We start from the raw sequence: 57,451 nt of genomic DNA, 5'->3' as shown, positions 1-57,451 counted from the left end.
CCCTTCAACGCGCTGTTCTGGGACGGCGCCTCGCTTGTGCATGCCAGCAACCATCCCCGCACCGGGCACGCCGATGTGGCGCCCGGCATCCACGCCATGTCGAACGGCGCCTTCGACGCACCGTGGCCGAAGAGCACGGCGGCGACGCGGGCGCTCGATGCCTGGCTGCGCCCGATGGCCGGCCTGGTCGAGCCTCCGCGGACGATCGACGCGTTCGAGCCGCTGTTCGACGCGCTCGCCGACACCGCGGTCGCGCCGGACGCCCTGCTGCCCGACACCGGGGTGGGACTGGAGCTCGAACGCATGCTCTCCCCACCCTTCGTCCGCGGCGAGGCCTACGGCACCCGCTGCAGCACGCTGGTCGTGGTGGGCGGCGGTGCTGCCGTCTTCGTCGAACGGCGTTTCGGACCCGCGGGCCGTGTCCTGGGTGACAGCCTTGCCTTGGTGCCGCTGGATTCGGGCCTGTCGAATCCCGGCATGCGGGAGCACGCTGGCTGAAGCGCGGCCCCCGTCAGGGCGAACTGGCCCGGCAGCGCAGCGGCGCGCTGTGTTCCAGGCCCTGCTCCCAGCCGTTCGGCCGGCGCAGCGCGATGGTGTCGTTGATGCAGGCGCGCTCCGCGCCGTCGCGCATCGCCGCGATCGGGCCGGGCAGCAGCACGACGTCGCCGCCGCTGCTCTGGCCGACGGTCACCACGGCCGCGTCGTCCGCTGCGGGCTCCGGCTCCGCTTCACCTTCGTCCGCGTCGCGCGCCGCCGATGCAACGGCTGCCGCGGGCTCGTCATCCTCGGCAAAGGTCGCGCCGGCGACGTGGCGCACGATGTCGGCCAGCAGGATGCCGGAGGCTACGGCGAGCAGGATCGGCACGAACAGCGACCAGGCGCTGCGACCGTCACGCAGGAAGAATCGGTTCATTGGCGGCTGCCCTCCGGGAATCGCCAGAGTAGCGCTTCGCGGGGGGCTCGAAGCATCGGGTCAACCCGAGGTCGCGGCCCTGCTGTGGACATATGAAAGGCCCAGTCGTCCGGGATGTTCCCGGGCGGCTGAGCCTCTCGTCGTCGAAGCGATTGCCTTGGGCTGTCGGGCCGTCCGGCTTTTTCTTCGACGGTTGCGACCTTACCGGAGTCGCCGTTAGCTCGACGTCAATCCACGCGACCGTCCATCGGCGGCCGCGGCCATGGCCACCAGCCGCGGCCGGTGAGTGCGTAGCGGTCGGCGGCGCGCTCGAAGCGGTTGCGCACGCCGATGCCGCCGCACAGGAAGTACAGCGGCAGGAACAAGGGCCCCAGCGCCATGTACTGCAGCACGTGCGCGCGCTCGTGGTCGACCAGGCGCACCGAGGGCTGCTCGCACAGGCCCGCCCGATGGGCGTAGGTCAGGCAGTCGCGGTCGAGGCTGTCGCCGGTGTGCAGGATGACGTTGCCCAGGGTGAGCGCGCCGCCGGGTCCCCAGGGCACGCCGTCGAAGACGAGGGCGAGCTCGGGGCCGCGCAGGCGCATGCGGGCGCCGAATGGCAGCGCGGCCAGTCCGACGGCCAGGCCCACCAGCGTGTTGGGCAGCGTCCACGCCAGGCCGAGGACGCCGGCGACAAGGCGCGCCGCGCGCCGCAGCGCGCTCAACCGTCCTCGGGCATCAGCAACCACAGCACCAGGTAAACGAGGATGCCGGGGAATGCGGCCGACAGCACCGAGGCCACCACGTAGACCACGCGCAGCAGGGTCGAGCTCCAGCCGAAGCGGCGCGCGATGCCGCCGACGACGCCGGCGAGCACGCGGTCGTCGAGCGGACGGGCAAGCCGGGGACGCTCCACGTTCATCGCTGCGCCAGCCAGCCGTGGATCGCGTCGGGCACTTCCTTCTGCGCGCGGCCGGAGACGTAGATGCCGATGTGCCCGCCGCGGAAGGACAGTTCGGAGTAGTCGTCAGTGCCGACCAGCCCGCGCAGCGGCTTCGACGCCGACGGCGGCACCAGGTGGTCCTGCTCGGCGTAGATGTTGAGCACCGGCATTTCGACCATGCCCAGGTGCACCTCGCGGCCGCCGATCTCGATGCCGCCCTCGACGAAGCCGTTGCGCTGGTAATACATGGCGATGAACTGGCGGAAGGCCTCGCCGGCCTGGTCGGGCGAGTCGAAGATCCACTTCTCCATGCGCAGGAAGTCCTCCATCGCCGCACGGTCGTCAAGGATGTCGGCCATGCCGACGTACTTCTGCACGAACAGGCGCCAGGGCTTCAGCGTCAGGTAGCACATGTTCATCAGGTCGGCCGGCACGTTGCCCAGCGTGTCGACGAAGAGGTCGACATCCATGCCGCGCGTCCAGTTCGACAGCATGTTGTCCGGCGTGTGGAAATCCACCGGCGTGACCATGGTGATGAGGTTGCGCACCTTCTCCGGGTTGAGCGCGGCGTAGCTCAGCGAGAACGCGCCGCCCTGGCAGATGCCGAGCAGGTTGACCGCGTCCACGCCATGCGCTTCGCGCAGGTGGTCGACGGCGCCGCCGATGAAGCGCTCGATGTAGTCCTCGAGGTCGAGGAAGCGGTCGGAGCGGTCGGGATAGCCCCAGTCGATGATGTAGACGTCCTGGCCGCGCGCGAGCAGCTGCCGCACCAGCGACTTGTTGTCCTGCAGGTCGACCATGTATGGCCGGTTGACCAGCGCGTAGGCGATCAGCAGCGGCACCTCGGCCGTAGGCCTGCGCTCGCCGATGAAGCGGTAGAGCACGACCTTGCCGTCGCGCCAGACCTCCTCGCGCCGCGTGGCCCCGAAGTCGACGTCGTCGACCTCGCGCAGCACCTGCAGGCCGGCGGCGAGCTTCTGCTGCAGGCGCATCGCTTCTTCGGCGAGCCCCGCGGGAGTGATGTTGAGCGGACCGTACATGTCAGCGCTTCCCCTTCTTCGCGGACTTGCCCGCGGACTTTCCGGCCGTCTTCCCCGAGGACTTCTTCACGGCTGACTTCGCTCGCTTCGCTGCCTTCGCATCCTTCGCGGCCTTCTTCGCGATCGGTTCCGGGGCGCGCGGCACGGCGCCGGAGATCGCGCCGCCGAAGCCGCTGCGTGCGGACGACGCGCGCTTCGCAGGCGCTTTCGGCGCGCGGGCGGCTGTGCCGGTGCCTGGAGCCGCCGCCGCGGTGCTACGCCGCGTTGTCGCGGCCGGGGCGGTCGGGGCGCGCCGCGTTGCCCCCGTCGTGGTTCCGGCACGCATGGGCTTCCGCGAGGCGCGCTCCCCGGCAGCGCTGGCGCCTCCGCCCCGCTTCGACACTGACCGGGCCCGGGTTCCTGGCGACGTGCCGGCCCCGGTCTGCGACGGCGGATCCCCGGACTGCCGACGCACGCCTTCAGGCCGCGGCGGACGGGCCAGCACATCGCGCAGCCTGCGCACTTCGCGCTCGAGCTGCGCCAGCTTGCGGTGGGCGCCATCGAGCTCGCTGCGCGTGGGCATGCCCAGCAGCGCGCTGGCGTCCTCCACCATGCGCTGCACGCCGGCGCGCACGCGCATCTGCGCGTTCACCAGCCGGCCGTAGACCTCGCGGAATTCGGGCGACAGCGCGATCTCCGCATAGGCCTCCTCGGCGGCATCGATCCAGAGATCGAACAGCGCGCGCGCCGACTGCAGCTGACGTCCCGGCTCCTCGTGGTCGATCAGCCGGTTCTCGAAAATCAGGAACGCCTCCTGCTGCGCCTTGGCCATCAGCGCGGCATAGGCGCTGGACGCCTGCTGATACTCGGCCATGTGCCCGGCCAGCTGCTGCATGCGCTCCTGGTGCTCGCGGCCGGCGCCGAACGCCGGCATGCGCAGCCAGGAGGCGCTTTCGTCGCGCATCGATTGCAGCCAGGGCGATGCGTCCTCGACCCACTGCTCCAGGCCCTGCAGGCCGTGGCCGCGCAGCCTGCGCAGCATCTCCGGGAACGGGTTCTCGCCGGCGGCGCCCAGCGCTTCCTTCCACGCACGCGCGACGTCCACCGCGTTGTTCTCCTGGCCGGCGAACCGCGCCGCCACCTCCTGCATGCGCGCGTACCACTGCCGCGCCTGGCGGTTGAAATGGCCGACCGCGTCGTCGGCCTCGGCGCGGCCGCCGTGCGCGAGCCGCGCCCACCAGTCCAGCGAATCCTGCCAGGCCTCGACGCCCGGCGGCGGCACGTGCGGCCCGCCCATGCCCGGGATCGCGCCCATGCCCGGCGCCGCGGCGCGCAGCGCGTCGCCCCATGCAGCCCAGTAGCGCCGCGCCAGCGACTCGAAATCGTCCCGTGGATTGCCCTGCATCGCCCGCCTCCGTCCGCCTGGCCCGATCATAGCAACCGCGCATGGCGGCGCCAGCGCCGGCTCAGGGCTTAGGGATGCGCAGGGTCTTGCTGATCATCAGCGAGCCCGACAGCGCGTACACCAGCACCAGCGGATGCAGCTGCCAGGGGCCGAGCTGCCACTGCCCGAACCAGATCGCGTCGCCGATCGCGCCCTGCCACGCGGCCACCGCCAGCAGCCCGACGATGGCGACGCTGGTCGGGATCGGCGTACCTTCGAAGTACTTCACCTTGTCGCCGCCGTCGGCCAGCGTTTCGGCGGTGACGTTGTAGCGCGCCAGGCGGCTGACGCCGCAGCCGACGAACCAGCTCAGCACCACCCAGTCCCAGCCGCCCTGCAGGCCGCAGGCATAGCCGAGCGCAGCGGGCGCGACGCCGAACGAGATCACGTCGGCCAGCGAATCCAGCTCGCGGCCCAGCGTCGAGGCCACCTTGCGCCAGCGCGCGATGCGCCCGTCGAAGGCGTCGAAGACGAAGGCCAGCGGGATGAGCGCCATGCCCAGCAGCAGGTCGCGGACGCCGCCCTCCTGCAGGTAGCGCATCGCCGCGAAGATCGCGCCGGTGCCGCAGAAGGCGTTGGCGAGGGTGAACCAGTCCGCGAGGTGGAAGTCGCGGAGCATCGAGAAGTGGCGCTGGCGGGTCATGGGCGTTCCGGTGGCCGCGAAGGCATCCAGCATGCCAAACCCGGCGTGGACGCGGTTGCAATGTGCACGCACCGCTCGCGGCCGGGCGGCCCGGCCAGGACGGGCGTGCTCAGCGCGGCATGACCAGGTGCGAGGCCTCCAGCGCCGCCGCTCCGCGCGGCGTCGCGTCGATCACGGCGTCGGCCGGCAGCGCCGCGCCGTCGAGGTGCGCGTCGACCCGCTCCAGCGCCTCGTAGACATACGGCAGCAGCGGCAGGTAGCGCGCGCCGTAGTCGGGCAGCGCCAGGAAGCCGTCGAAGTGCTGCACGTTGCGCACCTGCCAGTAGCGCACGTCGCGGCCGGCGGCGCGCGCGTGGGCAACGTAGGGCGCGCTGCTGAAGGCGACCGGGATCAGGCCGTCGTCGAGGCCGTGCACCACCACCACCGGCAGGCCTTCGCGCGGCGGCGCGGCGCGGGTGGCGGCAATGCCGGCGCGCACGCGGTCGGCGTCGGTGCCCTCGCCCGTCCACAGGCCGCGCAGGCACTGCAGGCCCTTGAGCGTCAGGTCGGGCGGCGCGATGCCGGCATCGACCAGGCCCACGCCCGAGCCCGGCGGGATGCCGCTGGCATCCGGCCACCAGGCCGCGCGCTCGGCGGCGGTGGCCGGGCGCGGCACGAAGTCGCTGCCCTGGGCGGCGAAGGAGAATCCGCACGGCCCCTCGCCCACGCCGTAGCGGCCGTAGGCGCTGGCATAGGTCGCGGCCACCGCGCGCCACAGGTCGAAGCCCGCGGAGAGCGCGCCGGCGCGCAGCGCCTCGGCGGTCCAGCCGGCGGCCTCGAGCAGGTCGCGGGCCTGGCGCGCCTGCGCGGCGGTGTCCGCGCCCGACAGCACGCCCTCCGCCGCCAGCGAGGCGCAGCGCGCGGCGTACAGCGGCTTCACCTGGTCGAGCAGCGGCGGCTGCGGGAGGTTGTCGACGGCCGACAGCGCGCAGGGCATCAGCAGCGCGGCCTCGGTGGTGTAGTCGTAGAGCGTGCGCGCACCGGGCGCGTCGACGTACACATTGGGCTCGCCGGCGACGACGGCGTCGAGCCAGTCGCCCTCGAGCTCCGCCGCGCGCAGCACCGCACCGCCACCGTTGGAGATGCCGACGGCGATCACCCGGGTGTTGTCGAAGGTGAAGGGCGCTTCCTCGGGCAGAGCCTCGTCCAGCGCGTGCAGCGCGAACTCCGCGGCCTGCTTCACGTGGCGGCCCCAGTCGGCCTCGGGATTGTCCTTCGAGTGCGCGTGCTTGAAGGCGACGCCCTTCGCCGCCGCCGGCGCGTCCGGTGCGAAGGCGAGGTCGGCAGCGTCGCGCCCGGCCACGCGGCCGTCGGCGCCGAAGCCCAGGCCTGCGTCGAGATCGAAGTAGTCGCTGCCCGCACCCTTGTCGGTATAGGCCACCGCGCAACCGCGCGGCAGGCCCCAGGCGCCGGCGACGGCGATCGAACCGTAGATGCCGCGCGAACCCGACGACGCGGTCACCACAACGCAGCGCTTCGCGGCGTCGAAGGCATCGGGCAGCTGCACCAGCACGCGGTGCGGGTGCTTCGCGCCGGGGACGGTCGCATAGGCCGAAAACTCGCGCCCGGGCACCTGGGCCACGCTGCCGTACAGCGTGCCGTAGCCGCCGCCGGGGCCGAGGTCGGCGATGCCGCGCCAGCTGCTCCACAGTGCGCGGCGGCGGAGTTCGGCGACGGTCGGCGCTTCGGCGTCGGCGAAGGCCGGCGGCACCATCTGGCGCAGGCCGTCGATGCCCAGGCCGGCGGTCAGCAGGTCGTCGCCGTCGCGGTGGATGCTGCTGCGCGCGTGTTCGAACATCAGGGTCTCCGTGGCCGCCGCACCGGCCTCGGCCGCGCTGCGATCGGGAGTCGCCGCGCAGCCGGCGAGCGTGGCCAGCGCCAGGGTCGCGGCGGCGAGCAGCAGCGCCCGCGGCGCGGTCGGGGTGTGGTGCAGGTTCTGGCGCACGGAAGCCACCTCAGGGTACCGGGAATGCCCTGCACCGTAGCAGTCGCCCGTGGCGGCGGCATCGTACGTTTGTACGCAGGGAAGCGAAGCAGGGATTTGTTACCGTGGCGGCCCCCACCGCTGCCCACGGGCCGCCATGACCGACACCTTCCTTTCCGGCCGCACCGCGCTGGTGACCGGCAGCACCTCCGGCATCGGCCTGGCCATCGCCTGCTCGCTGGCCGAAGCCGGCGCTCGCATCGCGGTGAACGGCCTCGGCGACCAGGCGCAGGTCGATGCCGCCCTCGACGCGGTGCGCAAGGCCGGCAGCGAGGACGCCCGCCACTTCAACGCCGACCTGCGCGACCCCGACGCCATCGCCGCGATGATGGCCGGGATCGACGCCTGGTCCCCCATCGATGTGCTGGTCAACAACGCCGGCATCCAGCACACCGCGTCGCTGGCGGAAATGCCCGTGGGCAAGTGGAACGACATCATCGCCATCAACCTCAGCGCCGCCTTCCACACCATGCGCGCGGCGCTGCCGGGCATGGCCGCGCGCGGCTACGGCCGCGTGGTCAACATCGCCTCGGTGCACGGCCTGGTGGCTTCGAAGGAGAAGGCGCCCTACGTGGCCGCCAAGCACGGCATCGTCGGCCTGTCGAAGGTGGCGGCGCTGGAGTACGCCGCCGCAGGCAGCCGCGACAGCGGCGGCGTGACCGTGAACTGCATCTGCCCGGGCTGGGTGGAGACGCCGCTGATCGAGCCGCAGATCGAGGCCCGCCGCAACGGCGGCAGCCGCGACGACGGCGTGCGCGCGCTGGTGGCCGAGAAGCAGCCGAGCCTGCGCATGACGCTCCCCGCCGAGATCGGCGCGCTGGCCGCCTGGCTGTGCCGCCGCGAGGCGCACAACGTCACCGGCGCCTCGTTCCCGGTCGACGGCGGCTGGACCACGCAGTAAGCGACCCCGCGCGCGCCATGGCCACCCTGCTCATCGCCGACGACCACCCGCTGTTCCGCGCCGCCCTGCGCGGTGCCGCGGTGGAGGCCGAGGCCGGCACCGCCGTGATCGAGGCCGGCACGCTGGACGACACCCTGGCCGCGCTGGAGTCGCGCGCGGACATCGACCTGGTGCTGCTGGACCTGCACATGCCCGGCAACCACGGCCTGGCCGGCCTGGCCGCGATCCGCGCGCAGTTCCCGGCGGTGGCGGTGGTGCTGGTGTCGGCCAACGAGGACCCGCAGGTGGTGCGCCGCGCGCTCGACCACGGCGCCGCCGGCTACATCCCCAAGAGCGCCGGGCTGGACGAGATGCGCGACGCCATCCGCAGCGTGCTCGCCTGCGAGGAATGGCTGCCGCCGGCGCTGCGCGGCGCGGTGGCGCGCGCCGAATCCGCACCCGGCGACGCCGACCTCGCCGCGCGGCTGGCGAGCCTGACGCCGCAGCAGTTCCGCGTGCTGGCGCTGGTCGCCGAGGGCCTGCTCAACAAGCAGATCGCCGACCGCCTGGACGTGCAGGAGCGCACGGTGAAGGCGCATCTGTCGGCGATCTTCGAGAAGCTCGGGGTGCGCAACCGCACGCAGGCGGGCGTGGTCCTGCGAGGACTCGAACTCAGTGATCCGGCGCGGCAGGTCGAAGCCAGCACCTGAGTCCGCGACGCATGGCTGACGGCGCGCACCTGTGCCGCCGGCCGCTCTTTCAGCGCGAGTACGACCAGGACTGCATGCGCCCGTCGCGGTACGGCATCACGCCATGGAAGGGCCGCGGATCCCCGTCGAACACCAGCGGCACGAAGTGGCGGTCGCCCTCCCACAGCGGCAGCTCGAGGATGCGCTCGACATCGACCCACTCCAGCGTGCCCTCCGGATTCGACGCTGGCGGCGTGCCGCTGAATTCCGTGACCAGGAAGACGAAGGCGAACCAGTCCTCGCCCTGCTTGCCGAAGCCCGGCCAGCTGATGGTGCCGCGCAGTTCGATGCGCGTGCACTCGATCGCGGCCTCCTCGCGCAGCTCGCGGCGCAGGCCGGCCAGCGCATCCTCGGCGGCCTCGAGCTTGCCGCCCAGGCCGTTGTACTTGCCCAGGTGCTGGTCGCCGGGGCGCGCGTTGCGGTGGATCATCAGCGCGCGCCTGCCGTCGGGCGAGAGCACGTAGCCGAGGGTCGCGAGGATCGGGGTGTAGGGCATCGGTACTGCGGCAGGCGGAAAGCCGCTCATTGTAGGCGGCCGGGCCCGTGGATCAGTCCGCGGCCCCGCGCGTGATCCGCATCCGCCCCAGCATCGACTTCAGCGCCAGCGGCCGGACGGGCTTCTGCAGCAGGCCCAGGCCGTGCTCGGCCACCTCGCGACGCACCGTATCGGTGGCGTCGGCGCTGAGCACCAGCGCCGGCACCGCGCCGTGCCGCGCCGACAGCCGCCGCCACGCCTCGATGCCGGTGTCGCCGTCGTCGAGGTGGTAGTCGAGCAGCCACAGATCGGCCGGACGCGCCGCCTGCGCGGCCAGTGCGGCCTCGGCGTCGGCGGCCTCGTCCACGCTGCAGCCCCAGCCGCGCAGCAGCTGCGCGAGCGCACCCAGCGCCAGCGGGTCGTTGTCGAGCACGAGCACGTGGGCACCTGCCAGCCCGGCGCGAGCGGCGGGTGCCGCGGACGCCTGCGCCGGCGCGCGCACGGCCGGCAGCGCGATCGAGAACACGGTGCCCACGCCGGGGCGGCTGCGCAGCGCCACGCGTGAGCCCAGCAGGCGCGCGATGCGCTCGGCGATCGCCAGCCCCAGGCCCAGGCCCTGCCCGCCCACGCCTTCGCCGCGGCGGAACTCTTCGAAGATCAGCGCCTGCTGCGCGGGCTCGATGCCCGGCCCGGTGTCGTGCACTTCGATCCGCAGCGCCCCGCCGGCGCGACGCAGGCCCAGCAGCACGCGGCCATCGGGCGTGTAGCGCACCGCATTGGCGAGGAAGTTCTGCAGCACGCGGCGCAGCAGCTGCGGGTCGCTGTGGGTCCAGGCGGTGCTTGCGACGTGGTCGAAGCGCAGGCCGCGGTCGCCGGCCAGTGCGCGGAACTCGGAGGCCAGCGGCTCCAGCACCTCGGTCAGCGGAAAATCGCGCGGCTGCGGCACCAGGCCGCCCGCTTCCAGCCGCGCCATGTCGAACAGGCCGGTCAGCAGGTCGGTGGTCGAGTCCAGCGCGCCGCGGATCTGACCCAGCTGGGCGCGCTGCCTACCCGCCACCTGCTCTCCCAGCGCATCGGTGAACAGCTGCGCGGCGTGCAGCGGCTGCAGCAGGTCATGGCCGACCGCGGTCAGGAAGCGGCTCTTGGCCTCGTTGGCCCGCTCCGCCTCGCGCCGCGCCTGGTCGAGGCTTGCGGTGCGCTCCTCGACCCGCTGCTCGAGCGTCTCGTTGCTGCGCTTGAGCTCGGCCTCGGCGCGACGGAAGTCGGTGACGTCGGTGAAGGTGGCGACGAAGCCACCGCCGGGCATCGGGTTTCCCCGGATCTCGACGATGCCACCGTCGGGAAACACGCGCTCGCTGACGTAGGGCGTGCCGGCGCGCATGTGTCGCAGTCGTTTCTCCGCCTCGGCATCGACGCGTCCGTCCACGCCCGCCACCAGCCCACGGCCCAGGTTGTACGCCACCAGCTCCGCCACTGGCACGCCGATGCGCAGCAGCCCCTGCGGATAGCCGAACAGCTCCGCGTAACGGCGGTTCCAGGCCACCAGGCGCAGCTCGCGATCGACCACGCTGATGCCCTGGCTCATGTTCTCCAGCGCCGCCTCCAGCACGCGCTGGTTGAAGCGCAGGTCCTGCGAGGCCTCGCCGACGATCTCGGCCACGGTGTCGAGGTCGGGCCCGGCCTCGCGGCGCGCGGCGTCCAGCAGCAGGCGCGCCGAGGCGCTGCCCAGCACCGCGGCCAGTTCGCGTTCGAAGCGGGCCTCGATCGATGACGGCACCGGGCCGCTGGAAGGCGCGCCGCGCAGCAGGTCATCCACCGCACGCGCCGGCAGGAAGCGGCGGCCGGCATGGCGCAGGGTGCGCAGGTCGGAGCCGCGGGCCACGTCGCGGTCCGGCGCCGACAGCCAGGCCGACAGCGACAGCGTGACCGCGGCACCCGCGAACAGGCTCACGCCCACCGCGCGTCCCAGGCGGCTCCAGCCGGTCAGCCCGAAGATGCTCTCCGGCGCCAGCCAGGCAACTCCCCACGGCCCGCCGTACAGCCAGGCGCCGTCGCCGCCGCCCAGCTCGACCAGCATCGGCGAGAGCATCACCCAGGCCCAAGCGAGGAACGCCGCGACCACGCCCCAGGCCGCCGCCGTCGCCGGCGTGCGCGTGCGCCACACCGCGCAGAACAGCGCCGGGGCCAGCGTCGCCAGGGCCGAGAACGAGACCGCGCCGATGTCGGCCAGCGCCTCGCTGCCGCCGATCACGCGGCTGTAGGCCCAGGCCATCAGCATCACCGCGAGGATGCCGCCGCGGCGCAACGCCAGCAGCGCGCCGCGATGGTCGCCGCCGTCGCGGCCCGCGGCCCAGGCACCGCGCAGCAGGCCGGGCGCGAACCAGTGGTTGCCGATCATCAGGCTCAACGCCAGGGTACTGACCACCACCATGCCGGTGGCCGCGCTAAGGCCGCCGAGGAAGGCGAACAGCGCCAGCCCGTGGTGGCCCAGCGCCGCCGGCAGCGCCAGCGCGTACATGTCCGCCGGCACGCTGTCGCCCAGGAGCGCGGTGCCGGCGCGCGCCAGCGGCAGGGTCGGCAGCGCGATCAGCACCAGGTACAGCGGGAACTGCCAGCGCGCGGTGCGCACGTCGCGCTCGTCGCGGCATTCGACCACGCCGACGTGGAACTGGTGCGGCAGGATGAACATCGCCAGCGCGCCCAGCAGCACCAGCGGGATGAAGCCACCCACCGGCTCCGGCGGGCGCGGCGGCGCCACGACGTCGAACTCGCCCAGGCCGAACCAGACCAGCGCACCCAGGGCCAGCATCGCCAGCAGCTTGAACACCGATTCGAAGGCCATCGCCATGACCAGACCGCGGTTGTGCTCGGCGGCGCTGGCACGGCGAGTGCCGAAGGCCATCGCGAACACCGCCATCGCCAGCGCCACGTACAGCGCGCCGTCGCGCCACGGCGCCACCGTGTCCGCCACGCCCGCGCTGGAGGTCAGGGTGGCGAAGCTCATCGTCACCGCCTTCAGCTGCAGCGCGATGTAGGGAACCATGCCCAGCAGCGCCACCAGGGTGACCACCGCCGCCAGCCACGGGTCCTTGCCCAGGCGGGTGGCGATCAGGTCGGCGATCGAGGTGGCGTTGCTCTCCCGCGCCAGCCGCACCAGGCGCACCATGAAGGCGAAGGCCACGATGTAGAAGACGATCGCGCCGAGGAAGGTCGGCGGCAGCGGCCAGCCGTAGCGCGCGGCCTGGGTGACGGTGCCGTAGAAGGTCCACGAGGTGCAGTGCACCGCCAGCGACAGCGCGTAGACGTGGCGCCAGTGGCGTGACAGCGCGCCGGGGTGGCGCTCGGCGTACACGGCCACCCCGAACAGGAGCACCAGCCACAGCGCCGCCGCCGTGACCACGATGCCTACGCTCAGCATGGTGACCTGGTCGTCCGCGCCATCATGCCCGTTCCCCCTGGAATTTCCTGCGCGAGCATAAACGCAGCGGGCCGCGGCTGGACCCGCGGCCCGTTGGGCAGCCTGCGCCTTCGATCAGAAATCGAAGTTGCGGCGGACCGTCAGGTACCAGTTGCGCGGCGGCGCGTAGTAGGCGGTCTGGATATTGGCCACCGACGAGAACTCCTGGCCTTCGACCTTGTACACCTCGTCGGTCAGGTTGCGCACGCCGGCGCGGATCTGCCAAGCGTACTGCGGCGAATCCCACGCCGCGAATGCGCCCGCCGTGGTGTAGGCCTCCTGCATCAGGCCCGGACGGTTGTCGACCGACAGCCAGGTGTCGCCGCGGTAGGACACATCGCCACCGATGGTCAGCGCACCGTTGCCGCCCAGCTGGAAGCTGTGCTGCAGGGCAATGCGCGCGGTCCACTCCGGCGAGAACGGCACGTGCTGGTGCAGGGTCGGGTCGTAGGCCGGGTTGGTCGGATCGGTGGTGCGCAGGTCTTCGAAGGACTTGTAGCTGGCGTCCATCCAGCTGGCCTGGCCGCTGAGCAGGGTGGCCTCGCCCAGTCGGGCGCTGCCCTCGAACTCGAAGCCGTTGATCTCCATTTCCGCGGCGTTGAGCACCGGGAACGAGAAACTCGGCGTCGGCGACTCCGGGTTCAGCACTTCGGAAACGCGGGCCTGGAAGTCCTCGTAGCTGCTGTGGAAGCCGGCGAAGTTCGCGGTCAGGCGGCCATCGCCGGAACGCATTTTCACGCCGGCCTCGTAGGTCCAGACGAACTCGGGATCGAACACGGCCGAGGTGGTTTCGAGCGCGGAGTTCGCGCGGCCGTTGAAACCGCCGGACTTGAAGCCGCGGTTGGCGGACACGTAGCCCATCACGTTGTCGCTGAAGGCCTTCTGCAGGCTCAGCGAAGGCGTCCAGGCGTCCCAGCTCTGCTTTCCGCTGAAGGCCACCGTCTCGTTGAGCGCCGCCATCACCGGCGCCCAGAAGGTACTGGTGGTGCGCCAGTAGTCCTTCTCATCGCGCGAGTAGCGCAGGCCCGCGGCCAGCGTCCAGGTCGGCGCGAACTCCCAGTTGACGTGGGCGAAGGCGGCAACGCTGGTGGTCTCGAGGTCGTCGTCGATGGTCCGCAGGAAATCGATCGGCGCGCCCGCCAGTCCGAAAAAGTCGCTGGCGTAAGCCTCCTGGTAGGACGGCAGCGTCTCGTTCATGTAGTACGCGCCGAAGATCGCCTGCAGGTTGCCGCCGTTGTCGTACTGCAGCTGCAGCTCCTGGCTGAACTGCTCCTGGTCGACTTCAACCAGCACGTCGCCCAGCTCCCATTCCGAGGCATCGATGTCGATGAAGGAACTGGTGTCGAGCTTGCGCCACGCGGTGATGCTCTTGACCGCCCACTGCTCGCCGAGGTCCCACTGCAGGTTCGCGCTGACGCCCTTGTGCGTCATCTCCTGGCCCTGGTCGGGTCGGAACGAGGTCCGGGTCCTGAAGTCGTATTCGTCGCTGGACGGCTGGTGCAGGACCACCGGGCCGAAGACGAGGTCGGTGCGGATCAGCGGCGCGGTCGGCTGGCCCAGGGTCAGGGCGTTGTCCTGCCGGGTGTAGTCGGCCGACAGGGTCGCGGTGAAGGTGTCGGTCGGGCGCAGCGCGAGCTTGCCGCGGAAGGCCAGCGTGTCCTCGCCGTTGTACTCCTCGCCGGTGACCGGATCCTCGACGTAGCCATCGTTCTTCAGGTACGCGCCGGCGATGCTGAAGGCGGCCCGCTCGGACAGCTCCTCACCCACGTAGGCACGGAAGTCGGTACGGCCGAAGCTGCCGACACCGACTTCCACGGCGCCACCCTGGTCGTCGAACGGGTTCCTGGTGTTGACCTTGATCGCGCCGCCGGTGGAGTTCTTGCCGTACAGCGTGCCCTGCGGGCCGCGCAGCACTTCGACCTGCTGCACGTCGAACAGCGAGAAAAGCGCGCCGTTGATGCGCGAGTAGTAGACGTCGTCGACGTACATGCCGACACCGGGATCGAAGGTCTGCAGCGAATCCGGCTGGCCGATGCCGCGGATGAAGACGTTGACCGTGTTCGACGAACCGCGACCCTGCACGATGTTGAGGTTCGGCACCGCGCCCTGCAGACCGCTGATGTCGGTGGCCTGCAGGTCCTTCAGCTGCTCCTCGCCGAAAGCGCTGACCGCCACCGGCACGTCCTGGATGGACTCCACGCGGCGGCGGGCGGTGACGGTGATGCCGTCGATGTCGGTGGCGCTGGCGGCGGGAGCGGCATCGGCGGCACCGGCGTCCTGTGCATGCAGGCCGGGCGCGGCCAGGGCCATGACGATCGCCAGGCTGAGGGTGGTGGCGCGGAGGTGGGCAGGCTTCATGGTGTCCCCTGGAATGCTCGTGTGCTCGCGGCCGTTTGCCGCGTGCTGCCAAGACTAGGGAGGGCGTGCCCGCGGCGGCATCGTACCTTCGGACAATGGGCCGCGACTGCGCCCGGCGGGAACACTGTCAGCCGTGGAGTCGTGCGCCGCACGATCGCAAGGGTGTCCGATGTCGTTCCTGATCGTGCTGGCCGCGCTGGTGTTCCTGATGTACGTCGCCTACCGCGGCCACAGCGTGATCCTGTTCGCGCCGATCGCAGCGCTCGGCGCGGTGCTGCTGACCGACCCGTCGCTGGTCGCGCCGATGTTCACCGGCCTGTTCATGGACAAGATGGTCGGCTTCCTGAAGCTTTATTTCCCGGTGTTCCTGCTGGGCGCGGTGTTCGGCAAGCTGATCGAGCTCTCGGGGTTCTCGAAATCGATCGTCGCGGCCACCATCCGCGTGGTCGGCGCGCAGCGGGCGATGCTGTCGATCGTGATCGTCTGCGCGGTGCTGACCTACGGCGGCGTGTCGCTGTTCGTGGTGGTGTTCGCGGTGTATCCGTTCGCGGCCGAGCTGTTCCGCCAGGGCAACATCCCCAAGCGCCTGATCCCGGGCACGATCGCGCTGGGCGCCTTCACCTTCACCATGGATGCGCTGCCGGGCACGCCGCAGATCCAGAACATCATCCCGACCGCCTTCTTCGGCACCGACACCTGGGCGGCGCCGGTGCTCGGCACCCTGGGCGGTGTGTTCATCCTCATCCTCGGCCTGGCCTACCTCAACTGGCGCCGCCGCGTGGCCCAGGCCGCCGGCGAAGGCTACGGCGATCCCGCCACCCTGCTCAACGAGCCCGCCGCCTTCATCGGCGAGAAGCTCGCCCACCCGCTGATCGCGCTGCTGCCGCTGGTCATGGTGGGCGTCTCGAACCTGGTGCTGACGCGGCTGATCCCGGGCTGGTACGGCGACAGCCACAGCTTCATCCCGGCGGTGATCGGCAACCCCGCCCCGGTGGTGCAGGAGGTGGCGAAGATCGCCGCGATCTGGGCGGTGATGGGCGCGCTGCTGATCGGCATCCTGACCGTGCTCGCCTTCGCCTGGAGGACCGTGTTCGCGCACTTCGCCGAAAGCACGAAGTCGGCCATCGGCGGCGCCCTGCTGGCGTCGATGAACACCGCCTCCGAATACGGCTTCGGCGCCGTGATCGCCGCCCTGCCCGGCTTCCTGCTGGTCGCCGGTGCCCTGGGGTCGATCCCCAACCCGCTGATCAACGAGGCGGTCACGGTCACCGCACTGGCCGGCATCACCGGCTCCGCCTCCGGCGGCATGTCGATCGCGCTGGCGGCGATGGCCGACACCTTCATCGCCAACGCGAACGCGGCCGGAATCCCGATGGAGGTGCTGCACCGCGTGGCCTCGATGGCGTCGGGCGGCATGGACACCCTGCCCCACAACGGTGCGGTGATCACCCTGCTCGCGGTCACCGGCCTGACCCACCGCCAGGCCTACAAGGACATCTTCGCGATCACGGTCATCAAGACCCTGGCGGTGTTCGTGATCATCGGGCTGTTCTACGCCTTCGGCTGGGTCTGAGCGCGGCCGGAGGCCCCGGCCGCCCCACTGCCCGTCCGATCCCTGCCGACGGTCACAGCCACGGCGCTTCCCGTGCGCGATAGTCGCGACGGGACGACCATCGCGTCGGGGGAGACCATGCCAGTGACCATCGCGGCCAGGAGCCGCATGTCGATCGATGCCGTGCTGCGGGAGCGCTACGGCCACGACCCGCGGCGCACCGCGATGCGCCCCGCGCCGCCGCTCCCTCCACCCGGCACCGGGCCCGGCGACATCGACAACCGCCTGCGCCCGCCCGTCCGGCACCTGCCGCCCGCGCCGGCCTGGGTGCGCGCCTGGAGCCGGCTGGGCTACGGGATCTTCCCCGGCGCCCGCGAGGCCTTCAACGCGCTCGGCGGGAACGACACCGCACGCTACGAGGCCCTGGTCGAGCAGCAGCTGGCCTGGGAGTCGATCGACGATTCCGCCATGGACGCGCGCCTGTCCGGCGCCGGCTACACCACCCTGGGCAAGAGCCTCACCCAGCTCTGGGCCGACCACGTCGCCAGCGGCGCGCCCTGGGACGTGCGCATGATCCCCGCCTGGGAATCGCAGCGCGCCTCGGTGATGCGCGCCGCGTTCTCGAAGCGGCAGCTGCAGGAGCGGATGACCACGTTCTGGCACGACCATTTCCACGTCACCGGCAGCGACTACGACGCCGGCCCGGTGTTCGTGCATCACAGCCGCGACGTCATCCGCAGCCACGCACTGGGCAGCTTCCGCGCCATGCTGGAGGCGGTCGCGTCCAGCACGGCGATGCTGTACTACCTCGACAACCGCTCCAACACGCGCTCCGGCCCGAACGAGAACTTCGCCCGCGAACTGCTGGAGCTGCACACCTTCGGCGCGGAGAACTACCTGGGTTTCATGAATCCCGGGCAGGTACCGCCCTGCCCGGAAGATCCGTCCTACCCCATCGGCTACACCGACGTCGACGTCTACGAGACCGCGGCCGCGTTCACCGGCTGGACGCTGCGCAACGGCCACTGGCAATACCCGTCCGAGAACGACGGCAGCTTCGTCTACCGCGCGGCCTGGCACGACACCGGTCCGAAGTTCGTGCTCGGCATGTACCTGCCGCCCGAGCAGCCGGCGATGAAGGACGGGCGCGACGTGCTCGACCGCATCGCCAGCCACCCGCGCGTGGCGCGCTTCATCTGCCGCAAGCTGGTGCGCCACTTCGCCGGCGATGCCGCGCCGGCATCGCTGGTTGAGAGCGCGGCGACGCTGTTCCGCCAGCGCTGGCAGGACGCCGACCAGATCCGCGTGGTGCTGCGCCATATCCTGCGTTCGGCCGAGGTGCGCGAGGCGCGCCAGGGCAAGCGCCGGCGGCCGTCGGAAGTGATCGCCGCGGCGCTGCGGGCGGCCGGCAGCACGTACACGCTGCGCCCGGCGCACGCGCACGGCGACGGATTCATGTGGCGCCTGGCCGGCACCGGGCACGTGCCCTACGACTGGCCCGCGCCCAACGGCTATGCCGACGACGCCGATGCCTGGTCGGGCGCGAACAGCTTCGGCATGACCTGGCGGATGCTGTCCTGGCTCACCGAGACCAGCGACGACGACCAGCGCCTGCTGCCCGTCGTCGAGGACAGCCGCGCGGGCGTCGCCAGCTGGACCGCGGCCAACCTGGTCGACTTCTGGTGCCTGCGCCTGCTGGGCCGGCCGCCGGCGCCGGCGCGGCTGCAGATGCTGCGCGCCTTCATGGCCCAGGGCGCGTCCTCGTCCTACGTCATCGCCGACAGCAATGCCTGGAGCGGCAGCGACCTCCGGGCGCACTACAACCACGACCGCCTGCGCAGCATGGTCTCGCTGCTGCTGATGTCGCCCGAATTCGCCACTCGCTGAGGATTCCGCCATGGCCGACCACACGCTCTCGCGCCGCGCCTTCCTCAAGGGTTGCTGCGCCACCGCCGCCATCGCCGGCGTCGCCCCGTCGATGTTCTACGCGCCGCCGGCCGCCGCCGGCACGCCGCACGACACCCTGGTGCACGTGTTCCTGCGCGGCGGCATCGACGGCCTGAACCTGGTCGTGCCGATCGACGGCAACGACCGCGGCCACTACGAGGAGGCGCGCCCTTCGCTGGCGATCGCCGCCAGCGGCGCCTACGGCGCGCTGCCGCTGACCCTGCAGGGCGGCGGCGGCACCGGCTTCGGCCTGCATCCGTCGGCCGCCGGCCTGCATGCGCTGTGGCAGGAATCGCGGCTGGCCATCGTGCATGCCTGCGGCATGTCGACGACGCTCACCCGCAGCCATTTCGACGCCCAGCTCTATTGCGACCTCGGCACGCCCGGACGGGCCGGCGGCGGCAGCGGCTGGCTGGCGCGCGCCTGGGCCAGCGACCCTTCGGGCGCGACCGCCGGGCTGCCGCTGCTGGGCGTCAGCAACGGCCAGCCGGCCAGCCTGCTTGGCAACACCGATGCGCTGTCGATGGCCAGCCCCAACGAGTTCGCGCTCAACGCCGGCCCCTGGCAGTGGCGCGAGTCGGGCGGCGGGCGCCCGGCGAACCTGGTCGGCGTGAACGACGTGCTTGGCAGCTTCGTGTCCGGCCGCGCGGCGGTCGAACAGCAGGCCCGTGCCGGCGACGCCGCACTGCGCCGCATCCGCGAGCTGCCCTTCACCGCCACCCTGCCCGCCGGCTGGCCCACCAGCACCTTCGCGCGCCAGCTGTGGACGGTGGCGCAGGCGATCCGCTTCGGCACCAGCCTGCGCTACGCCACCCTCGACCTCGGTGGCTGGGACACGCACGACGGCCAGGGCACCGCCGGCAGCGGCTACCACTACTACCAGAACAGGATCGCCGAGCTGTCCGAGGCCCTGACCGCGTTCTACATCGAGATGGCCGCCGGCGGCGAATCCTCGCGGGTCACGGTGATGGTGCAGTCCGAGTTCGGGCGTCGCGTGCGCCAGAACGGCAGCGGCGGCACCGACCACGGCTATGGCAATCCGATGCTGGTGCTGGGCGACGCGGTCAACGGCCGGCGCTTCTACGGCACCTGGCCGGGCCTCGATCCCGAGGTGCTGGCGCCCTGGTTCGGCGACCTCCCGGTCACCACCGATTACCGCCAGGTGTTCTCCGAGCTGCTGATCCGGCGCATGGCCAACAACCGCCTGGGCCAGGTATTTCCGCAGTACGCGGGGTACGCGCCGCTGGGCATCGTCCAGGGGCAGGACATGCCGCCGGTCTACGGCATCCCACCCGGTCCACGCACGCGATTGCGGGTGCCTGCGGCCTGAGCCGCCGGCGGCGGTCGGTGGCTGCCACCTGGAACAAAAAAAGAGCGGGCCGAAGCCCGCTCTTCTTCATTCCGTCGCAGCGCGCACCAGGCGCGCTGCGACATGGGCGACCGGCTCAGGCGGCCGGCGTGCCCTCGCCTTCCTCGACGGCCTTCATCGACAGGCGGATGCGGCCCTGCTTGTCGACTTCCAGCACCTTGACCTTGACCACGTCGCCTTCCTTCAGCACGTCGCCGACCTTCTCGACGCGCTCGTTGGAGATCTGCGAAACGTGCACCAGGCCGTCCTTGCCGGGGGAGATCGTCACGAAGGCGCCGAAGTCCATCAGCTTGACGACCTTGCCCTCGTAGATGCGGCCCGGCTCGACGTCGGAGGTGATCTGCTCGATGCGGTCCTTGGCGGCCTTGCCGGCGGCGGCATCGACCGAGGCGATGGTGATCGTGCCATCGTCCTGGATGTCGATCTGGGTGCCGGTCTCCTTGGTGATCGCCTGGATGACCGAACCGCCCTTGCCGATCACTTCGCGGATCTTGTCGGGGTGGATCTTGATGGTGATCAGGCGCGGCGCGAAGTCGGACAGCTCCGAACGGGCCTGGGTCAGCGAGTTCGCCATTTCGCCCAGGATGTGCAGGCGGCCACGCTTGGCCTGCTCCAGCGCCACCTTCATGATGTCTTCGGTGATGCCCTGGATCTTGATGTCCATCTGCAGGGCGGTGATGCCCGCGTCGGTGCCGGCCACCTTGAAGTCCATGTCGCCGAGGTGGTCCTCGTCGCCCAGGATGTCGGACAGCACGACGTAGTCGTCGCCTTCCTTCACCAGGCCCATGGCGATGCCGGCCACCGGCGCCTTGATCGGCACGCCCGCGTCCATCAGCGCCAGCGACGAGCCGCAGACCGACGCCATCGACGAGGAACCGTTCGACTCGGTGATCTCGGACACGACGCGGATGGTGTACGGGAACTCCTCCATCGTCGGCATCACCGCGAGCACGCCGCGCTTGGCCAGGCGGCCGTGGCCGATCTCGCGACGCTTCGGGCCCATCATGCGGCCGGCTTCACCCACGGAGTACGGGGGGAAGTTGTAGTGGAACAGGAAGTGCTCCTTGTACTCGCCGGAGACGGCATCGATGATCTGGCCGTCGCGGGCGGTGCCCAGGGTGACGGCGACGATCGCCTGGGTCTCGCCGCGGGTGAACAGCGAGGAGCCGTGCACGCGCGGCAGCACGCCGACCTTGGAGCTGATCGGGCGCACGGTGTCCAGCGCGCGGCCGTCGATGCGCACCTTGGTCTTCAGGACCGAATTGCGCATGGTCTGGTATTCCTGCTCGCCGAACTCCTTGGACAGCTCGTTCGCCGACCAGGCGTTGGCTTCGGCCTCCGGCGCGAGCGCCTCGAGGATGGCCTTCTTGACCTTGGAGATGGTGTCGCGGCGCTCGAGCTTGTCGCGCACCTGGAAGGCGCCGGCCAGCTGCTCGCCGATGGCGGTGCGCAGCGCGCTGACCAGGCCCTCGTTCGCGGCCGGGGCGGCCCATTCCCACTTCGGCTTGCCGGCTTCGGCGACCAGTTCGTTGATCGTCGAGATGGCGACCTGCATGGCCTTGTGGCCGAACATCACCGCACCCAGCATCACCTCTTCCGACAGCACGTTGGCCTCGGACTCCACCATCAGCACGGCGTTCGCGGTACCGGCGACCACGAGCTCGAGGTCGGACTCCTTCAGCTCCGACACGGTCGGGTTGAGCAGGTACTGGCCGTCCTTGTAGCCGACCTTGGCGGCGCCGATCGGGCCGTCGAAGGGCGCGCCCGACAGCGACAGCGCGGCCGATGCGCCGATCAGGGCGAGGATGTCGCCGTCGACCTCGGGGTTCATCGACATCACCGTGGCGATGATCTGCACTTCGTTGCGGAAGCCGTCGGGGAACAGCGGGCGGATCGGACGGTCGATCAGGCGCGAGGTCAGCGTCTCCTTCTCGGTCGCGCGGCCTTCGCGCTTGAAGAAGCCGCCGGGAATGCGGCCGCCGGCGTAGAACTTCTCCTGGTAGTCGACGGTCAGCGGGAAGAAGTCCTGCCCTTCACGGGCGGTCTTCGCCGCGACTGCGGTGACCAGCAGCACGGTGCCGTCGCAGGAGACCATGACCGCGCCTCCCGCCTGGCGCGCGATCTCGCCGGTCTCGAGGGTGACGGTGCGATCGCCGTACTGGAAGCTCTTGGTAACTTTTGCCACGTTGTGAATTCCTTGGTGCGTCTTGCGATGAACCGGTGCGGGCCCTTGCCCTGGCCGGGTGGCGCGCCTGCGGCGAGCCGGAAAAAGAACCGCGGCGCATTTCTGCGCCGCGGCGGGGTCTGGATCAGCGACGCAGGCCGAGCTTCTCGATCAGCGCCTTGTAGCGGCCGACGTCCTTGCGGTGCAGGTAGTCGAGCAGGCTGCGGCGCTGGTTGACCATCTTCAGCAGGCCGCGGCGGCTGTGGTGGTCCTGCTTGTGGACCTTGAAGTGCTCGGTCAGGTGCACGATGCGGGCGGTGAGCAGCGCCACCTGGACTTCCGTGGAGCCGGTGTCGTTTTCGCCGCGCTTGTTGTCTTCGATGATCTTGCCGGTGTCGATGGCCATGTGCCTTTGCCTTTCTGGTGATGCGTGGACCGCAGGAACGCCATGCCGGCAGGCATGTGCGCACCACGAGAACCGCCGCGTTCTATGGATTGCCGGGCGCGCCGGGGATCGGGCGCCTGGGTGCTTGGAAACAAGCCTTCGAATTGTAACGCGAGGCCGGCTGGACGGACAAGGCGACGGCTCAGCGCGCCGGCCGTGTACCGGCGTCGCCGGGCTGGGCGCAGGCCCAGCTGAACAGGCGCCGGGGCCGCAGCCCGCCCGCTCCGTCACGCGTCCCGAGGCCGAGCGCACGGCCGTCCGGGCCGAAGATCGCGACCTCGCCCTGCATCCCGGCCACGTCGCCAGTGCCCTGGCCGTGGGACAGCCGGGCCGCGGCGGCGGCGTCCACCTCCACGCGCGGCCATGCATCCATGCCCGACTCCAGCGGCAGCAGGCAGGCTTCCAGGCTCGATTCGCCGCGCGCGGCCAGGGCCTCGAGCTCGGCGAAGGTCCACATCCGCGGGTTCCTGAAGGGATCGATCCACAGCCTGCGCAACTCGAGCACGTGCGCACCGCAGCCCAGCGCTTCGCCCAGGTCGCGGACCAGGCTGCGCACATAGGTGCCGGACCCGCACTCCACGCGCAGGCGGAGGATGTCGCCGGGCGCCACGCCCTCGGCGGCGTCGACCAGGTCGGCCGCCGACAGCAGGCTGAACTCGTGCACGTCGACCTCGCGCGGCTCGACCTCGACATCCTCGCCGCGGCGCGCCTTCGCGTACAGCGGTTCGCCGCCGCGCTTGAGCGCCGAATAGATCGGCGGGCGCTGCAGGATCCGGCCGGTCAGTCCCGCCAGCGCCGCATCGATCGTGGCGATGTCCAGCGGCGGCACCGGCCGCTCGCGCAGCAGCTGGCCTTCGGCATCGTCGGTATCGGTCACCTGCCCCAGCCGCGCCACCGCGTCGTAGGCCTTGCGCGCACCCAGCAGGCCGCCGGCGATCTTGGTCGCTTCGCCGAAGCACAGCGGCAGCAGGCCGGTGGCCAGCGGATCGAGGCTGCCGGTGTGGCCACCCTTCTCCGCGCGGAACAGGTGCCGCGCCCGCTGCAGCGCCTGGTTGGAGCTCGGCCCGCGCGGCTTGTCGAGCAGCAGGATGCCATCGAGCTTGCGGAACTTCGTGCGTGGACGACCCTTCGTCACCCCTGGCTCCCGAATCATGTAGGAGCAGCTATAGCTGCGAGTGATGCTGCAGGTCGCAGCCATGGCTGCTCCTACAGGGCAGGCGTCAATCCTCGGCGGAGGTATCCGGCAAATCGCGCAGCAGGTTGTCGATGCGCTCGCCGCGGTCCACGGAATCGTCGTAGTGGAAGTGCAGCTCGGGCACGTGGCGCAGGTTCACCGCGCGCGCAAGCCGGTAGCGCACTTCCGGCGCCGCGGCCTTGAGGCCCTTGATCGCTTCGGCGGCGCGCTCGGGCTGCAGCGCGGTGACGAAGACCTTGGCGTGCGCCATGTCGCGCGTCACCTCGACGTCGGACACGCTCACCGACGGCAGGCCGTGCTCGGCCACCGCCTCGCGCACCAGGGTGCCCAGCTCCCTGCGGAGCTGGGCGGCGACGCGGTCGGTGCGATGGAAGGACTTCTGCGCCATCAGAGCGTGCGCTGCACTTCGACGCGCTCGAAGCACTCGATCTTGTCGCCCGGCTTGATGTCGTTGTAGGCCTTCACGCCGATGCCGCACTCGGTGTTGGTGCGCACCTCGTCGACGTTCTCCTTGAAGCGGCGCAGCGACTCCAGCTCGCCCTCGAAGATCACGGTGTCGTCGCGCAGCACGCGGATCGGCTTGTTGCGCCTGACCACGCCCTCGATGACCATGCAGCCGGCCACGGCGCCGAACTTGGAGCTGCGGAACACCTCGCGGACCTCGGCGGTGCCGATGATCTCCTCGCGGATCTCCACGCCCAGGATGCCGGACGCCACCTGCTTCACCTGGTCGATCACGTCATAGATGATCGAGAAGTAGCGCAGGTCGAGGCCGCAGGTCTCCACGACCTTGCGGGCCGAGGCATCGGCGCGCACGTTGAAGCCGATGATGGTGGCCTTCGACGTCGCCGCGGCATTGGCGTCGGACTCGGTGATGCCGCCCACGCCGGAGCGGATGATGTTCACCCGGATCTCGTCGTTGGACAGCGCGGTCAGCGCCTGGCGCAGTGCTTCCACCGAACCCTGCACGTCGGCCTTGATCACCAGCGGCAGCTCGAGCTGCTGGCCGCCGCCCATCTGCGCCATGATGTCTTCCATGCGGTTGCCCGCGGCCTGCACCAGGCGCAGCTCGCGGCGCTTGGCCTCGCGCTGCTGGGCCACTTCCTTCGCCAGGCGCTCGTCGTCGACGACCACGAAGTCGTCGCCGGCGTCGGGCACGCCCGAGAGGCCGAGCACCTGCACCGGGATCGACGGACCCGCCGACTGCACCTGGCTGCCGGTCTCGTCGAACAGCGCGCGCACGCGGCCGTACTCCACGCCGCAGACCAGGAAGTCGCCCTTGTTGAGCTGGCCCTGCTGCACCAGCACCGTGGCCACCGGGCCGCGGCCCTTGTCGAGCGAGGATTCGATGACCGTGCCGCTGGCGCGGCCCTCGGCAACGGCCTTGAGCTCGAGCACTTCGGCCTGCAGGCTGATCGCGTCGAGCAGGTCGTCGACGCCCAGGCCGGTCTTGGCCGAGAGTTCGACCATCTGCGTGTCGCCGCCGAACTCCTCGGACACGACCTCGTGCGTGAGCAGCTCGTTCTTGACCCGCGACGGATCGGCCTCGGACTTGTCGATCTTGTTGATCGCGACGATCAGCGGCACCTTGGCCGAACGCGCGTGCTGGATCGCCTCGACCGTCTGCGGCATGACGCCGTCGTCGGCGGCCACCACCAGCACCACGATGTCGGTGATCTTCGCGCCGCGCGCGCGCATCGAAGTGAACGCGGCGTGGCCCGGGGTGTCGAGGAAGCTGATGACGCCCTTCGGGGTTTCGACGTGGTAGGCGCCGATGTGCTGGGTGATGCCGCCGGCCTCGCCGGTAGCGATGCGGGTGCGGCGGATGTAGTCGAGCAGCGAGGTCTTGCCGTGGTCGACGTGGCCCATGATGGTGACCACCGGCGGGCGCTGGCTCTGCTCGCCCTGCACGTCCTCGACGTGGGCCAGCAGCTCGCTCTCGGCGTCGTTGGCGGTTTCGCGCACGGCGGTGTGGCCGAGCTCCTCGGTCACCAGCACCGCGGTGTCATGGTCGATCGACTGGGTGATGGTGGCCATCACGCCCATCTTGAACAGCGCCTTGACCACGTCGCCGCCCTTGAGCGCGAGCTTCTGCGCCAGGTCGGCCACGGTGATCGCGTCGCCGATGGCGACTTCGCGCACCACCGGCGCGGTCGGCCGGGTGAAGCCGGTGCCGGTGCGGGCCTGGTCGGGCTGGCGGCCGCGCTGCTGCTGGCGGCCCCTGGAGCGCGATGCGCCGGCGCCGCGACGGGCGCGGTCGGCCGGGCTCAGGTGCAGCTGGCCGGCGAAGCGCGCGGCGCTGTCGTCGTCCTCGACGCCGGCAACCATCGCGTGCGAGCCGCGGCCGGGCTTGCCCTTGCCGGCGCCGCGGTCGTCGCGCGCCGGGGCGGCGGGCTTGCTGGGGTGGCCGTGGCCATGCGTCTTGCGCGGCGCCTCGTCCGGCACCACGGCCGACGCGGCGGCTTCCTGGCGCAGGCGCTCGGCCTCCTGCTCGGCGGCGAGGCGCTTGGCTTCCTCGGCCTCTTCCGCGCGGCGGCGGTCGGCCTCGGCCAGTCGCTGCTGCTCGTCGAGGTTGCGCTGGCGCGACTCCTCCAGCTTGCGCAGGATCTCGGCGCGCTCGTCGTCGACGCCACCGCCGGCTGCGGACGCTGCGCCCGGGGCGGCATCGGTCGGCTTGAGCGTGACCTTCTTGCGCACGACGACGTCGACGGTCGGCTTGTTGCGGCCGCCGCCCACGGTGAGCGTGCTCTTGCGCTGCAGGGTGATCTTCTGGGGCGCGACCGGATCGGCGGCGCCCTTCTCGGCACGGCCGTGGGTACGGCGCAGGAAGCCCAGGAGCTTCACCTTCTCGGTACTGGTCACGACCTGGTCGGGATCGCTGAACTTCATGCCCGCTTCGGACAGCTGTTCAAGCAGTTTCTCGACCGGCGTGTTCACCAGTGCGGCCAGCTTGCGGATGGTGGTTTGCTGCGACATTCGGATTCCGGTTCCTTGGGCGACGGCGCTTGCCGCGCTATGGATCGATCAGTTCATGGTGGTGTGCCGTTCTCGGGGGCCGCGACAGCCCCGGTCTGTCAGCCTTCCGCCTCGAGGCGGGCGATCTCGCCCGCCCGCGCGGCCAGCACCAGCGCCGCGGCGCGGTCCTGGTCGAGATCCTCGATGCCGAACTCCAGCACCTCGTCGACGGCCAGGTCGGAGAGGTCCTCGGCGGTGCGCACGCCGTGGCCGGCCAGCGCGAAAGCGGTTTCGTCGTCCATGCCCTCGAGCGCGAGCAGGTCGTCGGCCGGCACGTTGTCGCCGATCTCCTCCTCCACCGCGAGCGCGTCGTTGAGCAGGGCGTCGCGGGCACGGGCGCGGAGTTCCTCGACGATGTCCTCGTCGAAGCCTTCCACCGCCAGCAGCTCGCCGACCGGCACGTAGGCGATTTCCTCGACCGTGCTGAAGCCTTCGGACACCAGGATGCCGGCGATCTCCTCGTCGACTTCGAGCTTCTCCTGGAACAGGGCGCGGGCCGCGGCCTGCTCGGCCTCCGACTTCGCGGTGACCTGGTCCTGGGTCATCACGTTGAGCTGCCAGCCCGACAGGCGGCTGGCCAGGCGCACGTTCTGGCCGCCCTTGCCGATCGCCTGCGCCAGGCGGTCCTCGGCGACCGCGAGGTCCATCGAATGCTTGTCCTCGTCGACCACGATCGACTGCACCTCGGCCGGCGCCATCGCGTTGATCACGAACTGCGCCGGGTTGTCCGACCACAGCACGATGTCGACGCGCTCGCCGTTGAGTTCGTTCGACACCGCCTGCACGCGCGAGCCGCGCATGCCGATGCAGGCGCCGATCGGATCGGTGCGGGTGTCGTAGGCGACCACGGCGATCTTGGCGCGGTCACCCGGGTCACGGGCGCAGGCCTTGATCTCGACCAGCCCCTGGCCGACTTCGGGCACCTCGAGCTTGAACAGCTCGATCATGAATTCCGGCGCCGCGCGGCTGATGAACAGCTGCGGGCCGCGGGGCTCGCTGCGCACGTCGTACAGATAGCCACGGATGCGGTCGCCGGCGCGCACGACGTCGCGCGGGATGGCCTTGTCCTTGGGGATGAAGGCCTCGGCGTTGCCACCGAGGTCGACGTAGACGTTACCGCGCTCGACGCGCTTGACCACGCCGGTGACCAGCTCGCCGACGCGGTCCTTCCACGCATCCACGACCTGCTGGCGCTCGGCCTCGCGCACGCGCTGCACGATCACCTGCTTCGCGGCCTGGGCGGCGATGCGGCCGAAGTCGACGTTCTCGATCTGCTCTTCGATGTAGTCGCCGACCTCGACGCCCTCGGCCTCGTCGACCGCGTCCATCAGGCGGATCTGGCGGTCGGGCGACTCCATCACCACGTCATCGGCCACCACTTCCCAGCGGCGGAAGGTCTCGTAGCTGCCGTCTTTGGGGTCGATCTGCACGCGGGTCAGCACGTCCTGCTCGAGGTAGCGCTTCTTGGCCGCGGTGGCCAGGGCCGCCTCGAGGGCTTCCAGGATCACCGACTCGGGCACGCCCTTCTCGTTGGCGACCGCATCGACGACCAGCAACAGTTCCTTGCTCATCTTCTGGTTCACTCCGCACTGGACGGCTTCGATGCCGCCGGCTTGTTGTTGGTATTGGATTTGCTGGCGGGCCCGCGCTTGCCGGGGCGTGCATCGCGCCCGGAGGCGTCCTTCGCCGGCCCGTAGCCCAGGGCCACCCAGTCCGGGACCAGGCGCGCCTTGTCGATGTTGCCGGCCGGCACCGCGAACGGCTGGCCGTCAACCTCGAAGGTGATGGCCTCGCCCTCGACCGCCGTGATCCGCCCGGTGAGGCGGCGGCGCCCGTCCTGCGGCAGCTTCAGCACGACCTTGGCCTGCTCGCCCAGGAAACGCTCGAAATGCGCGGGCGTGAACAGGAGGCGGTCGACGCCGGGCGAGGACACTTCCAGCGTGTAATTGCCGCTGATCGGATCCTCGACGTCGAGCTGGGCCGAGACCTCGCGGCTCACCGCCTCGCAGTCCTCGATGCCCACGCCCTGCCCTTCGGCGGACGCGTCGGCGCCGGGGCGGTCGATGTACAGGCGCAGCGTCGCCCCGCCCGGTGCCGGAAGATACTCGACGCCAAGCAGCTCCAGCCCCAGCGACTCGACGGTCGGCGAGAGGAGCTGTGCGATATCGGTCGACTTGTCCGTCACCTTGTCTCCCTGGAGTGGCGCCCGGCGGGGCCGGGATGCGAAAAACGACAAAGGGCCCGATGGGCCCCTTGTCCGATGCTGCTGGATCCGGTGCCGGCGCGCCTCGATGCGCACCGCGCGAGCCCGACTCCCGCAATCGAAAAAAGCCTCCTCGGAGGCCCTTCGGCGACTGCGAAAAGCTTGCAGCGGATGCAGGGACCTGCGCCTTGGCGCCTGATGCGGTCCTGCAGTGTCCCGCTGAGCCGCAGGATTATAGGCCTCGCCGCAGCCTCCCGCAAGCCGGCGTCCCGGCGCGGGCGGCATCGGGTAACCTCTGCGGCCCAGCCGCGATCAGCCACAGGTTTCCTCGATGAAGCGCTCCAGCAAGACCGCCCTCCTGCTCATGGGCTCCGCGCCCCTGCTGCTGGTCGCCTGCAGCAGGCAGCCCGAGGTGCAGACCTCGGAGGGCCTGTTCACGTCCGTCGAGGCCTGCACCGCCGAGACCATGCAGCCGGCCATGTGCCGGCAGGCCTTCGAAGCGGCGCAGGCGCAGGCCGACGCCGTCGCTCCGCGCTACGCGTCGCTCGCGGACTGCGAGGCCGAGTTCGGCGAAGGCCAGTGCGCGACCCGCCAGCAGGCCGGCGGAAGCTTCGTCGGCCCGCTGATGGCCGGCTTCGTGCTGTCGCAGATGATGAATGCCCGGGGCGGTGCGATGGCGCCGGCGCCGGGCGCAGGCCCCGCCGCGGCCGCGGCCACGGCCGGCAATGCCCGCGCCACGCCGGCCTTCCTGTCCAACCAGTCCGGCTGGCTGCGTCCGCAGGCGGGACCGGGCGGCGCGACCTCGCTCGCCCGCACCAGTCTGCAGCCCGACCGCGCGCCCACGGTCAGCCGCGGCGGCTTCGGCCGCTCCGGCGCGGGCCGCAGCGCCGGCGGCTGATGCGCCGGGTCGCGATCGAGGCGCGCCCCGACTGGCGCCAGCGCGCCGCCGACTGCGGCTTCGCCTTCCACACCATCGACGGCCTGCCCTACTGGGACGAAACCGCGTACTACGCCTTCGACCTGCGCCAGGTCGAGGACGACATCGAGGACCCGACCGCCGAACTGCACGCGATGGCGATCGATCTCGCCGCCGATGCCGCCGGCAGCCAGGAACTGATGGAGCGGCTGGCGATTCCCGACACCGCCCGCGACCAGGTGGCGGACAGCTGGCGACGGCGCGACCCGCACATCTACGGCCGCATCGACCTCGCCTACGACGGGCGCGGGCCCGCGAAGCTCTACGAGTACAACTACGACACGCCGACGTCGCTGTTCGAGGCCGCCTTCTTCCAGTGGGACTGGCTGGAGCGGCAGCGCGAGGCCGGCGCCCTGCCGCGCGAGGCGGACCAGTTCAATTCCATCCACGAAGCCCTGGTGGCCCGCTTCGTGGAGATCGCGGGCCAGCTGCCCGCGCCGCTGTACTTCGCGGCCTCCGGCGGCAGCGCCGAGGACCAGGGCACCGTCGACTACCTGCGCGACTGTGCCGCCCAGGCCGGCATCGAATCCGGGAGCATCGCGCTGGAGGACATCGGCCTGTCCGCCAACGGCCGCTTCACCGCCACCGACGACGCGGTGATCGCGAGCCTGTTCAAGCTCTATCCGCTCGAGGACCTGTTCGCGGACGAGTTCGCATCCGCCCTCCCCGGCTCGGGGCTGCGCCTGCTCGAACCACCGTGGAAGCTGCTGCTCAGCAACAAGGGCGTGCTGCCCCTGCTCTGGGAGCGCCATCGCGGGCACCCCAACCTGCTGCCCGCCGAGTTCGACGCGGGCGGCGCGCTGCCGCCAGGCTGGGTCCGCAAGCCGCTGTTCTCGCGCGAGGGTGCGAACATCGAGATGCACCTGGCCGACGGTGCGCGTCTCGAGCAGCCGGGGCCCTATGCAGGCCCGGCGATCCGCCAGGCGCTGCACCTGCTGCCGGCGTTCGAAGGCGCGTGGCCGCTGGTCGGCAGCTGGGTGGTGGGCGACAGGGCCTGCGGCATGGGCATCCGCGAGGACGACTCGCCGATCACCCGCGACAGCGCCCGCTTCGTGCCCCACGCGATCATCGGCGACGGCCGCAGGCGGATGGTGCTGGAGGCCTGACCGGGCCTTCGGGCCAACAGCGATGCAAAAGAAGAGGTTCTTCTCCCAACTGAGGGAAAGGGCACGTGGGAGCATCGCGGCGCTTCGACGCATGGCGCCAAAGCGTGCAAGGCCCCGGCGGGCCGTTGGAAAAAGCGCGGCGTGGGCCATTGTCCCTTGCGTGAGCCGCGAGGCGCGTCAACGCTCTGCCCTTCTCCACCTGCTCAGGGTGCGACGCTTCCACCATCCCTCGACCGCCGACACTGTTCCGGACTGCGGTGCGATGCCTGCTGACGGGAAGTCAAGGAGGAGGCTGTGGCCGCAGGCCGCAGCCGGGGGACATGAGCGGCAGCAGGCATCGCACCGCAGCACGACCACCCTCCAGCCGGCCGCGTCAGGGATCAGCGCAGCGCGCGATCCCTCACTTGGGAGAAGAACCAAAAAAACGGCGCCCCTGTTGCCAGGGACGCCGTCCGGACTGCTGCAGAAAACATGGTAGCGGGGGCAGGATTTGAACCTGCGACCTTCGGGTTATGAGCCCGACGAGCTGCCAGACTGCTCCACCCCGCAGCAGAAGAACATTATGCAGGAAGACCTGCTTTTTCGCAAGCTTCGTGCGTCATGTCCGCTCGGAAGCTTGCGGCTTTCCCGGTCAGGCGAACGCCGCCTGGCACCAGGCCATGATCGGACTCCAGGCGAAGCCCAGCACCAGCAGCGCCAGCGCGTTGACCGCGAACAGCGCCTTCAGCGGCATGCTGTCCCGCGCCTCGATCTCGCGGCCCTCGGGCTCGTCGAAGTACATCACCTTGATCACGCGCAGGTAGTAGAACGCACCGATCACGGCGAACACGATGCCCAGGATCGCGAGCCACAGCATGTCGCCTTCGATCGCCGCGCGCAGCACCACCAGCTTGGCCCAGAAGCCGAGGAAGGGCGGGACACCGGCCAGCGAGGCCATGATCACCAGCACCATCGCCGCCATCCACGGGCTGCGGGCGTTGAGGCCCTTGAAGTCGTCGATGCGGTCGGCCTCGAAGCCGTTGCGCGCGAGCACCACGATGGCGCCGAAGGCGGCCGCCGACATGATCGCGTAGCTGATCGCGTAGAACATCGCCGCGGCGTAGCCCTCGGGACCGCCGCCGGCCAGGCCGAGCAGCAGGAAGCCGACGTGCGACACCGTCGAATACGCCAGCATGCGCTTCAGGTTCGACTGCGCGATGGCGAAGATGTTGCCCACCGCCAGCGACAGCGCCGCCAGCAGCGCGACCATCAGCTGCCACTGGTCCTGCAGCGGGCCGACGCCGGATTCCAGCAGGCGATAGGCCATGCCGAACACGGCCAGCTTCGGCGCCGAGCCGATGAACAGCGACATCGGGGTCGGGGCGCCGTGATAGGCGTCGGGCAGCCACATGTGGAAGGGCGCGGCGCCGAACTTGAAGCACACGCCGACCACCAGGAACACGGTGCCGGTCAGCAGCAGGGTGCGGGTGCCGCCGTCGACGGTGGCCGCGGCGCCGGAGATCGTCGCGAGGTCGAGGCTGCCGGTGGCGCCGTAGACCAGCGACATGCCGAACAGCAGCAGGCCGGAAGCGAGCGAACCGAGCACGAAGTACTTCATCGCCGCTTCCGAGCCCACCGGGTTGTCGCGGTCGATCGCCACCAGCGCGTACTGGCAGAGCGCCAGCAGCTCGAGGCCGACGTAGACCGTGGCCAGGTTCGGCGCCGAGACCAGCAGCATCATGCCGACGGTCGCGAACAGCATCAGCACCGGCAGCTCGCCCTTGTACAGGCCGCGTTCCTGCATGAAATGCCACGCGTAGCCGAGCGACATCGCGGTCACCACCAGGATGAAGACCTTGAGCACGTCGCTCGCGGTATCGCGCACGAACATGTCGGCCAGCACCATGCCCTGCCCGCCCACGCCGGCGACGATCATGGCGGCCGCGGCCAGCAGGACCGCGATCGCGAGCGAATGGGTCACCACGCGGCGGCGCTCGCCGATGAACAGGTCCAGCATCAGCAGCGCGAACGCGCCGATCACCACCACGAGCTCGGGCGCCAGCGGCGCGATGTCGGCCAGCGTCCGGACGGGAGGGGTCATAGCTCCAGGCATCATCGCGTCACGTTCCTCAAAGCTTGCTGTTGGCGAGCAGGCCCGCCAGCTGCGCGATGGACGGTTCCATCAGGTCGGTCAGGGGCCTGGGCCAGAGGCCGATGAGCAGCACGCCCACGGCGAACACGCCCAGCACCAGGGCCTCGCGGCCGTTGATGTCCTTCATGGCGGCGACGTGCGCATTGCCGACCTCGCCGTACATCACCCGCTTCACGAGCCACAGGGTGTAGCCCGCGCCCAGGATCAGGGTGATGGCGGCCACGAAGGCGATCAGCGGGTGATGCTGGAACGAGGCCACGATGACCATGAACTCGCCCACGAAGCCCGAGGTGCCCGGCAGGCCGGAGTTCGCGAAGGCGAACAGCACGTAGAAGGCCGCGAACCAGGGCATCACGTTGGCCACGCCGCCGTAGTCGCGGATCATGCGCGTGTGCATGCGGTCGTAGAGCACGCCGACGCAGGTGAACATCGCACCGGAGATGAAGCCGTGCGAGATCATCTGCACCATCGCGCCCTGCATGCCCAGGCGCGCGGCCTCCGGGTTGCCGGTGTCACGCACCAGCGCGAAGGCGATGAAGATGCCGAGCGTCACGAAGCCCATGTGCGACACCGACGAATACGCGATCAGCTTCTTCATGTCCTGCTGGACCAGCGCCACCAGGCCGACGTAGACCACCGCCACCAGCGACAGCGCGATCAGCAGCCAGGCCCACTCGTGGCCGGCGTCGGGCGTGATCGGCAGGCTGAAGCGCAGGAAGCCGTAGCCGCCGATCTTCAGCATGATCGCCGCCAGGATCACCGAGCCGCCGGTCGGCGCCTCGACGTGCGCGTCGGGAAGCCAGGTGTGCACCGGGAACATCGGAACCTTGACCGCGAATGCCGCGAGGAAGGCGAAGAACAACCACATCTGCTCGGTGGCCGTGAGCGGCAGCGAGTACAGGTCGGGAAGCTGCCAGCTGCCGCCCTTGAGGTACAGGTACACCAGACCAACCAGCATGAACACCGAGCCGAGGAAGGTGTACAGGAAGAACTTGATCGACGCGTACACGCGACGCGGGCCGCCCCAGACGCCGATGATGATGAACATCGGGATCAGCATGGCCTCGAAGAACACGTAGAACAGCATCGCGTCCACGGCCGTGAACACGCCGATCATCAAGCCCTCGAGGATCAGCATCGAGGCGTAGTACTGGCTCACGCGCCGGTCGATCGAGCTCCAGGCGCCGATCAGCACCAGCACGGTGACCAGGGTGGTGAGCAGGATCAGCGCCACCGAGATGCCGTCGGCACCCAGGTGGTACTGGATGTCGTAGGCCGGGATCCACTCCCGGGCCTCGACGAACTGCATCGTGGCCGCGGCCGCCGAAGCGTCGTAGCCGGTGAACAGCGGGACGCTGATGGCGAAGACCACCAGCGCGATCGCCAGCGACAGCCAGCGCGCGGCGCCGGCACGGTTGCCGAGCGCGAGCACCATCGCGCCACCGAGGATCGGCAGCCAGATGAGGATGCTGAGGAGAGGCCAGTTCGACACGTATCGTCTTCCGTCAGGTCCAGAGGTAGATCAGCACGGCCAGGAGCAGGATCAGGCCGACGATCATCGCGAATGCATAGTCATAAAGGCGGCCCGACTGCAGCCGGCGCACGACGCCGGACACCAGGCCGACCAGGCGTGCCGCGCCGTTGACGAACACGCCGTCGATCAGGCGGTTGTCGGCGACGCTGGACGCCTTGCCCAGCTGCAGGCTGCCGCCCGCCAGGCCGCCGATCCAGAGGTCGTCGGCCCAGTACTTCTTCTCCAGCACCTTGACCGGCAGCGCGAACACGCTGCGCGCCCTGGCCGCCAGCTCCGGACGCCACCAGTACATGACCGTGGCCAGCGCGAAGCCGGCGAAGGTCAGCCAGAACGCAGGCGTGATGAAGCCGTGCAGCGCGAAGGCGACCGGGCCGTGCCAGACCTCGGCGGCGACGCGGGCCAGGGTGTTGTTCTCCGGCAGCAGGTCGATCGCACCCGAGAAGAACGGCATCACCTGTTCGTGGCCCGCCCAGTCGGTTCCGAACAGCATCGGGCCGGCGGTGAAGAAACCGATCGCGATCGACGGGACCGCCAGCAGCACCAGCGGCAGGGTCACCACCCACGGCGATTCGTGCGGTTCGTGCGCGCCATGGCCGTGGTCGTCATGGCCGCGGCCATGGTCGTCGGCGTGGGCCTCGCGGAAGCGCTCCTTGCCGAAGAAGGTCAGGTACAGCAGGCGGAAGCTGTAGAACGAGGTCACGAAGGCGCCCAGCAGCACCGCCCAGTAGCCGTAGGTGCCGACCCAGCCCATGCCCTCGGCGCCGTGCCTGGCGGCCTCGATGATGGTGTCCTTCGAATAGAAGCCGCTGAAGAACGGGGTCGCGACCAGGGCCAGGGTGCCGATCACCATCGTCCAGAAGGTGATGGGCATGTACTTGCGCAGGCCACCCATGCGCCGCATGTCCTGCTCGTGGTGCATGGCGATGATCACCGAGCCCGCGCCCAGGAACAGCAGCGCCTTGAAGAAGGCGTGGGTCATCAGGTGGAACACCGCCGCCGAGTAGGCCGACACGCCCAGCGCCACAGTCATGTAGCCCAGCTGCGACAGCGTGGAGTACGCGACCACGCGCTTGATGTCGTTCTGCACGATGCCGATCAGGCCTGTGAAGAAGGCCGTGGTGGCGCCGATGAACAGCACGAACTGCAGGGCGACCGTGCTCAGCTCGTACAGCGGCGACATGCGCGCCACCATGAAGATGCCGGCGGTGACCATGGTCGCGGCGTGGATCAGCGCCGAGATCGGGGTCGGGCCTTCCATCGAGTCCGGCAGCCACACGTGCAGCGGCACCTGTGCCGACTTGCCCATGGCACCGATGAACAGCAGGATGCAGATCAGGGTGGCGACCGACCAGGCATGGCCCTCGAAAACCTCGACCACCTGCCCTCCGCCGATCGTCGGGCCGGCGTTGGCGAACACGGTCGCGTAGTCGAGCGTGCCGAACCAGTAGGCCACGGCCGCGATGCCCAGCAGCATGCCGAAGTCGCCGACGCGGTTGACCAGGAAGGCCTTGAGGTTCGCGAACACGGCCGTCGGGCGCTTGAACCAGAAGCCGATCAGCAGGTACGAGACCACGCCCACCGCTTCCCAGCCGAAGAACAGCTGCAGGAAGTTGTTGGCCATGACCAGCGCCAGCATCGAGAAGGTGAACAGGCTGATGTAGCTGAAGAAGCGCTGGTAGCCCGGGTCGTCTGCCATGTAGCCGATGGTGTAGATGTGCACCAGCAGCGACACGAAGGTCACCACCACCATCATCATCGCCGTCAGGCGGTCGACCATGAAGCCGATGTTGACCTCGAAGCCGGCCACCTGGAACCAGGTGTAGACGTTCTCGTTGAACGGCGCGGCGCCCTGCACCACCAGCTGCCAGAGCACGAAGCACGACAGCGCGCAGCTCACCGCCACGCCGAGGATGGTGGCCACCTGGGCACCGGTGCGACCGACCTGGCGGCCAAACAGACCCGCGATGATCGCGCCCAGCAGCGGCGCGAGCACGATCGCGATCAGCATCGCCTTGGAGATAACGATTTCCATGCCAGGCATTCCGTCAGCCCTTCAGCGTGTCGATTTCGGCGACGTTGATCGTGCGCCGGTTGCGGAACAGCGTGACCAGGATCGCCAGGCCGATCGCGGCCTCGGCCGCGGCCACGGTGAGGATGAAGAACACGAAGACCTGCCCCGCCGCGTCGCCGAACTCGCGCGAGAAGGCGATGAAGTTGATGTTCACCGAGAGCAGCATCAGCTCGATGCACATCAGCAGGATGATCACGTTCTTCCGGTTGAGGAAGATGCCGGCCACGCTGATGCAGAACAGCGCGGTGGCCAGCGTCAGGTAGTGCCCCAGCGCGAGGCCCTGTCCGAGGAACTCCATCACTTGCCCTCCCCGTTGGTGGCATCGGTGGCCGGTGTGTCGTCGGCGACGTGCACCGAGGCCGGCATGTCGACCATGCGCAGGCGGTCGGCGGCACGCGCGCGGACCTGCTCGCCCGGCACCTGGTGCTTGGTGCCCTCACGGCGACGCAGCGTCAGCGTGACCGCGGCGATCACCGCCACCGTCAGGATCACCGCGGCGACCTCGAACGGCAGCAGGAAGTCGGTGAACAGGCGGCGCGCCAGCCACACCGTGTTCGACACCCCCGCGGCCTCGACCGGGTCGGGCGCGAAGGGCGTGGCGACGAAGGCCATGATGCCGATCAGCGACAGCAGTTCCAGCAGCATCACCACCGCCACGACCAGGCCCACGGGCAGGTAGCGCACGTAGCCCTCGTTGATGGCGACCAGGTCGATGTCGAGCATCATCACCACGAACAGGAACAGCACCATCACCGCGCCGACGTAGACCAGGATCAGGGCCACGCCGAGGAACTCGGCGCCGGCGATGATCCAGGTGCAGGCCACGCTGAAGAAGGTCAGCACCAGGAACAGCGCCGAGTGCACCGGGTTGCGTGCGCCGATGACGCCGATGGCGCCGGCGATCGCGGTCGCCGCGAAGACGAAGAATGCGAGCTGTACGAAGTCCATGGCTTACCTGTATGCGGCGTCGGCGGCGCGGCGCTCGGCGATTTCCGCCTCGAGGCGGTCGCCCAGCGCCAGCAGCTGCGGCTTGGTGACGATGTTCTCGCCGCGGTTCTCGAAGTGGTACTCGTGGATGTGGGTCTCGACGATCGAGTCCACCGGGCACGATTCCTCGCAGAAACCGCAGAAGATGCACTTGAACAGGTCGATCTCGTAGCGGGTCGTGCGGCGCGTGTTGTCATCGCGCTGCTCGGAGTCGATCGTGATAGCAAGCGCAGGGCATACCGCCTCGCACAGCTTGCAGGCGATGCAGCGCTCCTCGCCGTTCGGATACCGGCGCAGCGCGTGCAGCCCGCGGAACCGCGACGACTGCGGGATCTTCTCCATCGGGTACATCATCGTGTACTTCGGGCGCCACAGGTACCGGAAGGTCAGCGCCATGCCGCGAAGCATCTCGATCAGCAGCAGGCTACGCGCCCAGGAAACGAACTTGCCCATCACGCACCTGCCTCAAACACGCCGAAGTACGCCATCAGTGCCGTCACCGCGATCCAGGCGATCGACAGCGGGATGAAGACCTTCCAGCCCAGCCGCATGATCTGGTCGTAGCGGTAGCGCGGGAACGAGGCGCGGAACCAGACGAAGCAGCTGGCGAAGAAGAACACCTTCGCGAACAGCCACCACCAGCCGTCACCCAGGATGACCGAGAGCAGCGGGATGTCCGGGATCCAGGCCGCCGGGATCGGCGACAGCCAGCCGCCCAGGAAGAAGATCGCGGTGAGGAAGCTCACCAGGATCATGTTGGCGTACTCGGCCAGGAAGAACAGCGCGAACACCGCGCCCGAGTACTCGACCATGTGGCCGGCCACGATCTCGCTCTCGCCTTCCACCACGTCGAACGGCGCGCGGTTGGTCTCGGCCACGCCGGACACGAAGTAGATGACGAACAGCGGCAGCATCGGCACCCAGAACCACTCCAGGAAGCCGCCGTCGCCCGACTGCGCCATCACGATCTCGGACAGGTTGAGGCTGCCCGCGCCGACCATGACGCCGACCAGCGCGAAGCCCATCGCGATCTCGTAGCTCACCACCTGGGCGGCCGAACGCATGGCGCCGAGGAAGGCGTACTTCGAGTTCGAGGCCCAGCCGGCCAGGATCACGCCGTAGACGCCCAGCGACGTCATCGCCAGCAGGTACAGCAGGCCTGCGTTGGCGTTCGACAGCACCAGCTGCGCATCGAACGGCACCACCGCCCAGGCCGCGAACGCAGGGGCCAGGGTGATCAGCGGCGCGAGGATGTAGAGCACCTTGTGCGCCGCGCTGGGACGGATGACTTCCTTGAACAGCAGCTTGAAGACGTCGGCGAAGGCCTGCAGCACGCCGAAGCCGACGTACATCGGGCCGTGGCGCACGTGCATCCACGCGATCAGCTTGCGCTCCCAGACCACGTAGAAGGCCACCGCGATGATCACCGGCATGGTGATCGCGAGGATCAGCAGCACCAGCCAGATGACGGTGCCGACGGGGCCCAGCGAGTCCAGCCAGGCGCGGAAGGGCTCGAGCCAGCCGAGGAGCACGCTGGCGGTGTTGTTCGTCGTCGTGCTCATGCGGCCTCCACCCGCACCGCGCCGGCGCCCAGCGCCGCGGTGGCGCCATAGCCGGATTCAACCAGGACCGCACCACGCGCCACGCGGCTGCTGGTGGCGACGGGAAGCGTCGCGGTGCCGGCGCCGTTGGCCACGCGCGCCATGGCGCCTTCGCGCAGGCCGGCCGCGGATGCGTCTTCGGGATGCAGGGTGATGCGCGCACCCACGGTCAGCGGATGCGCCTGCAGCGCCGCGGCGCGGCGCGTCACGCCATCGACGCGGTAGATCGCCTGTGCGACCGCGAGCTCCAGCCCGCCCTCGCCCGCCACCGGGGCGGTGCCGCGCGCGACCTCGACCTCGCGCGGCGCCACCAGCGCACGCGCGCCGGCGAAGTCGGTGAAGTCGAAGCCCACGACGCCCAGCAGGCCGCCGAGCGCACGCAGGGCCTTCCAGCCCGGACGCGCCTCGCCCGGCAGCTTGCCGCCGGCGACGGTGCGCTGTTCGCGGCCGTCGAGGTTGGTGAGGCTGGCGTCCAGCTCGGGCAGCAGGCCGATCGGCAGGATCACGTCGGCGACGCGACGGGTCGACTGGCAGGCGAAGTGGCTGAACGCCACGACCTGCGCGCCGCCCAGCGCCTGCATCGCTTTCGCCTGGTCGGCGAAGTCGAGGCCCGGCTCGATGCCGTAGATGACGTAGCCGGCGCGCGGCTGGGCCAGCATGGCGCCGGCATCGCGCGAGGCCGGCAGCACGCCCAGGCGCGCCAGGCCGACCGCGTTCGCGCCCTGCGGGATCCGGCACAGCGCGGCGTTGGCGCGGCTGGCGAAGTCGGAGGCCGCGCGACGGATGGCGGCGGCGTGGATGCCGCACTCGGCCAAGGCGCCGACGATCACCACCGGGCGCGACGCACCCTCGATCGCGGCGGCGAGCCCGACCGAACCCACCACCTCGGCGATCCGCGACGGCGGCACGATGGCCTTGTGCGCGATGTCGAAGGTGAACTCGAAGTCCGCCGGATTGACCACGTACACCCTGGCCCCGGCGCGCCAGGCCTTGCGCACGCGCTGGTGCACCAGCGGAAGCTCATGGCGCAGGTGGCTGCCGACGATCACGATGGCATCGGCCTTCTCGATGTCTTCGACCGGCATGCCGAAGGCTTCCGCCGCGGCGCCGTCGGAGAGGTCGTGCTGCGCGATGCGGTGGTCGAGGTTGCCGGTGCCCAGGCCCTCGGCCATGCGGGCGAGCAGCGCGCCCTCCTCGTTCGAGGTCGACGGGTGCACCAGGATGCCGAGGTCGTCGGCGGCGTTGTCGCGCAGGATCTGCGCGGCCTTCGCCAGTGCCTCGTCCCAGCTGGCCTCGCGCCAGTCGCCGTCGTCGCCGTTGGAGGCGACGCGGACCATCGGGCGCACGGCGCGGTCGTCCGCGTACAGGCCCTGGTGCGAATAACGGTCGCGGTCCGACAGCCAGCACTCGTTGACCGCGTCGTTGTCGCGCGGCACGGTGCGCATCACCTCGCCGCGGCGGGCGTGCAGGAACAGGTTGCTGCCCAGCGCGTCGTGGTAGCCCAGCGATTCCTTCGCGATCAGCTCCCAGGGGCGCGCGCGGAAACGGAACACCTTGTTGGTCAGCGCGCCCACCGGGCAGACATCGATCACGTTGCCCGAAAGCTCGGTGGTCAGCGGCTTGCCGTCGTAGGTGCCGATCTGCAGGTTCTCGCCGCGCTTCATGCCGCCGAGCTCGTAGGTGCCGGCGATCTCGGCGGTCACGCGGACGCAGCGCGTGCAGTGGATGCAGCGCGTCATCTCGGTGGCCACCAGCGGACCCAGGTCCTCGTCGGCCACGGTGCGCTTGCGCTCGGCGAAGCGGCTCACCGAGCGGCCGTAGCCGATCGACAGGTCCTGCAGCTCGCACTCGCCGCCCTGGTCGCAAACCGGGCAGTCGAGCGGATGGTTGATCAGCAGGAACTCCATGACGTTGCGCTGCGACTTCAGCGCCTTCTCGCTGCGCGTCTGCACGCGCATGCCGTCCATCACCGGGGTGGCGCAGGCCGGCGCGGGCTTGCCCATCTTTTCGATGTCGACCAGGCACATGCGGCAGTTGGCCGCGATGGACAGCTTGTCGTGGTAGCAGAAGCGCGGGATCGGGATGCCGGCCTTGTCGGCGGCCTGGATGATCATCGAACCCTTGGGCGCGGCCATCTCGACGCCGTCGATGAAGACGGTGACGTGGTCGGGCGGCAGGTTCGGGTTCACGGGCTGGGCGCTCATGCCGCGGCCTCCGTCGTCGCGTCGACGATCGAGCGGCCGTGCTCGATGTAGTACTCGAATTCGTGCCAGAAATGGCGCAGGAAGCCCTGCACCGGCCACGCGGCGGCCTCGCCGAACGCGCAGATGGTGTGGCCCTCGATCTGGCCTGCGGAGGCGCGCAGCATCTCCACGTCCTCCATGTTCGCCTTGCCTTCGACGATGCGGGTCAGCATGCGGTGCATCCAGCCGGTGCCTTCGCGGCAGGGCGTGCACTGGCCGCAGGATTCCTGCCAGTAGAAGCGCGAGATGCGCTGGCAGGCGCGCACCATGCAGGTGCTGTCGTCCATCACGATGACCGCGCCCGAGCCCAGGCCCGAGCCCGCCTTCTGCAGCGCGTCGTAGTCCATGGTCAGGCCCATCATGGTCTCGCCCGGCAGCACCGGCATCGACGAGCCACCCGGGATCACGCCCTTGAGCGTGCGCCCCGGGCGCAGGCCGCCGGCCATCTCCAGCAGCTCGGAGAACGGCGTGCCGAGGCGGATCTCGTAGTTGCCCGGCTTCTGCACGTGGCCCGAGACCGAGAAGATCTTGCAGCCGCCGTTGTTGGGCTTGCCGAGGCCGGCGAACCACTCGGGGCCGTTGCGGATGATCGCCGGCACCGAGGCGTAGGTCTCGGTGTTGTTGATCGTGGTCGGCTTGCCGAACAGGCCGAAGTTGGCCGGGAACGGCGGCTTGTAGCGCGGCTGGCCCTTCTTGCCTTCCAGCGACTCCATCAGCGCGGTCTCTTCGCCGCAGATGTAGGCGCCGGCGCCGAGCGCGTTGTGGATGTCGATGTCGATGCCGGAGCCGAGGATGTCACGGCCGAGCCAGCCGTTGGCATAGGCCTCGGCCAGCGCTTCCTCGATGTGCTCGAAGGGCTCGTGGTGGAACTCGCCGCGCATGTAGTTGTAGGCCACGCTGGAGCCGGTGGCGTAGCACGCGATCGCCAGGCCCTCGAGCACGGCGTGCGGGTTGTAGCGCAGGATGTCGCGGTCCTTGGCGGTGCCCGGCTCGGACTCGTCGGAATTGCAGAGGATGTACTTCTGCATGTCGCCCTTGGGCATGAAGCTCCACTTCACGCCGGTCGGGAAGCCCGCGCCGCCACGCCCGCGCAGGCCGGACTGCTTCACCATCTCGATGATGTCGGCCGGCGGGATCTTTTCGGTCAGCACCTTGCGCAGCGCCTGGTAGCCGCCGGTCTTGAGGTAGTTCTCGTACGACCACGGCTTGTCGAAGTGCAGCGTGGTGTAGACGGCCTGGTGCTCCTTCGGCGCGGGGCCGACGGGGCCGTAGCCTTCGGAGACGTGGGTGTGGGAGTGCGCCATGCCTGCGTCGAGCCTCACTTCAGTCCGTCGAGCAGCTCGTCGACCTTCGCGGCGTCGAGCTTCTCGTGGTAATGGCCGTTGATCACGACCACCGGGGCGCCGCAGCACGCGGCCACGCACTCTTCCTCGCGCTTGAGGTAGACGCGGCCGTCGGCGGTCGACTCGCCCAGCCTGCAGCCGAGCTTCTTCTCGGCGTGCGCGACCAGGTCCTCGGCGCCGTTGAGCCAGCAGCTGATGTTGGTGCAGAAGGCGACGTTGTTGCGGCCGACCTCCCGCGTCTCGAACATCGAGTAGAAAGTCGCGACCTCGTAGGCCCACACCGGCGGGATGCCGAGGTACTTCGCCACCGCGGCGATCAGCTCGTCGGTCAGGAAGCCGCCGTTCTGCTGCTGGGTCGCGAACAGCCCCTGGATCACGGCCGAGCGCTTGCGGTCGGGCGGGAACTTGGCCACCCAGTGGTCGATGTGCGCGCGCGTGTCGTCGCTGAGCACCGCCAGCGGGTCCACGTTGCGGGCATTCTCGAAGTTGCCGGTCGCTTTCATCGGTCCACTTCTCCGAAGACGAGGTCATAGGTGCCGACCATCGCCACGACGTCGGACAGCATGTGCCCCTTCACCACCGTGTCCATCGAGGACAGGTGCGCGAAGCCCGGGGCACGCAGGTGCACGCGGAAGGGCTTGTTGGCGCCGTCGGAGACCAGGTAGCAGCCGAACTCGCCCTTGGGCGCCTCGACGGCCTGGTAGGTCTCGCCGGCGGGCACGCAGTAGCCCTCGGAGAACAGCTTGAAGTGATGGATCAGGGCTTCCATGTCGTCCTTCATCTCCTCGCGGGAGGGAGGCGCGACCTTGAAGTTGTCGACCATCACCAGGCCGGGATTGGCACGCAGCCAGTCCACGCACTGCGCGATGATGCGGTTGGATTCACGCATCTCGGCCACGCGCACCAGGTAGCGGTCGTAGCAGTCGCCGTTGACGCCGACCGGCACCTTGAAGTCGACCTGGTCATAGCGCGCATAGGGCTGCTTCTTGCGCAGGTCCCATTCGATGCCCGAGCCGCGCAGCATCACGCCGGACATGCCCCAGGCCATCGCCTGCTCCGGCGGGATCACGCCCACACCGACGGTGCGCTGCTTCCAGATGCGGTTCTCGGTGAGCAGGGTCTCGTACTCGTCGATGCGCGCCGGGAAGTCCCTGGTGAAGGCCTCCAGGAAGTCGAGCATCGAGCCGCCGCGCCACTCGTTGAAGCGCTTGAGCTTGGCGCCCTTGCGCCAGGGCGACTCGCGGTACTGCGGCATGCGCTCGGGCAGGTCGCGGTACACGCCGCCAGGGCGGTAGTAGGCCGCGTGCATGCGCGCGCCGCTGACCGCCTCGTACACGTCCATGAGCTCTTCGCGCTCGCGGAACGAGTACAGCATTACCGCCATCGCGCCGAGGTCGAGGCCGTTGGAACCGATCCACATCAGGTGGTTCAGGATCCGCGTGATCTCGTCGAACATCGTGCGGATCCACTGCGCACGCTCCGGCGCCTCGATGCTCAGCAGGGTCTCGATCGCACGGACGTAGGCGTGCTCGTTGCACATCATCGACACGTAGTCGAGGCGGTCCATGTAGCCGATCGACTGGTTGAACGGCTTGGACTCGGCCAGCTTCTCGGTGCCGCGATGGAGCAGGCCCACGTGCGGATCGGCACGCTGCACTACTTCGCCGTCCATCTCCAGGATCAGGCGCAGCACGCCGTGCGCGGCCGGATGCTGGGGACCGAAGTTCAGGGTGTAGTTGCGGATTTCCTGGCGGGCTTCGGCCGGGTTGCTGGCCAGCAGCTCGCTGGGGGGCTGGATGCTCACTTGGTGTCTCCTGCCGCGGCATGGCCGCGCACCGTCCCGACCTTGAGGTCGCGGTCCTCGCCGACCGAAGTGGCGTAGCGGGCGTCATCGCGGATCACGCGCGGCACCAGCACGCGCGGCTCGACCGAGGTCACCGGCTCGTAGACCACGCGCTGCTTTTCCTGGTCGTAGCGCACTTCGACGTTGCCGATCAGCGGGAAGTCCTTGCGGAACGGATGGCCGATGAAGCCGTAGTCGGTCAGCAGGCGGCGCAGGTCCGGATGGCCCGGGAACACGATGCCGAACAGGTCGAAGGCCTCGCGCTCGAACCAGTTCACGCCCGCCCAGACGTCGCACAGCGAATCCACCACCGGCAGCGCGTCGTCCGGCGCGAAGCAGGTCACGCGCAGGCGGCGGTTGTTGGCGATCGACAGCAGCTGCACCACCACCGAGAAGCGGTTCTCGGGCAGCGGGATCGCGCCCTCGCCGTCGGGCTGGTCGAGCTGCTGGGTGAAGGCCTCGCCGTAGCGGAAGCGGCCGGGGCCACGCCCCTCGACGCCGCGGCTGAAGCCTTCGGACGAGGTGTTGGTGTCCCACTCGTCGGTACCGTAGCCCAGGTGGTCGACGCCGCAGAGGTCGACGAGGACCTCGAAGCCGAATTCGTCGCGCAGCACCCGGCAGGACTCGCGCCATTCGGACGCGGCCAGCACGATGCCGACCTCGCCACGCGGCAGCGTGACGTCGACGAAGGCCTGCGGGAAGCGCGCGCGCAGGCGCGCGGCGAACGCGGTCGCGGACTCAGACATTGCGCTGCCCCGTCTTCTCGTCGCCGAAGTTGGTCGAGCGGCGGATCTTGCGCTGCAGCTGCAGGATGCCGTGCACCAGCGCTTCGGCGGTCGGCGGGCAGCCGGGCACGTAGATGTCGACCGGAACCACGCGATCGCAGCCACGCACCACCGAATAGGAGTAGTGGTAGTAGCCGCCACCGTTGGCGCAGCTGCCCATCGAGATCACCCACTTGGGATTGGGCATCTGGTCGTACACGCGCCGCAGCGCCGGGGCCATCTTGTTGCACAGCGTGCCGGCCACGATCATCACGTCGGACTGGCGCGGCGACGGGCGGAAGATCACGCCGAAGCGGTCCATGTCGATGCGCGCGGCACCGGCATGCATCATCTCCACCGCGCAGCAGGCCAGGCCGAAGGTCACCGGCCACATCGAGCCCGTGCGTGCCCAGTTGAGCAGGATGTCCGAACTCGTGGTGACGAAGCCCTGTTCCAGCAGCGGGTTCTCGCCCTCGGGGCGCAGGATGTCGTCGACGCGGCCCTCGGACAGCGGGTTGCTTGCCGCATCCGCAAGGCTGCGCGCAGCCTGGATCACTCCCATTCGAGCGCTCCCTTCTTCCACACGTAGATGAAACCGATCAGCAGCATGCCGACGAAGATGCCCATCTCGATCAGGCCGAGCACGCCGAGTTCGCGGAACACGGTGGCCCAGGGCACGATGAAGATGATTTCCAGGTCGAAGACGATGAACTGGATGGCGATGAGGTAGTAGCGGATGTCGAACTGCATCCGCGAGTCCTCGAACGCGGGGAAGCCGCACTCGAAGGCCGTGTACTTGTCGGCGAACTGGAACTTGGGTCCGAGCGTGTTGCCGATCAGGATCAGGGCGACGCCGATTCCGGTGGCGACAAGAAGAAACAGCAGGGTCGGCAGGTATTCGGCCAGCACGGTGTTCTCTCGGCTACGGGCCGTACGCAGCGACCCTTTGCTTGCTGGTGCCGGGCGGGACCATGACCGGTCCCGCCCGACGCTTTGTATGGTGCCCAAGGGGGGACTCGAACCCCCACGACCTAAGCCGCTACCACCTCAAGGTAGTGCGTCTACCAATTCCGCCACCTGGGCAAATCTTGCTACTTCCACCCCGCATGGCTGCGGGAGCGCGACATTGTAATCGCTATCAGCCGCCCTGCGGGACTTCCTGCCCCGTTTCCCCCTGCGCGGGGGGCGATGCGGCGGGCGGCTGGTCCTCCGGCACGGCGGGAACCGTGGCGTCGGGGACGACCGGCGCGGCCTGGGGCGCCGCGGGAACCGCACTGTCGGCTGCCGGGGCCGCGGGGGCCGCGGGGATTTCGGACATCACACCCAGATCGACCGCGGCCGGACCGGCCTGGCGGGCCATGTGCGTGGCCTGCCACGCCATGAACAGGGTCAGCGCGAAGAAGACGATCGCAAGCCACTTGGTGGACTTGGTCAGGAAGCTGGAGGCGCCCCGGGCGCCGAACACGGTGGCCGACGCGCCGCCGCCGAAACCGGACCCGGCCTGGGCGCCCGCGCCGCGCTGCATCAGGATCAGCGCGATCATCGAGATGGCGACGAGCACGAAGACGATGTTGAGGATGAGCTGCAGCATGTTCCAGTTCTCTTGTGCCCGGCGGTCAGCGGACCGCCGCGGCCACGATGGCCATGAAGTCCGCGGCCACCAGCGAAGCTCCGCCGATGAGGCCTCCGTCGACGTCGGGCTGGGCGAACAGCTCGGCGGCGTTGGCGGGCTTCACGCTGCCGCCGTAAAGGATCGGCAGCGAATTTCCAATCTTAGCATCCCTCGCAGCGACCTCGCTACGGATGAATGCATGGACGTCCTGGGCCTGCTGCGGGCTGGCGGTCAGGCCGGTGCCGATCGCCCAGACCGGTTCGTAGGCCACCACGGCATCGGCGAAGCCCTCGGCGCCCACCAGGTCCAGCACCGGGCGCAGCTGCGAGGCGATCACGGCCTCGGTGGTGCCGCCCTCGCGTTCGTCCTTCGACTCGCCCACGCACAGGATCGGACGCAGGCCGGCGGCCAGGGCCGCGGCGAACTTGCGCGCGACCAGGCCGCTGTCCTCGCCATGGTACTGGCGGCGCTCGGAGTGCCCGACCAGGGCGAAGCGTGCGCCAGCGTCGGCGAGCATCGCGGCCGAGACTTCGCCCGTGTACGCGCCGTCACCATGTTCGCTGACGTCCTGGCCACCGAAGCCGAGGCCGCGCCCGCCGTGCGCCTCCACCAGGCCCGCCAGCAGGGTGGCCGGCGGCAGCACCACCACCTCCACGCCCGCGGCCGGCGCGATCCCCGGCAGAAGCTGCGCGGCGAACTCGCGACTGCCATTGAGCTTCCAGTTGCCGGCGACGATGCGGGTGCGCATTCCAGTGACCTCGGGTGTGGCGGGAGCGGGGATTCTAGGCGTTCGCGCGCATTCCGTCATGGCCGCGCGCCGCGGCGCGGCCGTGACGGTGCGTGCGGGTCAGGCCAGCTTGATCTCGCGCAGGCGCTCTTCGAGGTAGCCCTGCGCGGTGATCGGCTCGGGATAGCGGCTGGGATTGTCCGGCGTGATGCACGACGGCAGCACGTCGATCAGGAAGTCCGGGTTCGGGTGCAGGAAGAACGGCACCGAATAGCGCGGCTGGCGCGCGAGCTCGCCCGGGGGATTGACGACGCGGTGGATGGTCGACGGATACACGTGGTTGGTCAGGCGCTGCAGCATGTCGCCGATGTTGACCACGATGGTGTCCTCGTCCGAGGTGAAGGGCACCCACTCGCCGTCGTGCGACAGCACTTCCAGGCCCGCGGCGCTCGCGCCCACCAGCAGCGTGATCAGGTTGATGTCGCCATGCGCGCCGGCGCGCACGTTCGGGATGTCGTCGGCGGTGATCGGCGGATAGTGGATCGGGCGCAGGATCGAGTTGCCGACATTGGTCTTGTCGGCGAAGTAGTCCTCGGGCAGTCCGATGTGCAGCGCGAGCGCACGCAGCACCTGCGAGCCCAGGTCGTCCAGGGCCTGGTACAGGGCGTAGCCCTTTTCACGGAACTCCGGCACTTCGGCGGGCCACTGGTTGGGCGGCATCACGTCGCGGTACTTCGAGCCGTCGGGGATCTCGCGGCCGATGTGCCAGAACTCCTTGAGGTCGAAGTGCTTGGAGTCCTTGGCGGTTTCGACGCCGAACGGCGTGTAGCCGCGCGCGCCGCCGCCGCCGGGCACGTGGTACTGCTTCTTGGTTGCTTCGGACAGCGCGAAGAAGGCCTTGAACGCGGCGTAGGCCTCGTCGATCAGCGGCTGCGGGATGCCGTGGTTGCGGATGCCGGCGAAGCCCCACTCGCGGTAGGCGGCGCCGAGGTCGGCCACGAAGGCCTCGCGGTCGGCGGGGCTGGCGGGATGGGTGAAACGGCGGATGTCGAGGGTGGGGATTCGCGGGGCCATGGCTCACTCGGAAGGCGGCGCCCCCGGGCGGGGGCGCAGGGCGTCCATGATACTGCCCCGCCCCGTGGGAGCGGCTGTACCTGCCTGCAGGAGCGGCAGCAGCCTGTGGGAGCGGCTACAGCCGCGATCGCCGCCATGGCGGCTCCTACAGAAGCCGCCGGATGGCTCCGAAGAAGAACCGGGGCTCAGGCCGCGGCCTGCACCGCCGCGGCCAGCCGTTCGAGGGTGGCAGACACCAGGGCTTCGTCATCGGCCTCCACGGTCACGCGCACCACCGGCTCGGTGCCCGAAGGCCGCAGGAACGCCCTGCCCCGGCCTTCGACGGCGCGCTGCGCCTCGGCCAGCGCCGCCTGCACGCTTGCGGCGTCCGCCGGCTTCGCGCCGTTGGCGATGCGCACGTTGACGGTGCGCTGCGGCACCTTGCGCAGGTCGCGCAGCGCGTCGGCCAGTGACAGGCCGCGCCGGTGCAGCACCTCCAGCACCTGCAGGGCGCTGACGATGCCGTCACCGGTGGTGGCGCGGTCCAGGCATAGCAGATGGCCCGACGCCTCGCCGCCGAGGATGCCGCCATGCTCGACCAGGGCCTGGTGCACGTAGCGGTCGCCCACCTTCGTGCGCATGAAACCGATGCCGCGCCTGGCCAGCGCCTGCTCGAGCGAGAAGTTGGTCATCAGCGTGCCGGCCACCGGGCCGCGCAGGCGCCCGCTCTCCTGCCAGTCGCAGGCCAGCAGGTAGACCAGGTCGTCGCCGTCGCGGACCACGCCGTCGCCGTCGACGAACATGACGCGGTCGCCGTCGCCGTCGAAGGCGATGCCAAGCTCGGCGCCGGTCGCGCGCACGCGCTCGGCCAGGCCTTCGGGATGGGTGGAACCGACGCCGTCGTTGATGTTGGTGCCGTCCGGATCGACGCCGATCGCGTCGACCCGCGCGCCGAGCTCGCGCAGCACCATCGGCCCGATCTGGTAGGTCGCGCCGTGCGCGCAGTCGACGACGATGCGCATGCCTTCGAGATCGAAGCTGCGCGGCACCGAGCCCTTGCAGGCCTCGACGTAGCGGCCGACCGCGTCCCGCGTGCGCACCGCCTTGCCCAGGCGGTCCGAGGCGACGGTCGAGAACGGCTGGTCCAGCGCGGCCTCGATCGCGAGCTCGGTGGCATCGTCGAGCTTCTCGCCCTCGGCGGAGAAGAACTTGATGCCGTTGTCGTGGTGCGGATTGTGCGAGGCCGAGATCACGATGCCGCCGTCGGCGCGCATCGAATGCGTCAGGTGCGCGACGGCCGGGGTCGGCATCGGCCCCATCAGCTGCACGTCGACGCCGGCGGCGACCAGGCCGGCCTCGAGCGCGGCCTCGAACATGTAGTTCGAGATCCGGGTGTCCTTGCCGATGATGACCAGCGGCTTGCGCCACTCGCCCCCGCTCTTGACCTGCGCGGTCAGCGCGTGGCCGTAGGCATTGCCCAGGCGCAGCATGAAGTCGGCCGAGATCGGGCCCTCGCCCACCCGCCCGCGGATGCCGTCGGTGCCGAACCAGCGGCGCTTGCCGGCGCTCACGCCGCGGCCTCGTCGGCCGGCGGCGCGGGCTGGCGCATCAGCATGGCCAGCAGGCTGGCGATGCGCTCGCGCATCTCGCGGCGGTCGCAGATCTGGTCGATGGCGCCGTGCTCGACCAGGAATTCGGAGCGCTGGAAGCCTTCGGGCAGGGTCTCGCGCACGGTCTGCTCGATCACGCGCGGGCCGGCGAAGCCGATCAGGGCCTTGGGCTCGGCGAGGTTGATGTCGCCCAGCATCGCGAACGAGGCCGAGACGCCGCCGGTGGTCGGGTGCGTCATCACCGAGATGTAAGGCAGGCCCGCCGCGCGCAGGCGGCCGAGCGCGGCCGAGGTCTTGGCCATCTGCATCAGCGAGAACAGGCTCTCCTGCATGCGCGCGCCGCCGCTGGCGGAGAAGTTCACGAACGGCGAGCCGATCTCGAGCGCGCGCTCGGCGCCGAGCGTGAAGCGTTCGCCGACGACCGAGCCCATCGAGCCACCCATGTAGGCGAAATCGAAGGCGCTGGCGACGATCGGACTGCCCTTGAGACGCCCTTCCATCGCGACCAGCGCGTCGCGCTCGCCGGTGGACTTCTGCGCGGCCTTGATGCGGTCGGAATACTTTTTCTGGTCGCGGAAGCGCAGCACGTCGGTCGGCCCGAGGCGGGCGCCGATCTCGCTGCCGGTGCCGGCGTCGAGGAAGGCGGCCAGCCGCGCGCGCGCGCGGATCGGCATGTGGTGGGCACACTTGGGGCAGACCTCGAGGTTTTCCTCGAGCTCGGGGCGGTAGAGCACCGCGCCGCAGCTGTCGCACTTCTCCCACAGCCCTTCGGGCACGCTGCGCTTGCGTGCGGGGCTGCCCTCGGTGCGGATGCGGGCGGGCATGAGTTTCTTCAGCCAGGACATGCGTTGCTTGATCCTCTGCGGACGGGGCCGCGAACCCGGAAAGTTTAGCCCACCGCCCCGCCGGCACCGGCGTCGAGCGCCTGCCGGAGGGGGGCGAGGAAGGCCGCGGCGGCATCGGCGGCACGGCCGGCCCCCGCCGCGTCCATGGCCTTGACCAGGGCGCTGCCGACCACGACGCCGTCGGCATCCACCGCCATCGCCGCGGCGCTGGCGGCGTCCTGGATGCCGAAGCCGACCACCACCGGCACCGGGCTGCGCGCGCGGATGGCGCGCAGGTGCGCGGCGGCGGCGGCGGCGTCCAGGCGCGCGGAATCGCCGGTCACGCCGGCCATGCTCACGTAGTACAGATAGCCCTGGGCCAGCCCGCACAGCATGTCCATGCGCGCGGCATCCGTGGTCGGCGAGGCCAGCAGCACCAGCGCGACGCCGTGGGCGGAGAAGGCCTCGCGGAACTCCACGGCCTCCTCCGGCGGCAGGTCGACCAGCAGCACGCCATCGACCCCGGCATCGGCCGCGGCGGCCGCGAAGGCCGCGGCGCCGCGGATCTCGACCGGATTCAGGTAGCCCATCAGGGTCACCGGGGTGGCGTCGTCGCGCTGCCGGAACTCGCGCACCCGCTCCAGCACCCAGGCCATGCCGGCGCCGCGCGCGATCGCGCGCTCGGAGCTGCGCTGGATGGTCGGGCCGTCGGCCATGGGGTCGGAGAACGGCACGCCGAGTTCGATGGCATCGGCGCCGGCCTCGACCATGGCGTGCATCACCGGCACGGTGTCCTCCAACCCCGGGTCACCGGCGGTGATGAAGGGCACCAGCGCCTTGCGGCCGGCGGCGCGCAGGGCGGCGAAGCGGCGCGCGATGCGCGGTGCGACATCGGCGGCGCTCATACCTCGACTCCTTCGCGCGCGGCGATGGTGTGCACGTCCTTGTCGCCGCGCCCGGACAGGTTGCACAGCACCAGTGCGTCCCTGGGCAGCTCGCGTGCCAGCTTGATCGCCTGGGCGACCGCGTGGCTGGACTCCAGCGCCGCGAGGATGCCCTCGGTGCGCGCCAGCAGGTGAAAGGCCTCCAGCGCCTCGTCATCGGTCACGCCGACGTACTGCGCACGCCCGGTGTCGGCAAGGAAGGCGTGCTCCGGGCCGACGCCCGGATAGTCCAGGCCGGCCGACACCGAGTGCGTCTCGATCACCTGGCCGTCGTCGTCGCACAGCACGTAGGTGCGGTTGCCGTGCAGCACGCCCACGCGCCCGGCGGAGATCGAGGCGGCATGCCGGCCGCTGGCGATGCCCTCGCCCGCGGCTTCCGCGCCCACCAGGCGCACGCCGGGATCGTTGAGGAAGGCGTGGAAGATGCCGATTGCGTTGCTGCCGCCGCCCACGCAGGCGGTGACCACGTCCGGCAGCCGACCGTGGCGCTTCAGCATCTGCGCGCGCGCCTCCTGGCCGACCACGGCATTGAAGTCGCGCACCATGCGCGGATACGGGTCCGGGCCCGCCACCGTGCCGATGATGTAGAAGGTGTCGCGCACGTTGGTGACCCAGTCGCGCATGGCCTCGTTGAGCGCGTCCTTGAGCGTGGCCGAGCCGCTCGATACCGGCACCACCGTCGCCCCGAGCAGCTTCATCCGGTAGACGTTGATCTTCTGGCGCTCGATGTCGGTCGCGCCCATGTAGACCACGCACTCCAGGCCCAGCCGCGCGGCGACCGTGGCACTGGCCACGCCGTGCTGGCCGGCGCCGGTCTCGGCGATGATCCGGGTCTTGCCCATGCGGCTGGCCAGCAGCGCCTGGCCGATGGTGTTGTTGATCTTGTGCGCGCCGGTGTGGTTCAGGTCCTCGCGCTTGAGCAGGATGCGCGCGCCGCCGACATGGCGCGACAGGCCCGTGGCCTCGTAGATCGGGCTGGGACGGCCGACGTAGTCGGCGAGATCGGCCTCGAAGGCGGCCACGAAGGCGGGATCATTGCGCGCGGCGTCGTAGGCCGCGGCCAGTTCCTGCAGCGGACCGGCCAGGGTCTCGGCCACGAAGCGGCCGCCGTGGCGGCCGAAATGTCCCCGCGCGTCGGGGAATGCATGGAAATCATCGGGAATGTCGTTCATCGGGCCCCTCCTTCCGGGCTCGTGGCGTCGTCGTCGGGTCGGCAGTCGGCCCGCCGCACCTCGGAAACGAAGGCGCGCATGCGCTCGCCGTCCTTCAGGCCGGGCGCGGTTTCGATGCCGCTGCTCACGTCCACGCCCCAGGGCTGGGTCGTGGCGACGGCATCGTGGGCATTGTCCGGGGTCAGCCCGCCCGACAGCAGGAACGGCCGTCCCAGGCCGGCGGGCAGGGCGCTCCAGTCGAAGCAGCGGCCGCTGCCGCCGTCGTGGCCGCCGCCGTGGCTGTCGAACAGGAAGGCCGAGGCGCCCGGGAACGCGGCCAGCAGCGCCGGGCCGCTGGCCGGGGCGCCCGCGCCCATCGCCACCGCCTTCACGTACGGCAGGTCGAAGCGGCGGCAGAAGGCATCGTCCTCGCCGCCGTGGAACTGGAGCAGGCTGGGCTTCACCTGCCGGACCACCTCGCGTACCTCTTCGGCGCTGTTGTCGCGAAACACCGCCACCGCGTCGACCAGCGGCGCGAGCGCCTCGCGCAGGGCGCGCGCCTCGGCGGCATGGATGCGGCGCGGGCTGCCCTGGGCGAAGACGAAGCCCACGGCGTCGACGCCAAGTTCGCTGGCCAGGCGCACGTCGCCGGCGCGGGTGAGGCCGCAGAACTTGATGCGGGTGCGGAACAGGCTGCGTGGCATGTCAGGAGGCCGGAAGGTGGGAGGAAACGGAAGTGCCGCCGGCGCCCGGGGCGTCCAGCGTGACCTCGTCGGGAAGGCCGCACGCGGCCGGGTACAGCGGGCCCAGGAACACGAGGCCCCCGGGCGGTGCGGTCGGCCCCGCGCAGCGCCGGTCCCGGGCCTCGAGGACCTCGGCGATCCAGCCTTCGGGCCGCGATCCGTCACCGACCTCGAGCAGGGAGCCGACGATGTTGCGGACCATATGATGCAGGAACGCGTTGGCCTGCACCTCGACCACCACCACCTCGCCCTCGCGCGTGATCCGGATCGCCTGCAGGTCGCGGCGCGCGTGCGGCGCCTGGCAGTGCACGGTGCGGAACGAGGAGAAGTCCAGCTCGCCCACCAGGGCCTGCGCGGCCCGGTGCATCGCCCCGGCGTCCAGCGGCTTGCGGGTCCAGGCCAGGTACTGGCGGCCCAGCGCCGGCCGCACCGGGCGGTTGAGGATGCTGTAGCGGTAGCGCCGGGCGCGCGCCGAGAAGCGCGCGTTGAAGTCGTCGCCGACCTCGCGGCACCAGCGCACCGACATCGCCGGCGGCAGCAGCGAGGTGGTGCCCATCACCCAGTTGCGCGGGCTGCGCCCGGCTTCGCTGTCGAAATGCACCACGTTGCAGCGCGCATGCACGCCGGCGTCGGTGCGGCCCGCGCAGGTGGTGCCCACGGGTGCGTCGGCAACCTTCGACAGCGCGCCTTCCAGCGCCGCCTGCAGCGTGTCGACGCTTTCGACGCCGTGCGGGGTCAGCCGCTGCCAGCCGAGGAAGCCGCCGCCGTCGTATTCGATGCCCAAGGCGTAGCGCATGGCGTGCGTCCACGGTCCGGCCGCGCCGCGGGCGTCCGCGGCGACGGCGCGGCCGTCAGGCGATGCTGTCCAGCAGGCGCGAGGCTTCGGCGCGGGCGGCTGGATTGCCGGCTTCGGCCACTTCGCGCAGCAGGTCGCGGGCGGTCTCGGTGTCGCCGAGGTCGAGGTAGGCGCGCGCCAGTTCGATGCGCTCGCTTCCGCCGGGTGCCGGGTTGAGCGACGCGATCACGGCGGCGTCGGTGTCCGCCGCGTCCGCGCCGGGCGCGGTGTCATCGGGGAGGTCGTCGCCCACGGGCGCGGGTGCCGGCGGGGCCTCCGCGGTCGCGGGGCCGGCGGCGGGCGCTGGAGCGGGCTCCCGCGGCAGGTCCACGGCCGCGGCGTCGGCCGCGTGCCAGGTCGGGGTCGCCGGCGCGGCCGCCGGCGGCTCGGGCTTCACGGCGGCCTCGGCACGCTGCGGCGCGGCCGCGGCCAGGGCGGCCGTGTCGAAGCGCGGACGCGCCGTCGCCTTCGGCGCGCGACGCAGCAGCAGCCAGGCGACGAGCATCGCGACCAGCAGCCCGAGGCCGATCCAGGCCCAGGGCAGGCCGCCCGTGTCCGCCGCCGCAGCGTCGGGCGCGGGCGCGGCCGTGGACGCCGGCGCATTGGCCAGCCGCTCCTGGGCCGCCGCCAGCTCGCTGTCCTTCATCGTGATCAGCTGCGCCTGCTGCGCCTGCAGGCGCTCGAGGTCGGCCACGCGGGCCTTGAGCTCGGCGACTTCGGCGTCGCGCGCGGCCAGGGTTTCCTGGCGCTGTTGCAGCTCCTGCTGCAGTTCCTGTCGAAGCATCTCACCCTCGCCACCGGCCTGGATGCCGGATCGAATGCCTGCCTGGCGGCCGTCTCCAGCCGACGGCGGCACGATTTCCAGGCGCGCGTCCGCGGTCCGGGGCGCGGTGTCGCCCGCCGCCGCGTCGCCCGTCGCCTGCCCGGCCGTTTGGCCTTGCCCCGTGCCCTCGCCCACCGGCGCGGCCGCGTCGGCAACCGCGGCTTCGGGCTGCGGCGCCGGCCGGGTCATGTCGCGCCAGGCGGCGATCTGCTCGCGCATCAGCGCGCGCGATTCGCGCTGGTCCAGGGCGGCGATATCGGCCCGGTCGGGAATGCGCAGCACCGCGCCCCGGCGCATCAGGTTCAGGTTGTCGGCGATGAAGGCCTGCGGATTGGCCCGGAACAGGGCCACGATGGCCTGCTCGCGGCTGATACCGTCGCCGGCCAGCGTCGCGGCGATTTCGCCCAGGGTGTCGCCTTCCTTGACCGGGCCGTACTCGCCAGCGGCCACCGGGGCGGCCGCGGCCGGAGCGGGGGCGGGAGCCGATGCGGCAACCGGGGCAGGTGCCGGCGCTGGCGTCGCCACCGGTGCCGCCGGAGCGGCCTCCCCCGCCTCGGCGGACGGCGGCGCCTCCGCGGCCATGGCCTCCTCCGGGGCCGCGGCGTCCGTCCCGGCGCGCGGATCGTCCGCGACGGCTTCCGCCGCCGCTTCCGGCTCGCGCAGGATCGTGTCCGACGAGGCCGCGACCGGCGCCTGGATCGCGGGCTGCGCCGGCGCGGATACGGTCTGAGGCGCGTCCACCAGCGCCGAGTACTCGCGCACCAGCCGGCCCTGGCCCCAATCCACCTCGACCAGGAAGGTCAGCGTGGGCTGGGTCACCGGCTCGCGCGTGGTGACGCGGATCACCGGGTTGCCGCGGGCATCCAGCGCCACCGTGAACTCGAGGCCCGACACCACGGCATCCGGGGCCGCGAGGCCGATACGGCGGAAGGTCTCGGGCGACGCCAGGCGCGCGCGCAGCTGGTCGAGCTCCGCGGGATCGCTGGACACCACCTGGATCTCGGCCAGCAGCGGCTGGCCCGCGCGCGACTTGACCTCGATCCGGCCCAGACCCAGCGCCAACGCCTGGCCCGCGAACAGCACCAGCGCGAGCCCGCACAGGGCCGCCCGCAAGAACGCTCGCTTCAAACGCGGTGTCGTGGCCACTCGTTCCCCCGTCATATCGCGTGGACTCTAGCGGCCGCGCACCGTGGATGGCAACGCGCCACGGGCATCACGCCTCGGCCGCGACCAGTTCCGCGACCTGTACCGCATTCAAGGCCGCGCCCTTGCGGATGTTGTCGGCCACGATCCACAGGTCGAGTCCGCGCGGATGCGAAATGTCCTCGCGGATGCGCCCGACGTACACCGCATCGTTGCCCGAAGCATGCGTGACCGGCGTCGGATAGCCGCCCGCCGCGCGCTCGTCCACCACCTCCACGCCGGGCGCCGCCTCGAGCAGTTCGCGCGCGCGCGTGGCGCTGATCTTCTCGCGGGTCTCGACGTGAACCGCCTCGGCGTGGCCGTAGAACACCGGCACGCGCACCGCGGTCGGGTTCACCTGGATCGACTCGTCGCCGAGGATCTTGCGGGTTTCCCACACCAGCTTCATCTCCTCGCGGGTGAAGCCGTTATCCATGAAGTCATCGATGTGCGGGATCAGGTTGAAGGCGACCTGCACCGGGAAGCGCACCGGCTCCGCGCCCTGGAACCCGAGCAGCGAGGCGGTCTGCCGGCCCAGCTCCTCCAGCGCCGAGCGCCCCGCGCCCGACACCGAC

Annotated in this window: 50 protein-coding genes and 2 tRNA genes (2 of these 52 running past the window's edge); 8 read left to right on the top strand and 44 right to left on the bottom strand. The window is 70.5% G+C overall.

All coding sequences use genetic code 11. The features are described from left to right. Positions 1-498, top strand: the 3' portion of a protein-coding gene (locus tag IE168_RS02630; RefSeq protein WP_189494943.1) for an NRDE family protein. 330 nt of this gene lie to the left of the window's left edge; only the last 498 of its 828 coding nucleotides appear in the window; the start codon falls outside the window, past its left edge; the stop codon is at positions 496-498. A 13-nt stretch (positions 499-511) separates the two neighbouring features. Here the strand turns inward: IE168_RS02630 and IE168_RS02625 are convergent, their stop codons facing one another. The 7 genes from IE168_RS02625 to IE168_RS02595 form a co-directional block, all read right to left on the bottom strand. Then, positions 512-913, bottom strand: a complete 402-nt coding sequence (locus IE168_RS02625) for a hypothetical protein (protein WP_189494941.1) — start codon at positions 911-913, stop codon at positions 512-514. A 227-nt stretch (positions 914-1,140) separates the two neighbouring features. Further along, positions 1,141-1,608: a hypothetical protein gene (locus IE168_RS02620; RefSeq protein ID WP_189495290.1), complete on the bottom strand. Its 468-nt coding sequence runs from the start codon at positions 1,606-1,608 to the stop codon at positions 1,141-1,143. A 5-nt stretch (positions 1,609-1,613) separates the two neighbouring features. Further along, complete coding sequence (locus tag IE168_RS02615) at positions 1,614-1,814, bottom strand: PspC domain-containing protein (RefSeq protein WP_189494940.1); 201 nt, start codon at positions 1,812-1,814, stop codon at positions 1,614-1,616. Further along, positions 1,811-2,875: a class III poly(R)-hydroxyalkanoic acid synthase subunit PhaC gene (gene phaC / locus IE168_RS02610; protein WP_189494939.1), complete on the bottom strand. Its 1,065-nt coding sequence runs from the start codon at positions 2,873-2,875 to the stop codon at positions 1,811-1,813. Before phaC ends, IE168_RS02615 begins: the two co-directional genes overlap by 4 nt. Position 2,876: 1 nt before the next feature. Beyond that, a complete protein-coding gene (gene phaE / locus IE168_RS02605) occupies positions 2,877-4,259 on the bottom strand; it encodes a class III poly(R)-hydroxyalkanoic acid synthase subunit PhaE (RefSeq protein WP_189494937.1) in 1,383 nt (460 codons plus the stop codon). A gap of 61 nt (positions 4,260-4,320) precedes the next feature. Next, entirely contained in the window at positions 4,321-4,941 is a 621-nt protein-coding gene (locus IE168_RS02600) for a CDP-alcohol phosphatidyltransferase family protein (protein ID WP_189494935.1), read from the bottom strand. A 109-nt stretch (positions 4,942-5,050) separates the two neighbouring features. Then, the gene (locus tag IE168_RS02595; protein WP_229823029.1) at positions 5,051-6,925 is read right to left on the bottom strand and encodes a 3-hydroxybutyrate oligomer hydrolase family protein; all 1,875 of its coding nucleotides are present in this window, start codon (positions 6,923-6,925) and stop codon (positions 5,051-5,053) included. 136 nt (positions 6,926-7,061) lie between these two features. Here IE168_RS02595 and IE168_RS02590 point away from each other — a divergent pair, with 136 nt between their 5' ends. Both IE168_RS02590 and IE168_RS02585 read left to right on the top strand, forming a co-directional pair. Beyond that, positions 7,062-7,865 carry a 3-hydroxybutyrate dehydrogenase gene (locus IE168_RS02590; RefSeq protein ID WP_133001105.1) on the top strand — a complete coding sequence of 268 codons (804 nt, stop codon included), beginning with the start codon at positions 7,062-7,064 and terminating at the stop codon, positions 7,863-7,865. 17 nt (positions 7,866-7,882) lie between these two features. Further along, a complete protein-coding gene (locus IE168_RS02585) occupies positions 7,883-8,554 on the top strand; it encodes a response regulator (protein ID WP_189494933.1) in 672 nt (223 codons plus the stop codon). Positions 8,555-8,603: 49 nt separating this feature from the next. On the opposite strand, the gene IE168_RS02580 is transcribed toward IE168_RS02585, so the two are convergent. From IE168_RS02580 to IE168_RS02570, 3 genes are all read right to left on the bottom strand, one after another. After that, positions 8,604-9,089: an NUDIX hydrolase gene (locus tag IE168_RS02580; RefSeq protein WP_189494931.1), complete on the bottom strand. Its 486-nt coding sequence runs from the start codon at positions 9,087-9,089 to the stop codon at positions 8,604-8,606. Positions 9,090-9,141: 52 nt separating this feature from the next. Beyond that, positions 9,142-12,486, bottom strand: coding sequence for a PAS-domain containing protein (locus IE168_RS02575; RefSeq protein WP_189494928.1), 3,345 nt, complete (start codon positions 12,484-12,486; stop codon positions 9,142-9,144). Positions 12,487-12,600: 114 nt separating this feature from the next. Then, positions 12,601-14,883: a TonB-dependent receptor gene (locus IE168_RS02570; protein ID WP_189494926.1), complete on the bottom strand. Its 2,283-nt coding sequence runs from the start codon at positions 14,881-14,883 to the stop codon at positions 12,601-12,603. Between the two features lie 169 nt (positions 14,884-15,052). Between IE168_RS02570 and IE168_RS02565 the strand changes: the two genes are divergently transcribed. The 3 genes from IE168_RS02565 to IE168_RS02555 all read left to right on the top strand — a co-directional run bounded on the left by IE168_RS02565 (position 15,053) and on the right by IE168_RS02555 (position 19,712). Then, a complete protein-coding gene (locus tag IE168_RS02565; RefSeq protein ID WP_189494924.1) occupies positions 15,053-16,456 on the top strand; it encodes a GntP family permease in 1,404 nt (467 codons plus the stop codon). A gap of 147 nt (positions 16,457-16,603) precedes the next feature. Continuing rightward, positions 16,604-18,322 carry a DUF1800 domain-containing protein gene (locus IE168_RS02560; RefSeq protein WP_189494922.1) on the top strand — a complete coding sequence of 573 codons (1,719 nt, stop codon included), beginning with the start codon at positions 16,604-16,606 and terminating at the stop codon, positions 18,320-18,322. Between the two features lie 10 nt (positions 18,323-18,332). After that, positions 18,333-19,712, top strand: a complete 1,380-nt coding sequence (locus IE168_RS02555) for a DUF1501 domain-containing protein (protein ID WP_189495285.1) — start codon at positions 18,333-18,335, stop codon at positions 19,710-19,712. Positions 19,713-19,827: 115 nt separating this feature from the next. Here the strand turns inward: IE168_RS02555 and pnp are convergent, their stop codons facing one another. From pnp to rimP, 7 genes are all read right to left on the bottom strand, one after another. Further along, positions 19,828-21,936: a polyribonucleotide nucleotidyltransferase gene (gene pnp, locus IE168_RS02550; protein ID WP_189494920.1), complete on the bottom strand. Its 2,109-nt coding sequence runs from the start codon at positions 21,934-21,936 to the stop codon at positions 19,828-19,830. 124 nt (positions 21,937-22,060) lie between these two features. Then, positions 22,061-22,321: a 30S ribosomal protein S15 gene (rpsO, locus tag IE168_RS02545; protein WP_189494918.1), complete on the bottom strand. Its 261-nt coding sequence runs from the start codon at positions 22,319-22,321 to the stop codon at positions 22,061-22,063. Between the two features lie 181 nt (positions 22,322-22,502). Then, the gene (gene truB, locus IE168_RS02540; RefSeq protein WP_229823028.1) at positions 22,503-23,495 is read right to left on the bottom strand and encodes a tRNA pseudouridine(55) synthase TruB; all 993 of its coding nucleotides are present in this window, start codon (positions 23,493-23,495) and stop codon (positions 22,503-22,505) included. 85 nt (positions 23,496-23,580) lie between these two features. Then, on the bottom strand, positions 23,581-23,943 hold the full coding sequence (gene rbfA, locus IE168_RS02535) for a 30S ribosome-binding factor RbfA (RefSeq protein ID WP_189494916.1): 363 nt from the start codon (positions 23,941-23,943) through the stop codon (positions 23,581-23,583). Beyond that, complete coding sequence (gene infB / locus IE168_RS02530; protein ID WP_189494914.1) at positions 23,943-26,531, bottom strand: translation initiation factor IF-2; 2,589 nt, start codon at positions 26,529-26,531, stop codon at positions 23,943-23,945. The genes rbfA and infB overlap by 1 nt, the downstream gene beginning before the upstream one ends. A 98-nt stretch (positions 26,532-26,629) precedes the next feature. Beyond that, entirely contained in the window at positions 26,630-28,141 is a 1,512-nt protein-coding gene (gene nusA / locus IE168_RS02525; RefSeq protein WP_189494911.1) for a transcription termination factor NusA, read from the bottom strand. 8 nt (positions 28,142-28,149) lie between these two features. Further along, entirely contained in the window at positions 28,150-28,755 is a 606-nt protein-coding gene (rimP, locus tag IE168_RS02520; protein WP_189494909.1) for a ribosome maturation factor RimP, read from the bottom strand. A 349-nt stretch (positions 28,756-29,104) separates the two neighbouring features. Here rimP and IE168_RS02515 point away from each other — a divergent pair, with 349 nt between their 5' ends. Beyond that, positions 29,105-29,671, top strand: coding sequence for a DUF1190 domain-containing protein (locus IE168_RS02515; RefSeq protein WP_189494907.1), 567 nt, complete (start codon positions 29,105-29,107; stop codon positions 29,669-29,671). After that, positions 29,671-30,855, top strand: a complete 1,185-nt coding sequence (locus IE168_RS02510; protein ID WP_189494905.1) for a glutathionylspermidine synthase family protein — start codon at positions 29,671-29,673, stop codon at positions 30,853-30,855. Before IE168_RS02515 ends, IE168_RS02510 begins: the two co-directional genes overlap by 1 nt. Before the next feature lie 472 nt (positions 30,856-31,327). On the opposite strand, the gene IE168_RS02505 is transcribed toward IE168_RS02510, so the two are convergent. The 27 genes from IE168_RS02505 to IE168_RS02375 form a co-directional block, all read right to left on the bottom strand. Further along, a tRNA-Met gene (locus IE168_RS02505) sits at positions 31,328-31,404 on the bottom strand. Positions 31,405-31,486: 82 nt separating this feature from the next. Then, a complete protein-coding gene (gene nuoN, locus IE168_RS02500; RefSeq protein ID WP_189494903.1) occupies positions 31,487-32,935 on the bottom strand; it encodes an NADH-quinone oxidoreductase subunit NuoN in 1,449 nt (482 codons plus the stop codon). A 28-nt stretch (positions 32,936-32,963) separates the two neighbouring features. Then, the gene (locus IE168_RS02495) at positions 32,964-34,478 is read right to left on the bottom strand and encodes an NADH-quinone oxidoreductase subunit M (RefSeq protein WP_189494900.1); all 1,515 of its coding nucleotides are present in this window, start codon (positions 34,476-34,478) and stop codon (positions 32,964-32,966) included. Positions 34,479-34,491: 13 nt separating this feature from the next. Continuing rightward, the gene (gene nuoL, locus IE168_RS02490) at positions 34,492-36,552 is read right to left on the bottom strand and encodes an NADH-quinone oxidoreductase subunit L (protein ID WP_189494898.1); all 2,061 of its coding nucleotides are present in this window, start codon (positions 36,550-36,552) and stop codon (positions 34,492-34,494) included. Between the two features lie 13 nt (positions 36,553-36,565). Next, positions 36,566-36,889, bottom strand: a complete 324-nt coding sequence (gene nuoK / locus IE168_RS02485; protein ID WP_189494896.1) for an NADH-quinone oxidoreductase subunit NuoK — start codon at positions 36,887-36,889, stop codon at positions 36,566-36,568. Continuing rightward, positions 36,889-37,539 carry an NADH-quinone oxidoreductase subunit J gene (locus tag IE168_RS02480; protein WP_189494894.1) on the bottom strand — a complete coding sequence of 217 codons (651 nt, stop codon included), beginning with the start codon at positions 37,537-37,539 and terminating at the stop codon, positions 36,889-36,891. The genes nuoK and IE168_RS02480 overlap by 1 nt, the downstream gene beginning before the upstream one ends. A 3-nt stretch (positions 37,540-37,542) precedes the next feature. After that, positions 37,543-38,031 (bottom strand): NADH-quinone oxidoreductase subunit NuoI, encoded by a 489-nt coding sequence (gene nuoI, locus IE168_RS02475; protein WP_189494892.1) that lies wholly within the window; start codon positions 38,029-38,031, stop codon positions 37,543-37,545. Then, positions 38,031-39,140: an NADH-quinone oxidoreductase subunit NuoH gene (gene nuoH / locus IE168_RS02470; RefSeq protein ID WP_189494890.1), complete on the bottom strand. Its 1,110-nt coding sequence runs from the start codon at positions 39,138-39,140 to the stop codon at positions 38,031-38,033. The genes nuoI and nuoH overlap by 1 nt, the downstream gene beginning before the upstream one ends. Then, positions 39,137-41,383 (bottom strand): NADH-quinone oxidoreductase subunit NuoG, encoded by a 2,247-nt coding sequence (nuoG, locus tag IE168_RS02465; RefSeq protein WP_189494888.1) that lies wholly within the window; start codon positions 41,381-41,383, stop codon positions 39,137-39,139. The genes nuoH and nuoG overlap by 4 nt, the downstream gene beginning before the upstream one ends. After that, complete coding sequence (nuoF, locus tag IE168_RS02460) at positions 41,380-42,726, bottom strand: NADH-quinone oxidoreductase subunit NuoF (protein WP_189494885.1); 1,347 nt, start codon at positions 42,724-42,726, stop codon at positions 41,380-41,382. Before nuoF ends, nuoG begins: the two co-directional genes overlap by 4 nt. Before the next feature lie 14 nt (positions 42,727-42,740). Next, entirely contained in the window at positions 42,741-43,268 is a 528-nt protein-coding gene (gene nuoE, locus IE168_RS02455; RefSeq protein WP_189494883.1) for an NADH-quinone oxidoreductase subunit NuoE, read from the bottom strand. Beyond that, a complete protein-coding gene (locus IE168_RS02450; protein ID WP_189494881.1) occupies positions 43,265-44,569 on the bottom strand; it encodes an NADH-quinone oxidoreductase subunit D in 1,305 nt (434 codons plus the stop codon). The genes nuoE and IE168_RS02450 overlap by 4 nt, the downstream gene beginning before the upstream one ends. Further along, on the bottom strand, positions 44,566-45,354 hold the full coding sequence (locus IE168_RS02445; RefSeq protein ID WP_189494879.1) for an NADH-quinone oxidoreductase subunit C: 789 nt from the start codon (positions 45,352-45,354) through the stop codon (positions 44,566-44,568). The genes IE168_RS02450 and IE168_RS02445 overlap by 4 nt, the downstream gene beginning before the upstream one ends. Next, positions 45,347-45,934 (bottom strand): NuoB/complex I 20 kDa subunit family protein, encoded by a 588-nt coding sequence (locus IE168_RS02440; protein WP_189494877.1) that lies wholly within the window; start codon positions 45,932-45,934, stop codon positions 45,347-45,349. Before IE168_RS02440 ends, IE168_RS02445 begins: the two co-directional genes overlap by 8 nt. Beyond that, positions 45,925-46,281 (bottom strand): NADH-quinone oxidoreductase subunit A, encoded by a 357-nt coding sequence (locus IE168_RS02435; protein WP_189494874.1) that lies wholly within the window; start codon positions 46,279-46,281, stop codon positions 45,925-45,927. The genes IE168_RS02440 and IE168_RS02435 overlap by 10 nt, the downstream gene beginning before the upstream one ends. Before the next feature lie 89 nt (positions 46,282-46,370). After that, positions 46,371-46,455: transfer RNA gene (locus IE168_RS02430), tRNA-Leu, on the bottom strand. 55 nt (positions 46,456-46,510) lie between these two features. After that, positions 46,511-46,963 (bottom strand): preprotein translocase subunit SecG, encoded by a 453-nt coding sequence (secG, locus tag IE168_RS02425; RefSeq protein ID WP_189494873.1) that lies wholly within the window; start codon positions 46,961-46,963, stop codon positions 46,511-46,513. A gap of 25 nt (positions 46,964-46,988) precedes the next feature. Next, positions 46,989-47,732: a triose-phosphate isomerase gene (tpiA, locus tag IE168_RS02420; protein WP_189494871.1), complete on the bottom strand. Its 744-nt coding sequence runs from the start codon at positions 47,730-47,732 to the stop codon at positions 46,989-46,991. Positions 47,733-47,831: 99 nt separating this feature from the next. Continuing rightward, entirely contained in the window at positions 47,832-48,785 is a 954-nt protein-coding gene (locus tag IE168_RS02415) for an isopenicillin N synthase family dioxygenase (RefSeq protein WP_189494869.1), read from the bottom strand. A 185-nt stretch (positions 48,786-48,970) separates the two neighbouring features. Then, the gene (gene glmM / locus IE168_RS02410) at positions 48,971-50,335 is read right to left on the bottom strand and encodes a phosphoglucosamine mutase (protein ID WP_189494868.1); all 1,365 of its coding nucleotides are present in this window, start codon (positions 50,333-50,335) and stop codon (positions 48,971-48,973) included. Beyond that, on the bottom strand, positions 50,332-51,219 hold the full coding sequence (gene accD, locus IE168_RS02405; RefSeq protein ID WP_189494866.1) for an acetyl-CoA carboxylase, carboxyltransferase subunit beta: 888 nt from the start codon (positions 51,217-51,219) through the stop codon (positions 50,332-50,334). The genes glmM and accD overlap by 4 nt, the downstream gene beginning before the upstream one ends. 44 nt (positions 51,220-51,263) lie before the next feature. Further along, positions 51,264-52,103, bottom strand: coding sequence for a tryptophan synthase subunit alpha (gene trpA / locus IE168_RS02400; RefSeq protein WP_189494864.1), 840 nt, complete (start codon positions 52,101-52,103; stop codon positions 51,264-51,266). Beyond that, the gene (trpB, locus tag IE168_RS02395) at positions 52,100-53,314 is read right to left on the bottom strand and encodes a tryptophan synthase subunit beta (RefSeq protein ID WP_189494862.1); all 1,215 of its coding nucleotides are present in this window, start codon (positions 53,312-53,314) and stop codon (positions 52,100-52,102) included. Before trpB ends, trpA begins: the two co-directional genes overlap by 4 nt. Continuing rightward, on the bottom strand, positions 53,311-53,997 hold the full coding sequence (locus tag IE168_RS02390; protein ID WP_189494860.1) for a phosphoribosylanthranilate isomerase: 687 nt from the start codon (positions 53,995-53,997) through the stop codon (positions 53,311-53,313). Before IE168_RS02390 ends, trpB begins: the two co-directional genes overlap by 4 nt. 1 nt (position 53,998) lies before the next feature. Continuing rightward, complete coding sequence (truA, locus tag IE168_RS02385; RefSeq protein ID WP_189494858.1) at positions 53,999-54,832, bottom strand: tRNA pseudouridine(38-40) synthase TruA; 834 nt, start codon at positions 54,830-54,832, stop codon at positions 53,999-54,001. A gap of 55 nt (positions 54,833-54,887) precedes the next feature. Continuing rightward, positions 54,888-56,822, bottom strand: coding sequence for a motility hub landmark protein FimV (locus IE168_RS02380; RefSeq protein ID WP_229823026.1), 1,935 nt, complete (start codon positions 56,820-56,822; stop codon positions 54,888-54,890). An 85-nt stretch (positions 56,823-56,907) separates the two neighbouring features. Next, positions 56,908-57,451, bottom strand: the 3' portion of a protein-coding gene (locus IE168_RS02375) for an aspartate-semialdehyde dehydrogenase (protein WP_189494856.1). 473 nt of this gene lie beyond the right edge of the window; the window shows 544 of its 1,017 coding nt (coding positions 474-1,017); its start codon lies beyond the right edge, outside the window; the stop codon is at positions 56,908-56,910.

It is taken from the genome of Luteimonas padinae (assembly GCF_014652935.1).
Taxonomy (GTDB): domain Bacteria; phylum Pseudomonadota; class Gammaproteobacteria; order Xanthomonadales; family Xanthomonadaceae; genus Luteimonas; species Luteimonas padinae.
Note: the sequence above shows the minus strand (reverse complement) of the source record. Positions and strands in the feature narration are given on the sequence as shown.

Bases quoted from the DNA above. Each gene is read 5' to 3' on its own strand.
- trpA (WP_189494864.1), bottom strand. From the start codon at position 52,103: ATGAGCGCCGCCGATGTCGCACCGCGCATCGCGCGCCGCTTCGCCGCC.
- IE168_RS02600 (WP_189494935.1), bottom strand. From the start codon at position 4,941: ATGACCCGCCAGCGCCACTTCTCGATGCTCCGCGACTTCCACCTCGCG.
- truA (WP_189494858.1), bottom strand. From the start codon at position 54,832: ATGCGCTACGCCTTGGGCATCGAATACGACGGCGGCGGCTTCCTCGGC.
- IE168_RS02570 (WP_189494926.1), bottom strand. From the start codon at position 14,883: ATGAAGCCTGCCCACCTCCGCGCCACCACCCTCAGCCTGGCGATCGTC.
- IE168_RS02480 (WP_189494894.1), bottom strand. From the start codon at position 37,539: ATGGACTTCGTACAGCTCGCATTCTTCGTCTTCGCGGCGACCGCGATC.
- IE168_RS02415 (WP_189494869.1), bottom strand. From the start codon at position 48,785: ATGGCCCCGCGAATCCCCACCCTCGACATCCGCCGTTTCACCCATCCC.
- nuoH (WP_189494890.1), bottom strand. From the start codon at position 39,140: ATGAGCACGACGACGAACAACACCGCCAGCGTGCTCCTCGGCTGGCTC.
- IE168_RS02625 (WP_189494941.1), bottom strand. From the start codon at position 913: ATGAACCGATTCTTCCTGCGTGACGGTCGCAGCGCCTGGTCGCTGTTC.
- trpB (WP_189494862.1), bottom strand. From the start codon at position 53,314: ATGAACGACATTCCCGATGATTTCCATGCATTCCCCGACGCGCGGGGA.
- IE168_RS02445 (WP_189494879.1), bottom strand. From the start codon at position 45,354: ATGTCTGAGTCCGCGACCGCGTTCGCCGCGCGCCTGCGCGCGCGCTTC.
- IE168_RS02585 (WP_189494933.1), top strand. From the start codon at position 7,883: ATGGCCACCCTGCTCATCGCCGACGACCACCCGCTGTTCCGCGCCGCC.
- nuoK (WP_189494896.1), bottom strand. From the start codon at position 36,889: ATGGAGTTCCTCGGACAGGGCCTCGCGCTGGGGCACTACCTGACGCTG.
- phaC (WP_189494939.1), bottom strand. From the start codon at position 2,875: ATGTACGGTCCGCTCAACATCACTCCCGCGGGGCTCGCCGAAGAAGCG.
- IE168_RS02510 (WP_189494905.1), top strand. From the start codon at position 29,671: ATGCGCCGGGTCGCGATCGAGGCGCGCCCCGACTGGCGCCAGCGCGCC.
- accD (WP_189494866.1), bottom strand. From the start codon at position 51,219: ATGTCCTGGCTGAAGAAACTCATGCCCGCCCGCATCCGCACCGAGGGC.
- phaE (WP_189494937.1), bottom strand. From the start codon at position 4,259: ATGCAGGGCAATCCACGGGACGATTTCGAGTCGCTGGCGCGGCGCTAC.
- tpiA (WP_189494871.1), bottom strand. From the start codon at position 47,732: ATGCGCACCCGCATCGTCGCCGGCAACTGGAAGCTCAATGGCAGTCGC.
- IE168_RS02580 (WP_189494931.1), bottom strand. From the start codon at position 9,089: ATGCCCTACACCCCGATCCTCGCGACCCTCGGCTACGTGCTCTCGCCC.
- IE168_RS02575 (WP_189494928.1), bottom strand. From the start codon at position 12,486: ATGCTGAGCGTAGGCATCGTGGTCACGGCGGCGGCGCTGTGGCTGGTG.
- IE168_RS02440 (WP_189494877.1), bottom strand. From the start codon at position 45,934: ATGGGAGTGATCCAGGCTGCGCGCAGCCTTGCGGATGCGGCAAGCAAC.
- nuoG (WP_189494888.1), bottom strand. From the start codon at position 41,383: ATGAGCGCCCAGCCCGTGAACCCGAACCTGCCGCCCGACCACGTCACC.
- rbfA (WP_189494916.1), bottom strand. From the start codon at position 23,943: ATGGCGCAGAAGTCCTTCCATCGCACCGACCGCGTCGCCGCCCAGCTC.
- nuoF (WP_189494885.1), bottom strand. From the start codon at position 42,726: ATGGCGCACTCCCACACCCACGTCTCCGAAGGCTACGGCCCCGTCGGC.
- IE168_RS02560 (WP_189494922.1), top strand. From the start codon at position 16,604: ATGTCGATCGATGCCGTGCTGCGGGAGCGCTACGGCCACGACCCGCGG.
- secG (WP_189494873.1), bottom strand. From the start codon at position 46,963: ATGCTGCAGCTCATCCTCAACATCGTCTTCGTGCTCGTCGCCATCTCG.
- nusA (WP_189494911.1), bottom strand. From the start codon at position 28,141: ATGAGCAAGGAACTGTTGCTGGTCGTCGATGCGGTCGCCAACGAGAAG.
- IE168_RS02565 (WP_189494924.1), top strand. From the start codon at position 15,053: ATGTCGTTCCTGATCGTGCTGGCCGCGCTGGTGTTCCTGATGTACGTC.
- nuoE (WP_189494883.1), bottom strand. From the start codon at position 43,268: ATGAAAGCGACCGGCAACTTCGAGAATGCCCGCAACGTGGACCCGCTG.
- nuoI (WP_189494892.1), bottom strand. From the start codon at position 38,031: ATGGGCAAGTTCGTTTCCTGGGCGCGTAGCCTGCTGCTGATCGAGATG.
- IE168_RS02590 (WP_133001105.1), top strand. From the start codon at position 7,062: ATGACCGACACCTTCCTTTCCGGCCGCACCGCGCTGGTGACCGGCAGC.
- IE168_RS02555 (WP_189495285.1), top strand. From the start codon at position 18,333: ATGGCCGACCACACGCTCTCGCGCCGCGCCTTCCTCAAGGGTTGCTGC.
- IE168_RS02615 (WP_189494940.1), bottom strand. From the start codon at position 1,814: ATGAACGTGGAGCGTCCCCGGCTTGCCCGTCCGCTCGACGACCGCGTG.
- nuoL (WP_189494898.1), bottom strand. From the start codon at position 36,552: ATGGAAATCGTTATCTCCAAGGCGATGCTGATCGCGATCGTGCTCGCG.
- rpsO (WP_189494918.1), bottom strand. From the start codon at position 22,321: ATGGCCATCGACACCGGCAAGATCATCGAAGACAACAAGCGCGGCGAA.
- IE168_RS02390 (WP_189494860.1), bottom strand. From the start codon at position 53,997: ATGCCACGCAGCCTGTTCCGCACCCGCATCAAGTTCTGCGGCCTCACC.
- nuoN (WP_189494903.1), bottom strand. From the start codon at position 32,935: ATGACCCCTCCCGTCCGGACGCTGGCCGACATCGCGCCGCTGGCGCCC.
- IE168_RS02515 (WP_189494907.1), top strand. From the start codon at position 29,105: ATGAAGCGCTCCAGCAAGACCGCCCTCCTGCTCATGGGCTCCGCGCCC.
- infB (WP_189494914.1), bottom strand. From the start codon at position 26,531: ATGTCGCAGCAAACCACCATCCGCAAGCTGGCCGCACTGGTGAACACG.